At 72.9% G+C, this 54,470-nt stretch carries 60 protein-coding genes and 1 tRNA gene (1 of these 61 running past the window's edge); 33 read left to right on the forward strand and 28 right to left on the reverse strand.

The window, feature by feature from the left end:
• Window positions 1-1,052: DUF222 domain-containing protein (locus tag ACFP2E_RS12275; protein WP_378523445.1), on the reverse strand; the 1,052-nt coding region annotated here is incomplete at its 3' end.
• Between the two features lie 711 nt (window positions 1,053-1,763).
• Between ACFP2E_RS12275 and ACFP2E_RS12280 the strand changes: the two genes are divergently transcribed.
• A tRNA-Arg gene (locus ACFP2E_RS12280) sits at window positions 1,764-1,836 on the forward strand.
• 83 nt (window positions 1,837-1,919) lie between these two features.
• On the opposite strand, the gene ACFP2E_RS12285 is transcribed toward ACFP2E_RS12280, so the two are convergent.
• Complete coding sequence (locus ACFP2E_RS12285; RefSeq protein WP_378523446.1) at window positions 1,920-2,822, reverse strand: LCP family protein; 903 nt, start codon at window positions 2,820-2,822, stop codon at window positions 1,920-1,922.
• The gene (locus ACFP2E_RS12290) at window positions 2,819-3,448 is read right to left on the reverse strand and encodes a hypothetical protein (protein ID WP_378523447.1); all 630 of its coding nucleotides are present in this window, start codon (window positions 3,446-3,448) and stop codon (window positions 2,819-2,821) included. The genes ACFP2E_RS12285 and ACFP2E_RS12290 overlap by 4 nt, the downstream gene beginning before the upstream one ends.
• 136 nt (window positions 3,449-3,584) lie before the next feature.
• Between ACFP2E_RS12290 and ACFP2E_RS12295 the strand changes: the two genes are divergently transcribed.
• Both ACFP2E_RS12295 and ACFP2E_RS12300 read left to right on the forward strand, forming a co-directional pair.
• The gene (locus ACFP2E_RS12295) at window positions 3,585-7,415 is read left to right on the forward strand and encodes a multifunctional oxoglutarate decarboxylase/oxoglutarate dehydrogenase thiamine pyrophosphate-binding subunit/dihydrolipoyllysine-residue succinyltransferase subunit (RefSeq protein WP_378523448.1); all 3,831 of its coding nucleotides are present in this window, start codon (window positions 3,585-3,587) and stop codon (window positions 7,413-7,415) included.
• A gap of 15 nt (window positions 7,416-7,430) precedes the next feature.
• The gene (locus ACFP2E_RS12300) at window positions 7,431-7,607 is read left to right on the forward strand and encodes a DUF6104 family protein (RefSeq protein WP_378523449.1); all 177 of its coding nucleotides are present in this window, start codon (window positions 7,431-7,433) and stop codon (window positions 7,605-7,607) included.
• Window positions 7,608-7,680: 73 nt separating this feature from the next.
• Here the strand turns inward: ACFP2E_RS12300 and ACFP2E_RS12305 are convergent, their stop codons facing one another.
• The 4 genes from ACFP2E_RS12305 to ACFP2E_RS12320 all read right to left on the reverse strand — a co-directional run bounded on the left by ACFP2E_RS12305 (window position 7,681) and on the right by ACFP2E_RS12320 (window position 10,654).
• On the reverse strand, window positions 7,681-7,989 hold the full coding sequence (locus tag ACFP2E_RS12305; protein ID WP_378523450.1) for a hypothetical protein: 309 nt from the start codon (window positions 7,987-7,989) through the stop codon (window positions 7,681-7,683).
• Between the two features lie 102 nt (window positions 7,990-8,091).
• Window positions 8,092-8,394 (reverse strand): hypothetical protein, encoded by a 303-nt coding sequence (locus tag ACFP2E_RS12310; protein WP_378523451.1) that lies wholly within the window; start codon window positions 8,392-8,394, stop codon window positions 8,092-8,094.
• Between the two features lie 11 nt (window positions 8,395-8,405).
• Entirely contained in the window at window positions 8,406-9,518 is a 1,113-nt protein-coding gene (locus ACFP2E_RS12315; protein ID WP_378523452.1) for a fatty acid desaturase family protein, read from the reverse strand.
• 38 nt (window positions 9,519-9,556) lie between these two features.
• The gene (locus tag ACFP2E_RS12320; protein ID WP_378523453.1) at window positions 9,557-10,654 is read right to left on the reverse strand and encodes a ferredoxin reductase; all 1,098 of its coding nucleotides are present in this window, start codon (window positions 10,652-10,654) and stop codon (window positions 9,557-9,559) included.
• Window positions 10,655-10,792: 138 nt separating this feature from the next.
• Here ACFP2E_RS12320 and ACFP2E_RS12325 point away from each other — a divergent pair, with 138 nt between their 5' ends.
• On the forward strand, window positions 10,793-11,425 hold the full coding sequence (locus ACFP2E_RS12325; RefSeq protein ID WP_378523454.1) for a TetR family transcriptional regulator: 633 nt from the start codon (window positions 10,793-10,795) through the stop codon (window positions 11,423-11,425).
• A gap of 22 nt (window positions 11,426-11,447) precedes the next feature.
• Window positions 11,448-11,963, forward strand: coding sequence for a nitroreductase family deazaflavin-dependent oxidoreductase (locus tag ACFP2E_RS12330; RefSeq protein ID WP_378523455.1), 516 nt, complete (start codon window positions 11,448-11,450; stop codon window positions 11,961-11,963).
• 16 nt (window positions 11,964-11,979) lie between these two features.
• On the opposite strand, the gene ACFP2E_RS12335 is transcribed toward ACFP2E_RS12330, so the two are convergent.
• From ACFP2E_RS12335 to ACFP2E_RS12350, 4 genes are all read right to left on the reverse strand, one after another.
• A complete protein-coding gene (locus ACFP2E_RS12335) occupies window positions 11,980-12,690 on the reverse strand; it encodes an SDR family oxidoreductase (RefSeq protein WP_378523456.1) in 711 nt (236 codons plus the stop codon).
• Entirely contained in the window at window positions 12,687-13,655 is a 969-nt protein-coding gene (locus ACFP2E_RS12340; RefSeq protein ID WP_378523457.1) for a zinc-binding dehydrogenase, read from the reverse strand. Before ACFP2E_RS12340 ends, ACFP2E_RS12335 begins: the two co-directional genes overlap by 4 nt.
• A 10-nt stretch (window positions 13,656-13,665) precedes the next feature.
• Entirely contained in the window at window positions 13,666-14,781 is a 1,116-nt protein-coding gene (locus tag ACFP2E_RS12345; RefSeq protein ID WP_378523640.1) for an NADP-dependent malic enzyme, read from the reverse strand.
• Window positions 14,782-15,049: 268 nt separating this feature from the next.
• A complete protein-coding gene (locus ACFP2E_RS12350; protein WP_378523458.1) occupies window positions 15,050-15,415 on the reverse strand; it encodes a S24 family peptidase in 366 nt (121 codons plus the stop codon).
• Between the two features lie 54 nt (window positions 15,416-15,469).
• Between ACFP2E_RS12350 and sodN the strand changes: the two genes are divergently transcribed.
• The 3 genes from sodN (at window position 15,470) to ACFP2E_RS12365 (ending at window position 17,260) form a co-directional block, all read left to right on the forward strand.
• Window positions 15,470-15,871, forward strand: coding sequence for a superoxide dismutase, Ni (gene sodN, locus ACFP2E_RS12355; RefSeq protein WP_378523459.1), 402 nt, complete (start codon window positions 15,470-15,472; stop codon window positions 15,869-15,871).
• 158 nt (window positions 15,872-16,029) lie between these two features.
• A complete protein-coding gene (locus ACFP2E_RS12360) occupies window positions 16,030-16,437 on the forward strand; it encodes an anti-sigma factor (protein ID WP_378523460.1) in 408 nt (135 codons plus the stop codon).
• A gap of 1 nt (window position 16,438) precedes the next feature.
• Window positions 16,439-17,260 (forward strand): RNA polymerase sigma factor SigF, encoded by an 822-nt coding sequence (locus tag ACFP2E_RS12365; RefSeq protein WP_378523461.1) that lies wholly within the window; start codon window positions 16,439-16,441, stop codon window positions 17,258-17,260.
• Here the strand turns inward: ACFP2E_RS12365 and ACFP2E_RS12370 are convergent.
• Window positions 17,257-17,655 (reverse strand): hypothetical protein, encoded by a 399-nt coding sequence (locus ACFP2E_RS12370; protein ID WP_378523462.1) that lies wholly within the window; start codon window positions 17,653-17,655, stop codon window positions 17,257-17,259. The two genes, ACFP2E_RS12365 and ACFP2E_RS12370, sit on opposite strands and share 4 nt — an antisense overlap.
• Before the next feature lie 180 nt (window positions 17,656-17,835).
• Between ACFP2E_RS12370 and ACFP2E_RS12375 the strand changes: the two genes are divergently transcribed.
• Window positions 17,836-18,087 carry a WhiB family transcriptional regulator gene (locus ACFP2E_RS12375; protein WP_325118023.1) on the forward strand — a complete coding sequence of 84 codons (252 nt, stop codon included), beginning with the start codon at window positions 17,836-17,838 and terminating at the stop codon, window positions 18,085-18,087.
• 27 nt (window positions 18,088-18,114) lie between these two features.
• Here the strand turns inward: ACFP2E_RS12375 and ACFP2E_RS12380 are convergent, their stop codons facing one another.
• Window positions 18,115-19,605, reverse strand: a complete 1,491-nt coding sequence (locus ACFP2E_RS12380; protein ID WP_378523463.1) for a sensor histidine kinase — start codon at window positions 19,603-19,605, stop codon at window positions 18,115-18,117.
• Between the two features lie 180 nt (window positions 19,606-19,785).
• Between ACFP2E_RS12380 and ACFP2E_RS12385 the strand changes: the two genes are divergently transcribed.
• The 5 genes from ACFP2E_RS12385 to ACFP2E_RS12405 all read left to right on the forward strand — a co-directional run bounded on the left by ACFP2E_RS12385 (window position 19,786) and on the right by ACFP2E_RS12405 (window position 23,620).
• Window positions 19,786-20,637: a DUF2785 domain-containing protein gene (locus ACFP2E_RS12385; protein ID WP_378523464.1), complete on the forward strand. Its 852-nt coding sequence runs from the start codon at window positions 19,786-19,788 to the stop codon at window positions 20,635-20,637.
• A 70-nt stretch (window positions 20,638-20,707) separates the two neighbouring features.
• Window positions 20,708-22,423 carry an acetolactate synthase gene (locus ACFP2E_RS12390; protein WP_378523465.1) on the forward strand — a complete coding sequence of 572 codons (1,716 nt, stop codon included), beginning with the start codon at window positions 20,708-20,710 and terminating at the stop codon, window positions 22,421-22,423.
• 24 nt (window positions 22,424-22,447) lie between these two features.
• A complete protein-coding gene (locus tag ACFP2E_RS12395) occupies window positions 22,448-22,942 on the forward strand; it encodes a GNAT family N-acetyltransferase (protein WP_378523466.1) in 495 nt (164 codons plus the stop codon).
• Entirely contained in the window at window positions 22,939-23,343 is a 405-nt protein-coding gene (locus tag ACFP2E_RS12400) for a thioesterase family protein (RefSeq protein ID WP_378523467.1), read from the forward strand. The genes ACFP2E_RS12395 and ACFP2E_RS12400 overlap by 4 nt, the downstream gene beginning before the upstream one ends.
• Before the next feature lie 202 nt (window positions 23,344-23,545).
• Window positions 23,546-23,620 (forward strand): 50S ribosomal protein bL37, encoded by a 75-nt coding sequence (locus ACFP2E_RS12405; RefSeq protein ID WP_369759046.1) that lies wholly within the window; start codon window positions 23,546-23,548, stop codon window positions 23,618-23,620.
• 81 nt (window positions 23,621-23,701) lie between these two features.
• Here the strand turns inward: ACFP2E_RS12405 and rsrA are convergent, their stop codons facing one another.
• From rsrA to ACFP2E_RS12430, 5 genes are all read right to left on the reverse strand, one after another.
• A complete protein-coding gene (gene rsrA / locus ACFP2E_RS12410; protein ID WP_378523468.1) occupies window positions 23,702-23,971 on the reverse strand; it encodes a mycothiol system anti-sigma-R factor in 270 nt (89 codons plus the stop codon).
• Window positions 23,968-24,621 (reverse strand): sigma-70 family RNA polymerase sigma factor, encoded by a 654-nt coding sequence (locus ACFP2E_RS12415; protein WP_378523469.1) that lies wholly within the window; start codon window positions 24,619-24,621, stop codon window positions 23,968-23,970. The genes rsrA and ACFP2E_RS12415 overlap by 4 nt, the downstream gene beginning before the upstream one ends.
• A gap of 120 nt (window positions 24,622-24,741) precedes the next feature.
• A complete protein-coding gene (locus ACFP2E_RS12420; RefSeq protein WP_378523470.1) occupies window positions 24,742-25,395 on the reverse strand; it encodes an alpha/beta family hydrolase in 654 nt (217 codons plus the stop codon).
• Window positions 25,392-26,162, reverse strand: coding sequence for an SOS response-associated peptidase (locus tag ACFP2E_RS12425; protein ID WP_378523471.1), 771 nt, complete (start codon window positions 26,160-26,162; stop codon window positions 25,392-25,394). The genes ACFP2E_RS12420 and ACFP2E_RS12425 overlap by 4 nt, the downstream gene beginning before the upstream one ends.
• A gap of 58 nt (window positions 26,163-26,220) precedes the next feature.
• The gene (locus ACFP2E_RS12430; RefSeq protein WP_378523472.1) at window positions 26,221-26,841 is read right to left on the reverse strand and encodes a hypothetical protein; all 621 of its coding nucleotides are present in this window, start codon (window positions 26,839-26,841) and stop codon (window positions 26,221-26,223) included.
• A gap of 234 nt (window positions 26,842-27,075) precedes the next feature.
• Between ACFP2E_RS12430 and ACFP2E_RS12435 the strand changes: the two genes are divergently transcribed.
• From ACFP2E_RS12435 to rsgA, 4 genes are all read left to right on the forward strand, one after another.
• On the forward strand, window positions 27,076-28,899 hold the full coding sequence (locus ACFP2E_RS12435) for a sigma-70 family RNA polymerase sigma factor (protein ID WP_378523473.1): 1,824 nt from the start codon (window positions 27,076-27,078) through the stop codon (window positions 28,897-28,899).
• A 31-nt stretch (window positions 28,900-28,930) separates the two neighbouring features.
• The gene (locus tag ACFP2E_RS12440; RefSeq protein WP_378523474.1) at window positions 28,931-29,461 is read left to right on the forward strand and encodes a DoxX family protein; all 531 of its coding nucleotides are present in this window, start codon (window positions 28,931-28,933) and stop codon (window positions 29,459-29,461) included.
• Window positions 29,462-29,583: 122 nt separating this feature from the next.
• Window positions 29,584-30,861: a 3-phosphoshikimate 1-carboxyvinyltransferase gene (aroA, locus tag ACFP2E_RS12445; protein ID WP_378523475.1), complete on the forward strand. Its 1,278-nt coding sequence runs from the start codon at window positions 29,584-29,586 to the stop codon at window positions 30,859-30,861.
• The gene (gene rsgA / locus ACFP2E_RS12450) at window positions 30,858-31,847 is read left to right on the forward strand and encodes a ribosome small subunit-dependent GTPase A (protein ID WP_378523476.1); all 990 of its coding nucleotides are present in this window, start codon (window positions 30,858-30,860) and stop codon (window positions 31,845-31,847) included. Before aroA ends, rsgA begins: the two co-directional genes overlap by 4 nt.
• A gap of 27 nt (window positions 31,848-31,874) precedes the next feature.
• Here rsgA and ACFP2E_RS12455 read toward each other — a convergent pair whose 3' ends face one another.
• Window positions 31,875-32,366, reverse strand: coding sequence for a DUF2231 domain-containing protein (locus ACFP2E_RS12455; protein WP_378523477.1), 492 nt, complete (start codon window positions 32,364-32,366; stop codon window positions 31,875-31,877).
• A gap of 41 nt (window positions 32,367-32,407) precedes the next feature.
• Here ACFP2E_RS12455 and ACFP2E_RS12460 point away from each other — a divergent pair, with 41 nt between their 5' ends.
• The 3 genes from ACFP2E_RS12460 (at window position 32,408) to ACFP2E_RS12470 (ending at window position 34,274) form a co-directional block, all read left to right on the forward strand.
• Complete coding sequence (locus ACFP2E_RS12460) at window positions 32,408-33,316, forward strand: inositol monophosphatase family protein (RefSeq protein WP_378523478.1); 909 nt, start codon at window positions 32,408-32,410, stop codon at window positions 33,314-33,316.
• 138 nt (window positions 33,317-33,454) lie between these two features.
• A complete protein-coding gene (locus ACFP2E_RS12465) occupies window positions 33,455-33,886 on the forward strand; it encodes a CBS domain-containing protein (protein ID WP_378523479.1) in 432 nt (143 codons plus the stop codon).
• Window positions 33,887-33,902: 16 nt separating this feature from the next.
• Window positions 33,903-34,274, forward strand: a complete 372-nt coding sequence (locus ACFP2E_RS12470) for an FKBP-type peptidyl-prolyl cis-trans isomerase (RefSeq protein WP_378523480.1) — start codon at window positions 33,903-33,905, stop codon at window positions 34,272-34,274.
• Between the two features lie 91 nt (window positions 34,275-34,365).
• On the opposite strand, the gene ACFP2E_RS12475 is transcribed toward ACFP2E_RS12470, so the two are convergent.
• Together ACFP2E_RS12475 and ACFP2E_RS12480 are read right to left on the reverse strand one after the other, a co-directional pair.
• Window positions 34,366-34,614, reverse strand: coding sequence for an RNA-binding S4 domain-containing protein (locus tag ACFP2E_RS12475; protein WP_378523481.1), 249 nt, complete (start codon window positions 34,612-34,614; stop codon window positions 34,366-34,368).
• A 31-nt stretch (window positions 34,615-34,645) separates the two neighbouring features.
• Complete coding sequence (locus ACFP2E_RS12480) at window positions 34,646-35,908, reverse strand: DUF445 domain-containing protein (RefSeq protein ID WP_378523482.1); 1,263 nt, start codon at window positions 35,906-35,908, stop codon at window positions 34,646-34,648.
• A 57-nt stretch (window positions 35,909-35,965) separates the two neighbouring features.
• Between ACFP2E_RS12480 and ACFP2E_RS12485 the strand changes: the two genes are divergently transcribed.
• Together ACFP2E_RS12485 and ACFP2E_RS12490 are read left to right on the forward strand one after the other, a co-directional pair.
• Window positions 35,966-36,364, forward strand: coding sequence for an adenylyltransferase/cytidyltransferase family protein (locus ACFP2E_RS12485; RefSeq protein ID WP_378523483.1), 399 nt, complete (start codon window positions 35,966-35,968; stop codon window positions 36,362-36,364).
• 164 nt (window positions 36,365-36,528) lie between these two features.
• A complete protein-coding gene (locus ACFP2E_RS12490) occupies window positions 36,529-38,079 on the forward strand; it encodes an MXAN_6640 family putative metalloprotease (RefSeq protein WP_378523484.1) in 1,551 nt (516 codons plus the stop codon).
• A 29-nt stretch (window positions 38,080-38,108) separates the two neighbouring features.
• Here ACFP2E_RS12490 and ACFP2E_RS12495 read toward each other — a convergent pair whose 3' ends face one another.
• A complete protein-coding gene (locus ACFP2E_RS12495; RefSeq protein WP_378523485.1) occupies window positions 38,109-39,068 on the reverse strand; it encodes a universal stress protein in 960 nt (319 codons plus the stop codon).
• A gap of 180 nt (window positions 39,069-39,248) precedes the next feature.
• Here ACFP2E_RS12495 and ACFP2E_RS12500 point away from each other — a divergent pair, with 180 nt between their 5' ends.
• Window positions 39,249-40,313, forward strand: coding sequence for an NAD(P)-dependent alcohol dehydrogenase (locus tag ACFP2E_RS12500; protein ID WP_378523486.1), 1,065 nt, complete (start codon window positions 39,249-39,251; stop codon window positions 40,311-40,313).
• Window positions 40,314-40,341: 28 nt separating this feature from the next.
• Entirely contained in the window at window positions 40,342-40,869 is a 528-nt protein-coding gene (locus ACFP2E_RS12505; protein WP_378523487.1) for a flavodoxin family protein, read from the forward strand.
• A gap of 28 nt (window positions 40,870-40,897) precedes the next feature.
• On the opposite strand, the gene ACFP2E_RS12510 is transcribed toward ACFP2E_RS12505, so the two are convergent.
• The 4 genes from ACFP2E_RS12510 to trxA all read right to left on the reverse strand — a co-directional run bounded on the left by ACFP2E_RS12510 (window position 40,898) and on the right by trxA (window position 44,734).
• Window positions 40,898-41,563, reverse strand: a complete 666-nt coding sequence (locus tag ACFP2E_RS12510; protein WP_378523488.1) for a haloacid dehalogenase type II — start codon at window positions 41,561-41,563, stop codon at window positions 40,898-40,900.
• A gap of 26 nt (window positions 41,564-41,589) precedes the next feature.
• Window positions 41,590-43,773, reverse strand: a complete 2,184-nt coding sequence (locus ACFP2E_RS12515; RefSeq protein WP_378523489.1) for a DEAD/DEAH box helicase — start codon at window positions 43,771-43,773, stop codon at window positions 41,590-41,592.
• Window positions 43,774-44,074: 301 nt separating this feature from the next.
• Window positions 44,075-44,338: a metal-sensitive transcriptional regulator gene (locus ACFP2E_RS12520; protein ID WP_378523490.1), complete on the reverse strand. Its 264-nt coding sequence runs from the start codon at window positions 44,336-44,338 to the stop codon at window positions 44,075-44,077.
• A 30-nt stretch (window positions 44,339-44,368) separates the two neighbouring features.
• A complete protein-coding gene (trxA, locus tag ACFP2E_RS12525; protein ID WP_378523491.1) occupies window positions 44,369-44,734 on the reverse strand; it encodes a thioredoxin in 366 nt (121 codons plus the stop codon).
• A gap of 120 nt (window positions 44,735-44,854) precedes the next feature.
• Here trxA and ACFP2E_RS12530 point away from each other — a divergent pair, with 120 nt between their 5' ends.
• From ACFP2E_RS12530 to ACFP2E_RS12540, 3 genes are read left to right on the forward strand one after another with little or no spacing between them, the layout of a single operon-like run.
• Window positions 44,855-45,175, forward strand: coding sequence for a rhodanese-like domain-containing protein (locus tag ACFP2E_RS12530; RefSeq protein WP_378523492.1), 321 nt, complete (start codon window positions 44,855-44,857; stop codon window positions 45,173-45,175).
• A complete protein-coding gene (locus tag ACFP2E_RS12535) occupies window positions 45,172-46,587 on the forward strand; it encodes a rhodanese-like domain-containing protein (RefSeq protein ID WP_378523493.1) in 1,416 nt (471 codons plus the stop codon). The genes ACFP2E_RS12530 and ACFP2E_RS12535 overlap by 4 nt, the downstream gene beginning before the upstream one ends.
• A gap of 18 nt (window positions 46,588-46,605) precedes the next feature.
• A complete protein-coding gene (locus ACFP2E_RS12540; protein WP_378523494.1) occupies window positions 46,606-46,764 on the forward strand; it encodes a hypothetical protein in 159 nt (52 codons plus the stop codon).
• Window positions 46,765-46,775: 11 nt separating this feature from the next.
• Here ACFP2E_RS12540 and ACFP2E_RS12545 read toward each other — a convergent pair whose 3' ends face one another.
• Window positions 46,776-47,075: a hypothetical protein gene (locus ACFP2E_RS12545; protein ID WP_378523495.1), complete on the reverse strand. Its 300-nt coding sequence runs from the start codon at window positions 47,073-47,075 to the stop codon at window positions 46,776-46,778.
• A gap of 165 nt (window positions 47,076-47,240) precedes the next feature.
• Between ACFP2E_RS12545 and ACFP2E_RS12550 the strand changes: the two genes are divergently transcribed.
• Window positions 47,241-47,750 (forward strand): GAF domain-containing protein, encoded by a 510-nt coding sequence (locus ACFP2E_RS12550; protein WP_378523496.1) that lies wholly within the window; start codon window positions 47,241-47,243, stop codon window positions 47,748-47,750.
• A gap of 18 nt (window positions 47,751-47,768) precedes the next feature.
• Here ACFP2E_RS12550 and rlmC read toward each other — a convergent pair whose 3' ends face one another.
• A complete protein-coding gene (gene rlmC, locus ACFP2E_RS12555; RefSeq protein WP_378523641.1) occupies window positions 47,769-48,890 on the reverse strand; it encodes a 23S rRNA (uracil(747)-C(5))-methyltransferase RlmC in 1,122 nt (373 codons plus the stop codon).
• Between the two features lie 104 nt (window positions 48,891-48,994).
• Here rlmC and ACFP2E_RS12560 point away from each other — a divergent pair, with 104 nt between their 5' ends.
• The 4 genes from ACFP2E_RS12560 to ACFP2E_RS12575 form a co-directional block, all read left to right on the forward strand.
• Complete coding sequence (locus ACFP2E_RS12560) at window positions 48,995-49,519, forward strand: 2'-5' RNA ligase family protein (RefSeq protein WP_378523497.1); 525 nt, start codon at window positions 48,995-48,997, stop codon at window positions 49,517-49,519.
• Between the two features lie 196 nt (window positions 49,520-49,715).
• A complete protein-coding gene (locus ACFP2E_RS12565) occupies window positions 49,716-52,328 on the forward strand; it encodes a hypothetical protein (protein ID WP_378523498.1) in 2,613 nt (870 codons plus the stop codon).
• Window positions 52,329-52,413: 85 nt separating this feature from the next.
• Entirely contained in the window at window positions 52,414-53,196 is a 783-nt protein-coding gene (heR, locus tag ACFP2E_RS12570) for a heliorhodopsin HeR (protein ID WP_378523499.1), read from the forward strand.
• 216 nt (window positions 53,197-53,412) lie between these two features.
• On the forward strand, window positions 53,413-54,470 hold the 5' portion of the coding sequence (locus tag ACFP2E_RS12575) for an extracellular solute-binding protein (protein WP_378523500.1). It continues 214 nt past the right edge of the window; the window shows 1,058 of its 1,272 coding nt (coding positions 1-1,058); the start codon lies at window positions 53,413-53,415; the stop codon falls past the right edge of the window.

Raw genomic sequence — 54,470 nt, forward strand, 5'->3', positions numbered from 1 at the left:
TCGACCAGGTCCGCGAGCCGGTCGGGCACCTCGTAGGCCCCCACGGGCGCGCAGCCGGACGGATCGACCACCGGCTTCACGACGATCTGGGCGTCGGATGCCGCGAGCCAGGTCCGGATCTGGTCGCTGGTGATCGGGCAGCGGAGCCCCTCGACCCGGCCCAGCGGGCCGGTACCGACCACGGCGTCCTCGGACACGTGGATGACGAGGCTGATCCTGCGGCGGCGGGTGGGGCGTCGGTGCAGCCGCCGCGGAGAGCCTGACTCCGTCTCTTCCTCTTCGCCGCTGGTGAGGTCGAGGGTCTGCGCTCCGCGAGCGAGCTCTCCGACGGCTTTGGACCGGCGCACGTCCAGGGACTCGTCGGAGCCGAGGTGGCGGAGCTGGGTGGCGAGGTCGGCGACCGCGTGCTCGAGATCCATCGCGTCGGCGGCGTCGAGGACGCCGTGGACGTCGACGGTGCCGTCGAGGGTGGCCTGGTCGAGGTGGATGTCGAAGGACCGGTGGTCGGCCGCTCTGCCGAAGCGTTCCTGGGCCAGGTCGGGGTCGTGGCGGGCGATCGCCTCCTCGATGAGGTCCTTGATCTTGGTGGGCCCGATCTTGTGGGCGACGTGCGCGACGTGACGGTCCACGAACTCAGCTGCGGCGGGGTTGAGCGCGATGGTGTGGCGCGCGATGTGCCGGGCCCGCCAGGCCGGCAGGTCCCCGCGCACCACCCGTCGGTAGAGCCGCGGGAGCCGGTAGCGCACCTCGACCGCCTCACCCAGGTAGGCGCGGCCGGAGTCGGTGGACATGCCGAGCGAGGCGGCCCACTCGGCGACGCAGAACTCGGTGATCAGCGGGGTGCCCTCGCCGGCGATCGGGACCGCGGCCTCGGACCCGTCGAGCTCGAACCCCGCCGCTTCGACCAGCGACTCCGCGGGGTGCTGGACCGCCCACTCCACCGCAAGCTGCAGCAGCCGGGACTCCTGGGCGTTGGCCTCGCGCCGTGAGTCGCGGGCGGCAGCGAGCACCCCGGCCGGGGAGTCGAGGCTGTCGCACACGGTGGCTGCCATGGGACTACTCAAGCAGCGACCACCGACAGTCCCGGCCCGAAAAGCCCGCCGTTGAGGCCATCCGGGGAAAGAAGAAGGTAAAGAAATCGCAGACCGCAACCCGAGCCGGTGGTTGAGGTGCGAGGCGCCCCGGCGCCGAGCCTCGAAGCCCCGGAAGAGACGCAGGGCGCCGACCGTTGAAGTCGCTGGGTCTCGACGGGCTCGACCGGCGTGCGACAGCACCCTGCCGACCTCACCGGGTCTCGACGGGCTCGACCTCCGTACATCGCCGCCCTGCGTCGCTGGGTCTCGACGGGCTCGACCGGCGTGCGACAGCGCCCTGCCCACCGCACCGGGTCTCGACGGGCTCGACCGGCGTGGGTCGCTGCCCTGCCCACCGCGCCGGGTCTCGACGGGCTCGACCGGCTACATCGTTGCCCTGCGCACCTTCCGGGGTCTCGACGGGCTCGACCGGCTACATCGCCGCCCTGCCTCGGCTGCGGGGGTTTCGAGGCTCGCTCCGCTCGCACCTCAACCACCGGTGCCACCGGGTCTCGACGGGCTCGACCTCCGTGGGTCGCCGCCCTGCCGTCGCTGGGTCTCGACGGGCTCGACCTCCGTTGGTCACCGCCCTACCCACCTCACCGGGTCTCGACGGGCTCGACCACCGGGTTCGGCGTGACCGGTTTCGCGGGGGGTCGGCGGCGCCTGTATGGTTTCCCCGCACCACAGGCCTCCGTAGCTCAGGGGATAGAGCACTGGTTTCCGGTACCAGGTGCCGCAGGTTCGAATCCTGCCGGAGGCGCTTCACACAGACGCAGGACGGCGGGGCTCCGAGGAGCCCCGCCGTTCGTCATTTCCGGCCAGCCCCCGCCGCGCCGGGCTGCCTCAGCAGGAGCGCAGCGTGGCGTCGCGCCGGGCGTCGTTGCCGAGGCGGCGGGCCTGGGCGACGTTGGGCCGGACGATGCTGGCGCCACCGACGTTGCCGATCGAGCCACCGATCACGCAGGTGCGGATCTTGCCGGGCTCGACCTGGGAGACGAGCTGGGCGAGCTCGAAGAGCTCCGTCGGCCGGACGTTCGTGTGCAGGTGGGACATCACCGAGAGCACGCCGCGCTCCATGAAGCCCGGCCGGTCGGCGTTGGCGCGGATCTTGGCGTGGATGCCGCGCAGCACCCGCTGCTGGTTGGCCGAGCGGTCGAAGTCGCCGCCGGCGAGGTTCTTGCGGATCCGCGAGAACGCCATGGCGTCGTACCCGTTGAGGTGGATCCGGCCGCCCTTGAAGCCCTTGGGCCGCAGGTAGGGGTCGCTGAAGGGGCGCGGGTTGTTGACCTCGATGCCGCCGATCGCGGAGACCATGTCCTCGAAGAACGGGAAGCGGGTCACGAAGACGTAGTCGGGCTGGATCCCGACGAAGTTCCCGACGGTGCGGCCCTGGAGCTCGGGCCCGCCGAACGTCAGGGCGGCGTTGATCCGGTTGTAGCCGTGGCCCGGGATCGGGACCCACGAGTCGCGCGGGAAGCCGATGGCCGAGGCGGCACCGGTCCGGGTGTTGATGCCGACCAGCTGCAGCGCGTCGGCGCGCACCCGCAGCATGTTCTGCCCGGGCCGGGCGTCGGACCCGACGGCCAGGATCCAGACGACGGGGTCGTCGGCGTCGACGGCGGCTGCGCCGCGCAGCTTGACCAGCGACATCTCGGTCGACTTCACGGCCGAGTCGGGGACGACGAACGCCGCCGTCGCCAGGACGAGCGCCAGCACGGCCGAACGCATCACTCGGGTGGCCCTCATGCCACGGCCTCCTTCGTCACGTCGTAGCCGAACACCTTCCAGCCGCCTTCCTGGCGGGTCAGCATCAGCCGGCCCCGGACCCGAACCGTCCGCTCGATGTCGCCCTCGGTCCGGAAGGCGAGGCGGAAGCGGGCGGTGCCGGCGACGGCACGGCCGCCGGCGGCGAGCAGGTCGAGCTCGATCCGGCTCGCGGTCGGGGTGACACCGCTGATCTGGTCGCTGATCGGCTGGTTGGTCGTCAGCTTCCGGTCCCGGAAGGCGTCGGCACGGGCACCGCGGGTGAAGCCCGGGAAGGACTCGCGGAAACCGGTCCGCGGCCACTCTCCCCCGACGTACGCCTTGTCGAACCAGCGCTGGACCAGCCCGGTGACGGCCCGGGAGGCGCGCTGGCGCTGCTCCTTGTCGAGCCTGCCCGCCACGACGCCGACCGTCGTGCGGGTCTCGATCCGGAACTCCTCGGCGGTCTCCGTGGCCTGCGGCGACGCGGTCGGCGCGGGGTCCGCGGCGGGCTCGCCCCCGGAGCAGGCGCCGAGCGTCATCACCAGCGCCAGGCAGGCCACCACGAGCAGCCTCGGACGGGGTTGCGGGACGCCTCCCGGCACCCCGGATCGGCCGGTCGAACTCATGGTCTGGACTCCCTGTCGTGTCACGCTCGTTACACCCTGCCGGATCCGACCCCCTCCCCTGCGCATTTGCGCGGCGAGGGGACTAGCCTTGCGACTGACTCCAACCGCGCGCGTACCGGAAGAGGCGAACCAAGCCGTGCCGCAGCCCTCAGGCCACCAGTCCCCTTCAGAGCCTGCCCAGTCCTCCCCCGACTTCGGAGCCAACGAGTGGCTCGTCGAGGAGATGTACGAGCAGTACCGGAAGGACCCCGGAAGTGTCTCGCCCGAGTGGGCGCAGTACTTCAAGGCCAACGGTGCCGCGGCGAGCAGCAACGGTACGACGACACCCGACGCCGAGCAGAAGCCGGCCGCCACCGGGGCCGCGTCGGAGCAGCAGGCGGAGCAGAAGTCGGAGCAGAAGCCCGCCCCCTCGAAGGCCGCTGAGAAGGCGCCCGAGAAGTCCGCCGCGAAGGCCGCCGACAAGCCGGACACCGAGAGCCCCCGCCCGGTCGCCCGCCCCCGTCCCGCGGCCGCCGCCGCGGAGCCGGCCACCGGCGGCGGCAAGCCGGTCGCCAAGGACGCCCGACCCTCGGCCCCGGCCAAGGCCGACGACGAGCCGACGTACACGACGCTGCGCGGCATCCCCGCCGCCACTGCCAAGAACATGGACCTGTCGCTCAGCGTGCCCACCGCCACGTCGGTGCGGTCGCTGCCGGTCAAGCTGCTCTGGGACAACCGCACCGTCATCAACAACCACCTAGCCCGCGCCCGAGGCGGCAAGGTCTCCTTCACCCACCTCATCGGCTACGCGCTGGTGAAGGCGCTGCGGTCGATGCCGGAGATGAACAACTCCTACACCGAGAAGGACGGCAAGCCCACCATGGTGACGCCGGCCCACATCAACCTCGGTCTCGCCGTCGACCAGCAGAAGCCCGACGGCACCCGGCAGCTGGTCGTGCCGTCCATCAAGGGCTGCGAGTCCATGGACTTCGCCGGCTTCTGGACCGCCTACGAGGACCTGATCCGCAAGGCGCGCGACAACAAGCTGACGATGGACGACTACTCGGGCACCACGATGAGCCTGACGAACGTGGGCGGCCTGGGCACCAACCACCCGGTGCCGCGGCTGATGCCCGGGCAGGCCGTCATCGTCGGCGTGGGCGCCATGGAGTACCCCGCGGAGTGGCAGGGCGCCTCCCACGAGGCCATCGCCCGCAACGGCATCAGCAAGGTCATGACGCTGACGTCGACCTATGACCACCGCGTCATCCAGGGGGCGCAGTCCGGTGAGTTCCTCCGCAGGATCCACCAGCTGCTGCTCGGTGAGGACGGGTTCTACGACGAGATCTTCCGCTCGCTGCGGATCCCCTACGAGCCGATCCGCTGGGCGCAGGACATCGTCGCCAGCCACGACGACGACATCGTCAAGCAGGCCCGGATCCTCGAGCTGATCCACGCCTACCGGGTCCGCGGCCACATGATGGCCGACACCGACCCGCTGGAGTACCGCCAGCGCAGCCACCCCGACCTCGAGGTGGAGTCGCACGGCCTCACGCTGTGGGACCTCGACCGCGAGTTCGCGACCGGCTCGTTCGGTGGCGAGGGCCGCCGCTTCATGAAGCTGCGCAACATCCTCGGGATCCTGCGCGACTCCTACTGCCGCACCACCGGCATCGAGTACATGCACATCATGGACCCCGAGCAGCGCCGGTGGATCCAGGAGCGTGTCGAGCAGCCGCACACCAAGCCGCCCCGCGAGGAGCAGCTGCGGATCCTGCTGAAGCTCAACCAGGCCGAGGCCTTCGAGACCTTCCTGCAGACCAAGTTCGTCGGCCAGAAGCGCTTCAGCCTCGAGGGCGGCGAGACGACCATCCCGCTGATCGACGAGATCTGCGAGGCCGCCGCCGAGGCCGAGCTCGACGAGGTCACGATCGGCATGGCCCACCGCGGCCGCCTCAACGTGCTCGCCAACATCGTCGGCAAGAAGTACTCCCAGATCTTCCGGGAGTTCGAGGGCAACATCGACCCGCGCACCGTCCAGGGCTCTGGCGACGTGAAGTACCACCTCGGCGCCGAGGGCGAGTTCGTCGCGCAGACCGGCGACAAGATCAAGGTCTCCGTGGCCGCGAACCCGAGCCACCTCGAGGCCGTCGACCCGGTCCTCGAGGGCATCGCCCGGGCGAAGCAGGACATGCTCGACCGCGGCGTCGAGTACCCCGTCCTGCCGCTGCTCGTCCACGGTGACGCGGCCTTCGCGGGCCAGGGCGTGGTGGCCGAGACGCTGAACCTGTCGCAGCTGCGCGGCTACCGCACCGGCGGCACGATCCACGTGGTCGTCAACAACCAGGTCGGCTTCACCACCTCCCCCGGCTCGTCGCGCTCGTCGCTGTACTGCACCGACGTGGCCCGCATGGTCCAGGCGCCGATCTTCCACGTGAACGGCGACGACCCCGAGGCCTGCATCCGGGTGGCGCGGCTCGCGTTCGAGTACCGCCAGGCGTTCAACAAGGACGTCGTCATCGACCTCGTCTGCTACCGCCGCCGCGGCCACAACGAGGGCGACGACCCGTCGTACACCCAGCCGCTGATGTACGACCTCATCGAGCAGAAGCGCTCGGTCCGCAAGCTCTACACCGAGTCCCTCATCGGGCGTGGCGACATCACGCTCGAGGAGGCCGAGCAGGTGCTGAAGGACTACCAGCAGCAGCTCGAGCGGGTGTTCACCGAGGTCCGTGAGGCCAGCAACGAGGCGCCCACCGAGTGGACGACCGTCCCGGACTACCCGGAGAAGTCGGCCGCAGAGACCAGCACCGCTGTCGCGCCGGAGGTCCTCAAGCGGATCTCGGACGCCTACGTCACCCCGCCGGAGGGCTTCACTGTCCACCCGAAGGTGATGCCGCAGCTGCAGCGCCGCGCCGCCGCGATCACCGAGGGCCCGATCGACTGGGGCACCGCGGAGATCCTGGCGTTCGGCTCGCTGCTGATGGCCGGTCGTCCGGTCCGCCTCGCCGGCCAGGACTCGCGCCGCGGCACCTTCGTGCAGCGCTTCGCGACGATCATCGACCGCACGAACGCCGACGAGTGGACGCCGCTGGCCAACCTCTCCGAGGACCAGGCCAAGTTCTACGTCTACGACTCGCTGCTCTCCGAGTACGCCGCCCTCGGCTTCGAGTACGGCTACTCCGTGGCGCGTCCCGACGCGCTGGTGCTGTGGGAGGCCCAGTTCGGCGACTTCGTCAACGGCGCGCAGACCGTCATCGACGAGTTCATCACCTCCGGCGAGACGAAGTGGCGCCAGCAGTCCGGCGTGGTCCTGCTGCTCCCCCACGGCTACGAGGGCCAGGGCCCCGACCACTCGTCGGCCCGCATCGAGCGGTTCCTCACCATGGCCGCGGAGGACGCGTTCGTGGTGGCCCAGCCGTCGACCCCGGCGTCGTACTTCCACCTGCTGCGCCGCCACTCGCTCGGCGAGGAGCACAAGCCGCTGGTGGTGTTCACTCCGAAGTCGATGCTGAAGCGCAAGGAGGCCGCCTCGCAGCCGGCCGACTTCACCTCGGGCGACTTCCGGCCGCTGATCACCGACGCCCAGGCCGACCCGGAGAAGGTCGAGACGCTGCTGCTGTGCTCGGGCCGCGTCACCTGGGACCTCATGGTCGCCCGCAGCAAGCGCGACGACGCCGAGAAGTTCGCGATCGCCCGCGTCGAGCAGCTCTACCCGCGTCCGACCGAGGAGATCCACGACTACGTGGAGTCCTTCCCGAACCTCAAGCAGGTCCGGTGGGTCCAGGACGAGCCGCGCAACATGGGCCCGTGGCCGCACTACGCGCTCAACGTGTGGCCGGCGCTCGACGTGGACGTGGAGCCGGTGACCCGGCCGGCGTCGTCCTCGCCGTCGGTCGGCACGGTCAAGCGTCACCAGGAGGAGCAGAAGGCGCTGCTCGACCGCGCCTTCGCCCGTCCGACCGACCGGACCAGCACCGACTACTGAGCCGAAGGCACGACCGTGTACTTCACCGACCGCGGGATCGAGGAGCTCGAGAAGCGCCGGGGTGACGAGGAGGTCACCCTGGCGTGGGTCGCCGAGCGGCTGCAGGAGTTCACCGACACCCACCCGGAGTTCGAGGCGGCCGTGGAGCGGTTCGCCACGTGGCTGGCCCGTCTCGACGACCCCGAGGACTGAAGCGGGCCCGACCCCGGCCCCGGTCCGGGATCAGGGGTGAGGCACCGATCCCCCGGGGACCGGCGCCTCACGCTCACGCGATGGCGCGGACCTGCTGACTGGGTCGGCGCTGGTCGCGGGTCGTCCTTCGGCGGCGGGGTGCGGGGGGCCGCACGAAGGTGCCGGGATAGCAGGTGTTGCACAGGTGGACCAGCCGACCCAGGGTGTGTGCCTGGATGTCGTCGGCGTGGGTCAGGTCCACCGTGAGCAGGCACGCCGTGCGCCGGAACGCGCGGTCGACCTCCTCGATGATCCTGGGCCAACCGTTCTCGTCGAGCGCCCCCGTCAGCTCGAGAGTGCTCGTCCTCGCGTCGAAGTGCGAGTCGAAGGTCGTGTGCTCCATTGAGTCCTCGCTCGGTCGCTTCCCTCACCCATGACCCCCGAGGACTGTCACCTACCCGGGGCCACGTGACCCGAAACACACGCGGGCCAAAAAGGTCACGGCCTATCTGGACCAGTTGCGCCCCTCAACCTCCTGAAGGTGCTCGACCGGCCCGGCCCCGTGGTGGGCCCCGTGGTCGGCGGCGGCGCGGCGGGACGCGTCCCTGATCTCGTACAGCTCGGTCGCGAGCCCGCCGACCGCGCGCGCGACGTCGCGCACCGCGCCCGTCACGATCGAGGTCACCTGGCCGACCGTGACGGCTGCGGCCTCGACGGCGTCCTGGACGGCGTCCTTGCGGATCTCGCCGCGGGACAGGTGGTCGCGGCCGTGGGGCGGCGTACGTGCGTCGTCGTTCTGGCGCTCCATGTCCCCCATGGTCACGCAGCCCGCGAGGTCGCGGGAGCCGGGGCCGCGTCGCGGGACGGCCCGTCACCGCCGGCACCGCGGGTGGGCAGTGCCAGCCGGCAGATCTTGCGGGCCACGCTGCCGAGCTGGTGCCGCAGCGGCCCGGTGTTGTAGGCGAGCCCGTACCGCTCGCAGATCTCCCGCACCTCCGCGGCCACCTGCGGGTAGCGGCGGGCCGGCAGGTCCGGGAACAGGTGGTGCTCGACCTGGTGCGACAGGTTGCCGGTCAACACGTGGAAGAGCCGACCGCCGGTGATGTCGGCCGAGCCCAGCAGCTGCCGCAGGTACCACTGCCCCCGGGTCTCGTCGGCACACTCCTCCTCGGAGAAGGTCGCAACCCCCGCCGGGAAGTGGCCGCAGAAGATGATGTTGAACGCCCAGACGTTGCGGACGAGGTTGGCCAGGGCGTTGCCCGCGAGGGTCATGGGGAAGAGCGGCCCCGTGAGGGCCGGGAAGAGCAGGTAGTCCTTGAGCGCCTGCCGGCGGATCTTGCGGAGCAGCCCGCTGTGCAGGTGCCGGGTCTCCGCCCAGGTCTTCTCCCCCGCCCGGATCCGGTCGACCTCGAGGTCGTGCAGCGCGACGCCCCACTCGAAGAGCACCATCAGCAGGAATGCGTAGACCGGGTTGCCGAGGTAGTAGGGCCGCCATGGCTGGTCCTCGTCCATGCGGAGGACGCCGTAGCCGATGTCGCGGTCCTTGCCGAGGATGTTGGTGTAGGTGTGGTGGATGTAGTTGTGGGAGTACTTCCACTGCTCGCTGGGGCAGACCGTGTCCCACTCGTACATCCGCGAGCTCAGCGCCGGGTCGCCCATCCAGTCGTACTGGCCGTGCATCACGTTGTGGCCGATCTCCATGTTGTCGAGGATCTTGGAGACGCTGAGCGCTGCCACGGCCAGCGGCCAGGCGGGCGGCAGGTAGAACAGCGCCCGGCCGGCGACCTCGAGGCCGCGCTGGTACTTCACGACACGACGGATGTACGCCGCGTCCTCCTCGCCGAGGTCGTCGATGATCCGGCGCCGAAGGGCGTCCAGCTCCTCGCCGAAGGCCTCGAGCTGGTCGGGGGTGAGCACGGGTGTGGCAGTCATGGGGGTCCTCTCGGGTGTCGTGGGGCGCCGGCGCGGAGTCAGAGCTCGACGACGCAGTCGCCGACGGGGGCGGAGACGCAGATGCGGACGTCCTCGTCCGGCAGCGAGGACTCCTCGCCGGTGAGGACGTTGCGGACGGTTCCCTCGCGCTTGCGCGAGGTGCAGGAGAAGCAGATGCCCATGCGGCAGCCGGACTCGGGCGTGAGGCCGGCGGACTCGGCCTGCTCGAGCAGCGTGGCGCCGCTGTTGCCGGCCGAGTGACCGCTGCGGGCGAAGGAGACCCGCCCGCCGGCCTCGGTGGCTCCGGACCGGGGCGGCCGGAAGAGCTCCAGCCGCAGCGCGTCGGAGCCGTCGTACGCCGCGCGGAGGGCGTCGACCAGGGGCTCGGGCCCGCAGCCCCAGGCCGGCACGTCGCGGTAGCCGGGGACGTGGCGCTCCAGCCAGGCAGGCGACAACGCGGGGTCCCCGAGCTCGGGGCGGAGCAGGTGGACGTCGATGCCGTGCCCGGACCGCGCGATCGCCGCGAGCTCGTCGGCATAGATCTGGTGCCGGGGGCTGCGGGCGTAGTGGACGAACGTGACGCGCCCGCGGTGGGTTCGCCGCTGCAACGAGCGCAGCATCGACATCACGGGCGTGATGCCGGAGCCGCCGGACACGAGCAGGATGCGCTCGGGCACGTGGTCGGGCAGCACGAAGTCGCCCTGCGCCTGGGACAGGTGCAGCACGGTGCCGGGCCGGGCGCGCTCGGCGAGGAACCGCGAGACGCCCCGGCCCGGTGGCGCGTCCGGGTTGGCGCGGACCGTGAGCGTGAAGCGGTCCCCGGGGCCGGACTCGGGGCTGGAGATGCTGAAGACGCGGACGAGGCGGCGACCTCCGGTCCCGTCGTCGGGCTCGACGCCGACCTGGACGTGCTGCCCGGCGCGGTGCCCGCGCCAGGTCGACGACGGCTGCAGCGTCAGCGTGGTGACCACCGGCTCGCCGGGCACGGCCACCTCCCGGTGCGCGTCGACCACGCGGGCGCGCACCTCGTGGGCGGCCCACAGCGGGTTGAGCTGCTCCAGGTACCGGTCGACCCCGTGGGGCGACGTCAGCGCCGCCACCACCGGGGACCGCAGGATCGCACCGGCCAGACCCATCGCGCCTCCTCAGTTCGAGTGAACATTCGTTCACTCGCGAGTCTTCACGCGCCGCGTCCGTCCGTCAACAGCGACTCCACGTGATGCCAGCCACGCCTGACGCTGCGGTGCACGACCGTGCACCACTACGATCGACACGTGAGCCAGCCCGCGGAGCCAGCCGCCAGCCGCGTCGACCGCAAGGAGCGGACCCGTCGGGCGATCCTCGACGCCGCGCTGGCGCTGTCGCGCGAGGGCACCTTCGCGGCGCTCTCGCTGCGGCAGGTGGCCAAGCAGGTCGGCATCGTGCCCGCCGGCTTCTACCGGCACTTCGCCTCCCTCGACGACCTCGGCCTGGCGCTGGTCGACGAGTCGTTCGCCTCGCTGCGCGCGGTGCTCCGCGACGTACGCCGCCGCGGCCCCGCGTTCGAGGAGATGATCGACGCCTCGCTCGACGTCCTCGTCGAGCACGTCCGCGCCCGTCGCGACCACTTCGCGTTCATCGCGCGCGAGCGGCTCGCCGGACCACCCGTCGTGCGCGACGCGATCGCGCACCAGATCGAGCTCTTCGAGCGGGAGCTCGCCGTCGACCTGGCCCGGGTGCCGGGCACGGAGGAGTGGTCCGCGGAGGACCTCCACGTCCTGGCCGACCTGCTGGTCACCCAGGTGGTGGCGACGGCCGAGCAGATCGTGGCCGTCCGGCCGGGGGCCGAGCAGGAGCTGGTGGCGCGGGCCCGCACCCAGCTGCGGATGGTGCTGGTCGGCGCGCTCCACTGGAGGTCCCGGCCCTGACCTGCTGCTAGGTTCCCCGGCCATGGGTCTCGCCGAGCAGCTCGACTACCACCATGCCCCGCCGAACCCGTTCCAACGGGGCGTGCAGCGGTTTGCCTCGACCCGGGCGGGCGCATGGACCTTCTCGAAGTCGCTGCGCCACCTCGACCGGGCGGTGTCGCGCCTGACCGGCGGCCGGACCAGCGCGCCGCGGCTGCTCGCCGGGCTCCCCGTGCTGCGACTCACGACCACCGGCCGCAAGTCGGGGCAGCCGCGCGACACCTTCCTGATCTCGGTGCCGGTGGGCGACACGCTGGCGCTGCTCGGCACCAACTTCGGGCAGCCGTCGACGCCCGCCTGGGTCCTCAACCTCGAGGCCGAGCCGCGGGCCCGGGTGGTCCACCGCGGCCGGGTGCTCGACGTCGTCGCCCGACCCGCCGACGAGGCCGAGCGGGCCACCGTCGTGGCCAACGCGGCCGGCATCTACGGCGGCTACCTGAAGTACCAGGAGCGGATCACGACCCGCCGGCTGCGGATCTTCGTGCTCGACCCCGCCTGATCTGGCTCAGGGCACGTCAGCGCGGGCGCGGCCTCACCACGACCTCGGGGATGACCGAGTCGCCGGGCAGGTCGAGCACGTGCAGGATGCTGGCGGCCACCGTCGCGGGGTCGCTCCACTGCCCGGCGTCGTACTCCTTGCCCTCCTGGGCATGCACCTTCTCCTGCATCGAGGTGGCGGTGCGGCCCGGGTAGACCGTCGTCACCCGGAGGCCGTTCGCCTGCTCCTCGCCGCGCAGCGCGTCGGCCAGGGCGCGCAGCCCGAACTTGGAGGCGGCGTACGCCGACCAGCCGGGATGGGCGTTCAGGCCCGCCCCGGAGTTGACGAAGACGACCGTCCCACGGGCGGCGCGCAGCGCGGGCAGCGCGGCCTGCGTGAGCAGGGCCGGTGCCGTCAGGTTGACGTCGAGCTGACGCTGCCAGCGCTCGCGGTCGAGCTCGGCCACAGGCTCGAGATCGACCACCCCGGCGGCGTGGACCACCGAGTCGAGCCGGTCGGGCAGCTCGGTCGTGGCCAGCGCACGCTCGACGCCGGCGGGGGCCGCGAGGTCGGCGACGAGGCAGGACGCGCCCGGGAACGCGCGCTCGAGGTCGGCGGCGCGCTCGTGGCTGCGGGCGACGAGCAGCAGCCGGTCACCGCGCTCGTGCAGCACCCGCGCGAGCGCCTCGCCGATGCCGGAGCCGGCGCCGGTGATCAGGTGGGTGCGGGGCTGGTCGGCGCCACTCATCGGGTGAACACCACCTTCCCGAAGACGTCGCCCTCCGCCATGGCCGCGAAGCCCTCGCGGGCCCGGTCCATCGGCAGGGTGCGGTCGACCAGGGGCCGGGTGCCGGTGGCGTCGAGCATGGTCACCAGCGACGCGAGCTCGTCGCGGGTGCCCATGGTCGAGCCGATGACCTGGAGCTGGAGGAAGAAGATCCGGGTCAGCTCGGCGTCGTCGAGCTTCGGGCCCGACGTGGTGCCGCTGATGACGATCTTGCCGCCGGGACGCACCGACCGGATCGAGTGGGACCAGGTGGCCCGGCCGACGGTCTCCATGACGGCGTCGACCTTGACCGGCAGCCGCTCGCCCGACTCGAAGACGTCGTGCGCCCCGATCTCCAGCGCACGCTTGCGCTTGGTGTCGTCGCGACTGGTGGCGAGCACGCGCAGCCCGCCGGCCCGCGCCAGCGTGATCAGCGCCGTGGCGACGCCGCCGCCGGCCCCCTGGACGAGGACCGTGTCGCCGGCCTTGAGCCCGCCCTGGGTGAAGAGCATCCGGTAGGCGGTCAGCCACGCCGTCGGCAGGCAGGCCGCCTCCTCGAACGACATCGACGCCGGCTTCGGCACCACGTTGCGACGGGGTACCACGACCTTGTCGGCGAAGGTGCCCTGGTGGCGCTCCGAGAGCAGCGAGCGCCGCGGGTCGAGGGTCTCGTCGCCCACCCATGAGGGGTCGCTGATCACCGCGTGGACGACGACCTCGTTGCCGTCCTCGTCGAGCCCGGCCGCGTCGCAGCCGAGGATCATCGGCAGCGCCTCCTCGCGCAGCCCGACGCCCCGCAGCGACCACAGGTCGTGGTGGTTGAGGGAGGCCGCCTTCACGGTCACCGTGGTCCACCCGTCGGGGGCCTCCGGGTCCGGGCGCTCCCCCACCACCAGGCCGGCCAGCGGGTCGTCGGTCGAGAAGGACTCTGCGTAGACGGCGAACATGGAGCCGACCCTAGCGGCGCGCGACGCCGTCGCGACGGGCTGCCTCGGCGACCGCCCTCGACACCGCCGGGCCCACCCGCGGGTCGAACGGCGACGGGATGATCAGGTCCTCGGCGAGGTCGTCGCCGACCAGGTCCGCCAGCGCCTCCGCGGCCGCGATCTTCATGCCCTCGGTGATCGCCGTGGCATGGGTGTCGAACGCGCCCCGGAAGATGCCGGGGAACGCGAGCACGTTGTTGATCTGGTTGGGGAAGTCCGACCGGCCGGTGGCGACCACCCGTGCGTGGCGGTGAGCCACGTCGGGGTGCACCTCGGGGTTCGGGTTGGCGAGACCGAAGATGATCGCGTCGTCGGCCATCGAGGCGACGACCTCCTCCGGGACGGTGCCGCCGGAGACGCCGATGTAGACGTCGGCGCCGGCCATCACGTCGGCCAGCGAGCCGGTGCGGCCGAACTTGTCGGCGGTGTCGCGGGCGAGCGACTCCTTCACGGCCGTGAGGTCGGCGCGCTCGGTGTTGAGCACGCCCTTGCGGTCGAGCACGGCGATGTCGCGGACGCCGGCCTCGAGCAGGATCCGGGCGACGGCCACGCCGGCGGCGCCGGCGCCGGAGATCACGACCCGGGTCGTGGCTGCGTCGCGCCCGGTGAGCACCAGCGCGTTCTTGAGGGCCGCGAGCGCCACCACGGCGGTGCCGTGCTGGTCGTCGTGGAAGACGGGGATCGACAACCGCTCCTTGAGGCGGTCCTCGATCTCGAAGCAGCGCGGGGCCGAGATGTCCTCGAGGTTGATCCCGCCGAAGCTCGGCGCGAGCCGGGCCACGGTCTCGATGATCTCGTCGACATCGGTGGTGTCGAGGCAGATCGGGACGCCGTCGACGCCGCCGAACGCCTTGAACAGCACGGCCTTGCCCTCCATCACGGGCATGGCCGCGGCCGGGCCGATGTCACCCAGGCCGAGCACGGCGGTGCCGTCGGTGACGATCGCGACCGTGTTGGGCACCCAGGTGTAGTGCTGGGTCAGCGACGGGTCCTCGGCGATCGCCTCGCAGACCCGGGCGACGCCCGGGGTGTAGGCGAGCGAGAGCTCGTCGCGGCCGGTGAGAGCCACGGTCGCCCGCGTCTCCATCTTGCCGGCTACGTGGAGGTCGAACACGGGGTCCCCTGCGAAGGGGTGCACGCGGGCGTTCTCGGTCGCGGACGCAGCCGCGTCGCGGGGGGTCGTGCCGGAGAGGTCCGTGTCGTGCTCGGGGTCCACCATCACCTCCGTGTCAGTGCGACCCGATGGCCGCCGGATCACGAGCATGGCACAGCAGACCCGCTCAACTGCGGCCGTCCGAGCATGCGGACGAGTGACCCTTGTCGCTCCCCCGCGCGCCGCGGCGACCGCCGGATCCTCAGAGCAGCCGCGGACGCGGCCACACGCGTGCCAGCACCACGGCGAGCACGTCGGCGTCGGGCACCGGGCCGCGGTGGCGCGAGTCCACGCCGCGGTCGGGGTCGTCGCTCACCAGCCACCAGGCCGGGGCCCCGGTCCGCGTCGGACGGCGCTCGACGGCCCGCTTCACGGCGAGCGTGCCGTCGACGAAGCGGGCCAGAACCAGCGCGTCCTCGCGCACCGGCGCGGCGTACCGCACGAGAAGCCGGTCCCCCGGCGCCAGCGTGGGTCGCATCGAGTCCCCGGTGACCCGCGCGAGACCGACCGGACCGTGTGGCCGGGCTCCCGACGGGTACGACGAGCCCGCAGGTGGGGGGTGTGGCACGCGGAGTAGTGTCGCAGCCCTGACCCCCTGTTCCCCACACGAGAGGACTCACGGATGCTCGCGAACCTGTTCGCCCCGACCGTCGAGGTGTCCGCGCACTGCGACCTGCCGTGCGGCGTCTACGACCCCGCCCAGGCCCGCATCGAGGCCGAGTCGGTCAAGGCGATCATCGGCAAGCTCGCCGACAACGACGACCCCGACTTCCGCACCCGCGCGGTCCTGATCAAGGAGCAGCGCTCGGAGCTGGTCAAGCACCACCTGTGGGTGCTGTGGACCGACTACTTCAAGCCGCCGCACTTCGAGAAGTACCCGCAGCTCCACACGCTGTTCAACGAGGCCACGAAGCTCGCCGGCGCCGCCGGCACCAAGGGCTCGATGGACGCCTCGCAGGCCGACGAGCTCCTCGCGAAGATCGACGAGATCGCGGAGATCTTCTGGGAGACCAAGAAGGGCTGAACGAAGTGAAGCGCTTCGGGCCTCAGGAGGACTGAGCGAAGCGAAGTCTTCACCAGTCCACGGTGAGACATGACGGGTCGGCCGTCGGGTACACCACCTGACGGCCGACCCCGACTAGTCTCGGACCGCACCGCACGACCGACGAAGGGCAGCACCCCATGGCAGAGACCGCATCCCACGGCCAGCGCGCGGACGTCGAGCTGCGTCTGCCCGCGGACAGCGCCTTCGTGTCCGTGCTGCGCACCACCACAGCCGGCCTCGCGGCACGTCTCGACTTCCCGATCGACGACATCGAGGACCTGCGGATCGCCGTCGGTGAGGCGTGCGCGATGGTCCTGCCGGAGGCCGACCCGGGCTCCGACCTGGTGTGCAGCTTCTTCATGGCCCCGGGCTCGCTGACCGTCCGGGTCCAGGTCACCGCCGCGTCGCCGGCCACACCCGACTACGACAGCTTCGCGTGGCAGGTGCTCAGCACCCTCGCGACCCGCGCCGACGCCGACGCCGCCGGCGGTTCGTTCGCCGTCAGCATCACCATGCAGCCGCAGACCTCGGGCGCCGGCCTCTGAGATGGCCACCGACCTGACGCGGGACGACGGGTCTCTCGTCGAGGAGGCGCCGCCGCAGGGCATCGAGGCGACCCGGCGCCGCAGCGCCGAGCTCTTCGAGGCGCTGCACGACGACGCCCGCAGCCAGGCCGAGCGCGACCAGGCGCGCACCGACCTCATCCACCTCCACCTGCCGCTGGTCGAGCACTGCGCCCGACGCTTCCGCAACCGCGGGGAGCCGTTCGAGGACCTCGTCCAGGTCGGCACGATCGGGCTCATCAAGTCGATCGACCGGTTCGACGGCTCCCGCGGCGTCGAGTTCTCGACGTACGCGACGCCGACGATCATCGGCGAGATCAAGCGCTACTTCCGCGACAAGGGCTGGGCGATCCGCGTCCCGCGGCGGCTCCAGGAGCTGCGGATGCAGATCGGGACCGCCACCGCGGAGCTGACCCAGGCGCTGGGCCGCTCCCCCACGCCGCGCGAGCTGGCCGACAAGATCGGCGTCTCCGTGGAGGAGATCGTCGAGGGCATCGAGTCGAGCAACGCCTACTCCACGCTCTCGCTCGACGCGAGCGACGACCACGACGACAGCCCGACGACGATGCTCGACGCGCTCGGCGTCGAGGACGTCAACCTCGCCCACGTCGAGATCCGCGAGTCACTGAAGCCGCTGCTCGACAAGCTGCCGGCGCGGGAGAAGAAGATCCTGCTGCTGCGGTTCTTCCGCAACATGACGCAGTCCCAGATCGCCGAGGAGATCGGGGTCTCGCAGATGCACGTCTCCCGGCTGCTCAACCGCACCCTCGAGCAGCTGCGCGCCTCGCTCGAGGAAGCGCGCTAGCGCGCCGCCGGGTCCTCGTCGGCCGCCAGCGCCTCGACGCTCGCCGGGTGGAGCAGACCGGCCAGCACGACCAGCGCGACGACCGCCAGTGCCACCGCGATCAGGGTGGTCTCGCCGCCGCGGAAGTTCCACGCCACGCCGAGCTGGATCAGCTGTGCCAGGGCCAGCGGGCTGCGCGCCCACGACCGGCCCCGGGTGAGCTGCTGCGCGCAGACGAGCAGGCCGACGCCGTACACGGCGAAGAAGACCGTCGTGGTGAGCCCGACCATCAGCCGGTCAGTGTTCGTGCTCGCCCCCTCCAGCACCGCGAGCATCAGCAGCATCGCGCCCTCGACGGCGACCAGCGAGGCGGCCACGAGCAGGGGTGCGGGATTGTCGGCGGTACGCTGCGTCACGTCGTCCAGCCTACGGACCGGTCGCTGTGATGCATGTGACCACCCCAAGGGGTTGTTTCACGTTCCAAAAGTTGGGACGCTGAACCCTCGTTCGTGCCTGGTGTGCCCTCGGCCTGCCCCTGTGGTCTCGAACCTCAGTCCCCCGTGTGCCCAGCGAAGGAAAGTAGGGATCCCCCAGCCATGGATTGGCGCCACCGTTCCGCATGCCTCGAAGAGGACCCGGAGCTGTTCTTCCCGATCGGCAACACCGGTCCTGCCATCCTCCAGATCGAGGAGGCCAAGCAGGTGTGCCGTCGCTGTGAGGTGCGCGAGCAGTGCCTCGCGTGGGCGCTCGAGGCTGGTCAGGACCACGGCGTGTGGGGTGGCCTCAGCGAGGACGAGCGTCGTGCGCTGAAGCGCCGCAACGCCCGGGCCCGCGTCCGCACCGCCTGAGCCGCCCCCGCTCCCCGGGTACCCGGCTCACTCCGCCGGCACGTCCACGACGACCCGCGTCCCGCGTCCGCCGGGCGCGGCACCGATCTCCAGCAGGCCACCGAGCTCCGACTCCACCAGGGTCCGGACGATCGACAGTCCCAGCGTGCTCGAGGCCTCGAGGTCGAAACCGTCCGGCAACCCGCGGCCGTCGTCCTCGATGGTGACCCGGAGCCGGCCCACGAGCCGGATCGGGGACAGGCGGATGCTGCCGGTGCCGCCCCGGGTCCCTGCGTCGACGTCGCCCTCAGGGTAGCCGTGCTCGACGGCGTTCTGCAGCACCTCGGTCAGCACCATCGCGAGAGCGGTGGCGGAGTCGGAGGCGAGCACCCCGAAGGAGCCCTCCCTGCGGACCCGGACGCCACCGGCCACGGCGCTGACCTCGGTCACCATCTCGGCCAGCCGGTCGGCGACCTCGTCGAACTCGACGTGCTCGGCGACGGCCTGGCTGAGCATCTCGTGGACGATGGCGATCGAGCCGACGCGGCGTACGGCCTCCTCCAGCGCGGCGCGGGCCGTCCCCGAGTCGATCCGGCGCGCCTGGAGACGCAGCAACGCCGCCACCGTCTGCAGGTTGTTCTTGACCCGGTGGTGGATCTCCCGGATCGTCGCGTCCTTGGTCACCAGCTCGCGGTCCCGGCGCCGCAGGTCGGTGACGTCGCGGACCAGGACCAGCGCGCCGATCCGGTCGCCCTGGGGCCGCAGCGGGATCGAGCGGACGATGAGCGAGACCTCGTCGGTGCCGAGCTCGGTGTCGCGGTGCGCGCGACCGCCGAGGACCGCACTCAGCGTCTCCTCGTCAGGGCGGCGGCGCGGAGGCACCAGCGCCCGCGTGGTCTCCGCCAGGCCGAGCCCGGCGAGGTCGCCGGACAGGCCCAGCCGTCGGAACACCGAGAGCGCGTTGGGGCTGGCGTAGACCACCTTCCCCGCCGCGTCGACCCGCACGAAGCCGTCGCCCACGCGCGGTGAGTCGGCGTGGTCGCTGCGCTGGCCCGCGGCCGGAAAGAGGCCGTGCGCGATCATCTGGGTCAGGTCCGCGGCGGTCTGGAGGTAGGACAGCTCGAGACGGCTGGGCGTCCGCACCCCCAGCAGGTTGGTGTTGCGCGCCACCACCGCGATGACGCGGTCGCCGCGGCGGACCGGGATCATCTCCACCCGCACCGGGACGTGGTCACGCCACTCGGGGTCGCCCTCGCGGACCAGCCGACCCTGCGCCCAGGCCGCGTCGAGGAGCGGGCGCCGGCCGGCGGGCACGAAGGTGCCGACGATGTCGTCGACGAACGCCGTGGGGCCGGTGGTGGGACGCATCTGGCCGCCCGCCCAGAACCCGCGACCCTCGCTGTCGGGCAGCCACAGCACCAGGTCGGCGAACGACAGGTCGGCGATGATCTGCCAGTCCGCCTGGAGCAGCTGCAGCCACGCGACGTCCTCGTCGTCGAGGTCCGTGTGGCTGCGGACCAGCTCGGTCAGGGTGGGCACGGTGGCCAGCGTAGGCGGTGCGTCACAGCCGTCGCGGCGGCCCTCGGAACGCGCCCGGGGGCGGGTGCTGCGGGAGGCCTCGCGACGTCTCCGCAGGTCAGGCGGCATGGGGCCTCCGCGGTGGTCCCGCGGGCCCGACCAGCCTGCGCGACGCCCCGCGGCGGCTGGCAGGATGGAGCCATGTCCGGGTCGTACTGGAAGCAGGTGGTCGAGCGCGGCTTCGGCGTGCCTGCCGACCGCCCGCTGGACGACCTGACCGCCGAGCTGACCCGGATGCTCGGCTCGACCGACCCCCGGCTGCGCGACGAGACGGCCTACCCCGCCCTCGCCACCTGGACCGACCGGGGCGTCTACGACGACCTGCTGTCCGGCCTCGGTGACGGCATGGCCGCAGGACTCGACGTCGGCCTCGGTGAGCAGGGCACCGACACCGTGTTCCGGCGCAGCTTCTCGGTGCTGATCCTCGGAGAGTGCGTCGCCCGCGACAACAGCGCAGGCGGACTGGTGCCGCCCGACAAGCTGCTGGAGTGGGGCGACCACATCGCCACCTGGTACCTCCGTGAGAAGGACCTGCGCGGCTACGTCCCCGGCAAGGGGTGGGCGCACGCGGTCGCGCACGGCGCCGACGCGCTCGGGACGCTGGCCGAGTCCCCCCACCTGCGCACCCCCGAGCTGACCGTCATCCTCGACGTGATCGCCGACCGGCTGACGCTGCCGGTCGACGCGCTGTTCAGCCACGGCGAGCCCGACCGGATGGCGGCCGCCACCATGAGCGTGCTGCGGCGCAACCTCGTGCCGCTGCGGGTCCTCGAGCCCTGGGTGGCCCGGGTCGCCGGCGCGGCGCTGCGGCGGCGCCAGGAGGCCGACCAGGATCCCTTCCTGCTGACCGGCAACGCCCAAGCCTTCCTGCGGGCGCTCTACCTCCAGCTCGCGCTCGCCCCGCGCCCCCCGGAGGCGCGCTCCGACCTGCTGCTCGTTCTGGTCGACTCCCTCAAGCGGACCAACCGCCACTACCTCGCGCCCACCCCCTGACCCCGGCCTGACCCCGGCCGGAACGGGGTGCCGCGGCCGCGACGGCGTACCTGTGAGTAGCCTTCCGCGCATGAGCGAGGTCACACCAGCAGCCGCCCCGACCGACGCCCCTCAGGGGTCCACCCCGGCCGCGGAGGACGCGCTCAACGGCCACGCCGGCGAGCTCGCGGTCGCGGTCGCCCGGGCCCACGGCGTGGCGACGCTGTTCACCCTCTCGGGTGCCCACGTCTTCCCGATGTACGACGGTGCCGTGAAGGCGGACCCGCCGATGCGCATCCTCGACGTGCGCCACGAGCAGACCGCCGCGTTCGCCGCCGAGGCGACCGGCAAGCTCACCCGCGTGCCGGGCCTCGCGGTGCTCACCGCCGGGCCCGGCGTCACCAACGGGGTCAGCGCCATCGCCCAGGCCCAGTTCGCCGGCTCCCCCATGGTCGTCGTCGGCGGCCGCGCGCCGGCCAACCGCTGGGGAAGCGGCAGCCTCCAGGAGCTCGACCAGCCGCCGATCCTCGCGCCCGTCGCCAAGTCGGCGCGCACGCTGCACACCGCCGACGACGTCCTCGAGGGGATGGACGAGGCGTTCACCGTGGCCCGGTCGTCGCACCGCGGCCCGGTCTTCGTCGACGTGCCGATGGACGAGTTCTTCAACAGCGCCTCCGGGCAGCTGCCCGCCGCCGCCCGGCCGCGCGGCACCGAGCCGGACCCGGACGCGATCACCGAGATCGCCGAGCTGCTCGCCGCGGCGAAGCGGCCCGTCCTCGTGCTCGGCACCGACGTCTGGGCCGACGGCGCCGAGGACGCCGCGCTCCGTCTCGTCGAGGGCGCGGGCCTGCCGACCATCACCAACGGCATGGGCCGGGGCGTGGTCCCCGGCGGCCACCCGCTGCTCGTGACCAAGGCGCGCGGCCAGGCGCTCGGCGGCAGCGACCTCGTCGTGGTCGTCGGGACACCGCTCGACTTCCGGCTCGGCTACGGCGTCTTCGGCGGCAAGGACGGCGGCTCCCCCGCCCAGGTCGTCCACGTCGCCGACTCGGCCGCTCAGGTGTCCGGCCACGCCGACCTCGCCTCCTCGGTCCACGGCGATCTCACCACGGTCCTCGAGGGCCTGCAGGCCGCACTGGAGCAGGTAGTCCGGCGGCCCGACTGGTCGTCGTGGGTGGCCGACCTCCAGGCGACGGTCAAGCAGGCCGTCGACCGGGACGCCACGCTGCTCGGCGCCGAGGCCGACCCGATCCACCCCGCCCGGATCTACGGCGAGCTGGTCCCCCGGCTGGCCGACGACGCCGTGGTCATCGGCGACGGCGGCGACTTCGTCAGCTTCGCCGGCAAGTTCGTCGAGCCCAAGCGCCCAGGCGGCTGGCTCGACCCGGGCCCCTACGGCTGCCTCGGCGCCGGCCTGGGCTCCGCGATCGCGGCCCGGCTGGCACGACCCTCGTCGCAGGTGGTGCTGCTGCTCGGCGACGGCGCCGCCGGCTTCTCGCTCATGGACGTCGACACCCTCGTCCGCCACAACCTCCCGGTCGTGATGGTGATGGGCAACAACTCCGCCTGGGGCCTCGAGAAGGGCCCCATGCAGATGCTCTACGGGTACGACGTCGCCGCCGACCTCGCGCCACGCACGGCGTACGACGAGGTCGTGAAGGCGCTCGGTGGCGCCGGCGAGACGGTCACCGACCCGCGCCGCATCGGGGAGGCGCTCGACCGCGCGTTCGCGGCGAACGTGCCCTACCTCGTCAACGTGATCACCGACGTCGAGGCGGTCTACCCGCGCAACACCTTCGGGATCTGAGCCGGGACACGGAAGGGCACCACTGTGCTGCTGCGTCGCGCCACCCCGGACGACCACGCCCGCGCCGGCGAGGTCACCGTGGCGGCGTACGCCGACTTCACGCTCGGCCCGGACGACCCCTACGTCGAGCGGCTGCGCGACGCGGCCGCCCGCGACCGGGACGCCGAGCTGTGGGTCGCGGCGTCGGAGGCCGGCGAGCTCCTCGGCTGCGTGACGCTGTGCCCGGCCGGGTCGCCGTGGCGAGAGCTCGCAGCCGAGGACGAGGGCGAGTTCCGCATGCTCGCGGTCGCGCCGGAGGCGCGCGGCCGCGGCGTCGGCGAGGCGCTCGCGCGGCTGTGCCTCGACCGGTTCCGGTCCGAGGGCGCCCGCGCGGTCGTGCTGTCGAGCCTGCCCGAGATGGAGGCCGCCCACCGGCTCTACGCGAGGCTGGGCTTCCGGCGGCTGCCCGAGCGCGACTGGTCGCCCGTCCCCGGCGTCAGCCTCATCGCCTTCCGCCTCGACCTGCAGGAGAACCCGTGAGCACACCGAACGACTCCCCCGCCGGCGCACCTGCCGGCACCGCCACCCTGCGCTTCACCGTCGGCGACTCCGACACGGCCGAGGCGCTCGGGTCGGGGTCGCTGCCCGTCCTCGCCACGCCGCGGCTGCTCGCCTGGTGCGAGGCCGCGACGTGCGCGGCGATCGAGGCGGGGCTGGGGGACGGCGAGACCAGCGTCGGCACCCGCGTCTCGCTCGAGCACCTGGCCGCGAGCCCGGTGGGCCAGGAGGTGGCGGTCACCGCCGCGTCGTCGTACGTCGACGGACGGCTGCACCGCTTCACCGTCTCTGCGCGGCACGTCGGCGGGAACGGCAAGGTGGTCGGGGCCGGCGAGGTGACCCGCGTGGTCGTCGACGCCGAGCGGTTCCTCGGCCGCCTCTGAGGCCCAGCCGCCCCATCCGCACCACCGCTCGGGCACTCGCCCCACTTCTCGGGCACTCCAGTGGCCGAGAAGCGCCGCGATCCCCGGATATCCGGGGATCGCTACCGCCCCGGCCGGGGTGCGATTTCGTGGGCGAGGCGGCATTTGAGAGGATGGCGGCTGGCCCGCTGACGGGCTGACGACGTTCGATCAGGAGGACACCATGGGCAAGACCGGCCGCAAGCGCCGCGCTCGCAAGAAGAAGGGCGCGAACCACGGCAAGCGCCCCAACGCCTGAGCGCTGCTAGACGCACCGAACCCCCGGCCACCGGCCGGGGGTTCGTCGTCTGTCGGGCGCCTTCGAGCGAGGCCGGCGGGCTCAGCCCTCGGTGATGCGGACCTGGACCTCGCGGATGCGGAAGAGCACGCGGTCGCGCAGCTCGCGCGGGGCCGCCTCGGGGCAGGACCGGGCGACGAGCGCCTTGACGGTCCGCTGCAGGTCGTACTTCTCCAGGCACGGGGCGCACGCGTCGAGGTGGTGCTGCACCTCGGCACAGTCGGCGTCGTCGAGCTCGTTGTCGATGAGGTAGACGATGCGCTCGAGGAAGTCGGCGCACTCCCCCGGGCCGTGGTCGTCGTGGGTGCTCACGAGTCGGCTCCTTCCCGGGTGATGGGCAGCAGGTCGTTGGCGCGGACGTAGTCCGAGAGCATGTCGCGCAGCTGGCGCCGGCCGCGGTGCAGCCGGGACATGACGGTGCCGATCGGCGTGTCCATGATCTCTGCGATCTCCTTGTACGCGAACCCCTCGACGTCGGCGAGGTAGACCGCGAGCCGGAACTCCTCGGGGAGCCGCTGCAGCGCGTCCTTGACCTGTGAGTCGGGCAGGCGCTCGAGCGCCTCGGTCTCCGCCGACTTCAGGCCGCCCGAGGTGTGGGACTCGGCGCGCGCGAGCTGCCAGTCCTCGACGTCCTCGGACATCGACTGCTGCGGCTCGCGCTGCTTCTTGCGGTAGGAGTTGATGAAGGTGTTGGTCAGGATCCGGTAGAGCCAGGCCTTGAGGTTGGTCCCGGGCCGGAACTGGTGGAACGACGAGTACGCCTTCGCGAAGGTCTCCTGGACGAGGTCCTCGGCGTCCGCGGGGTTGCGGGTCATCCGCATGGCGGCCGAGTAGAGCTGGTCCAGGAACGGGAGGGCGTCACGCTCGAAGCGTGCGGAGCGCTCCTCGTCGGTCTCGGTGGCGACGTCGATCTCGCCGGGGTCGACCGGGGAGTCGAGGTCGTTGAGCTGGGAGTCGGTCATCGCCCCCCAGAGTACCGGTGATGCCGCCTTCTCCCCCTCGGTCGAGGGTCCGTCCAGCGGGGCCCGGTCTCCGTGGGCGTCGGGACGTTCGATCACTGCGAGCACGTCCGGCACAACAGATCAGGCGGCCGGCTGATTCCCGACCACTTCGCGCACCAGCCACTCGAGCGTCGCCTCGACCACGATGTCCATCGCCTCGTCCTGGGTGACCGGGCCGCGGGCGGGTACCTTGAGCCCGTGGTCGGCGCCGGGGACGACGCACAGGTCGGTGCCGGGCGGGAACGCCTCCGGGCGGCCCATCGCGTCGCGCTCGCCCTGCACCACCAGCAGCGGTACGCCGACCGCCTCGAGCTCGTGGGCCCGTGACTTCTCGGGCTTGCCCGGCGGGTGGAGCGGGAAGGCCAGCGCCAGCACGCCCTGGGCGTCGAGCGCGTCGGCGCAGCGCGCGGCGGAGCGGGCTCCGGCGGACCGGCCGCCCAGCACGAGCGGGGCGGTGCTCCGCAGCCGCCGCACCGCCGCCTGCAGCGCACCGTCGAGCGTGGGCGGTGGGGTGGCGATCCGGCGGCCGGCGACGCGCCACGGCTGCTCGAAGAGCATCACCGTGACCCCCTGCCTCGGCAGCGCCGCCGCGAGCACCTGCAGGTCGCGGGCCTCGATGCCGTCGCCTGCGCCGTGGCTCAGCAGCAGGTTGGCGATCGGCTTGCGCGCGCGGTAGGTGGACATCCGGCCCGGGCCGAACGCGGTCGGCACCTCCGCCACATGCGGGCTGGTCACGTCAGGGCCTCCTCGAGGGGCAAAGGCTCGATGAGCTCGGCACCGTTGTTGCGGACGTTGCTGACCAGCCGCGACACCGGGTAGGCCTCCAGCCGTCCCGGCGCCGCCGGCACCAGCAGCGACAGGAGGTCGTCACGACCCGACACGGTCGGGTCCAACCACTGGTCCCACCGGTCACGCTCCACGGTGAGGGGCATCCGGTCGTGGATGTGCCCCACGGCGTCCTCCGCCTCCGTGGTCAGCACGGTGCAGGTCCAGCGGAACCGGTCGGGGTCGTCGTCGGCCCGGGTGGGGTCCCGCCAGATCTCGTAGAGACCGGCCATCGCCAGCGGGTGGCCGTCGGTGGGCCGGATGAAGAAGGGCTGCTTCATCGGCTTGCCGGCCTTCGACAGCTGCGAGGTGGGATACCACTCGTAGTAGCCGTCGGCGGGCAGCAGGCACCGGCGCGAGGCGAAGGCCCGGCGGTACGCCGGCTTGTCGGCGACCGTCTCCATCCGCGCGTTGATCATCCGGTTCCCGATCGCCGGGTCCTTCGCCCACGACGGCACCAGACCCCAGCGCAGCACCCGCAGCTGCCGCTCGGCCGGCTCCACGGGCTCACCCTCGGCCTCCGGTCGGCGCGGCGGCCGCTCCAGGACGGCGTACACCTCCTTGGTGGGCGCCACGTTGTAGTCGGGCTCCAGCGGGCCCGGCGTGCGGTCGGCGACGACCTCGAACTCCTCGACGAGGTCCTCGGGGCGTCGACTCGACGCGTAGCGGCCGCACATGGCCTCAGGCTACGGCCCTGCGGCGGCGACGAGTGCCAGGAACCGCGGCACCCGGGCGTCAGACCCGGGCGAGCTCCGCCAGCAGCTCGGAGGCCTGCTCGTAGCGGCTCGGGAGCTCCTCGACGAGCACCCGGGCCCTCGGCGCGGTGTAGCCGAGGCCGTCGAGCATCCGACGGACCAGGCCGACCCGCCGGTCCAGGAGGTCGTCGCGCCGGCACAGCACCACCACCCGGCGGCGGGCCAGCCGACCGAAGGTCTCACCCCCGGCGAAGACCGTCCGCGCGACCTCGCCGAACCGGAGCACCAGCAGGTCCTCGACGATGCGCTCCTCCGGCCGGTCCTCGGGGTTCTCGACGCCCCCCGGCGCGTCGATCACCACCAGCGCCCAGTCCTCCCGGGCCCGGCGACGGAGCTGGCCCCTGTACAGCTCCGCGAACCGCGCCTGCAGGTGGGCCAGGCTGGCGAGGCCCGTGACGGGGTCCTCGCAGCTGATCCGGGAGACGTAGCCCAGCGTGGCGTCTCCCCACGCCACGCAGAGCGCCCGCAGCTCCGCGTAGGTCGGAGCCCGACCGCGGTCCCGCCTCGTGGTGCCCTCGAACGCGTCGAGCACCTCCGAGAGCGGGACCCCGTCGAGCGCGGCGTCGTGTCCCAGCGCCGCGCTCACGTCGACGGCGCCCATCCCGGAGCCAGGGACCTCCCCTGCTGCTCCACGCCCGGGCGGGGCCGCTGCTCCCCGACCGGACGTGGACAGGTCCTCCCGTGCTCCGGGATGGGCCGGAGGTACCGACTGCATTCCTGAGTCGAACGGCCCCATTCCGCACCTCCATTTCCGTCGTACAGTGGTGAGACGTGGCCCGGGTCCGTCCATGACGCGGTTCACGGGATTTTTTTCGACTTCCTGGTTGGACCCCATGTGAGCACCACGCTGCTGCGCAGGACCGAGGCCACGGACGCGGAGCTCATCTCGGCGGTCCGGGGCGGGGACGTCGACGCCTACGGCGAGCTCTTCGGCCGTCACGCGGACGCGGCGCGACGGCTGGCGCGGCAGATGGTGCCGGCGACGGACGTGGACGACCTCGTCTCCGAGGCGTTCACGAAGGTGCTCGACCTGCTGCGCCGCGGGGCAGGGCCGGACGAGGCGTTCCGCGCCTACCTGCTCACGGCCGTACGCCGCCTCCAGGTCGACCGCGTCCGGGCGGCCGCGCGCACCCAGCCCACCGACGACCTCGAGCCGTTCGACCCCGGCATCCCGTTCCGGGACACCGCGGTCGAGGGCTTCGACCAGTCCGCCGCGGCCCGTGCCTTCGCGGCGCTGCCGGAGCGGTGGCAGCTCGTCCTGTGGCACACCGAGGTCGAGGGCCAGCGGCCCGCCGAGGTCGCGCCGCTCCTCGGCATGACCCCGAACGCCGTCGCCGCGCTCGCCTACCGCGCCCGCGAGGGCCTGCGCCAGGCGTTCCTCGACATGCACGCCGCGGGCGCCGAGGAGGCGGAGTGCCGCTGGACCCAGCAGCGGCTCGGCGGGTACGTCCGCAACGGCCTGCCGCGGCGGGAGCACGGCAAGGTCGAGGAGCACGTCCGGTCCTGCCGCCCCTGCGCGGCGGTCTACCTCGAGCTCAGCGAGGTCAACTCCCGGCTGGCCGGCCTGCTGGCGCCGGCCCTGCTCGGCGCCGGGCTCGGCGCCGCCTACGCGTCGGCGAGCGCGGCCGCGTCGCCCGGCCTGGTGGCGGTCGCCTACGGCCGGACCCGCGACCTCGTGACCAGCCACGTGCCGGCAGCGGCGGCAGCGGCCGTCGCGACGGTGGCCGTGGTCGGCCTCGTGACCCTGCAGCTCGTCAACGACCCCCCGCGCACGCCCGACGTCGAGGTCCTCGGGGGCGTCCCGGACGCCCCCGGTGCGGGCGGTGACGACGAGGAAGGCGCTACGGAATCCGACGACGGCCCCTCCGCCGACGAAGAGGCCACCGACCCGGACGACCTCGTCACGGAGGAGGGCACGCTCGGCGAGTCGGGCGGCGACCAGGCCCCCGGGGACGCGGAGGAGGCACCCGCCGGTGACGAGCCCGCTGGTGGGCCGGGCGACCAGCCCGGCGATCCCGGCAGCGATGGCGAGCCGGGTGGTGGCTCCGGCGGCAACAGTGGCGGCTCCGGTGGAAACGGCGGCGGCTCGGACGGCAACGGTGACGGCTCCGGTGGAAACGGCGGCGGCTCGGGCGGAAACGGTGACGGCTCGGGCGGAAACGGTGACGGCTCCGGCGGAAACGGCGGCGGTGACGGCTCCGGCGGCAACGGTGGATCCGGCGGCAACGGCGGCGACGGCGGCTCCGGCGGCGGTGACGGCGGCTCCGGCGGCTCCGGCGGCTCCGGCGGCTCCGGCGGCAACGGGGGCGGCGGTGACGACGACCCGCCGCCCGGCAGCGACCTGGCCGTCTCCGCCTCGGTGACCGCCGGCCCGGGCGCGACGTACGAGGTCGTGGTGACCGTGACCGGCCTGGCCGACGACGAGGACGCCACGCTCTCGGTCTCCGCCTCCGGCCTGGCCTCGCTGCTCACCGCCAACGCCTCCTGCGACGTGGCCCGCACAGGCGGCAGCTGCTCGGTGGATGCGACCCCGGCCCGCTACGCGTTCAAGGCACTCGTGCCGAAGCCCGGCGTCGGCACGATCACGTTCCGGGTCACCGGCGACGGCGACGACCCGAACCCCGGCAACAACTCCACGACCGTGACGCTCGAGTCCTGACCCGGTCCCCCCGATCGTGTAGGAAAGGGGCATGACCGTCATCAGACTGATCGCTCGGCCCATGCTCGCCTCGATGTTCGTGGTCGGCGGCGCGACCGCCCTGAAGAACGCGCCCAAGCTGAAGGAGAAGGCCACCGAGGTCACCGAGCGTCTGGTGCCGAGGGTGCAGAAGGTCGCCCCGTCGCTGCCGATCCCCGAGGACCCGGTCACCCTGGTGCGGATCAACGGCGCCGTGCAGGTCGCCGCCGGGCTCGCGCTGGCCACCGGGCGCGCGCCGCGCCTGTCGTCGGCGACGCTCGCCGTGTCGCTGCTGCCCACGACGGTCGCCGGCCACCAGTTCTGGCGCGAGAGCGACCCTGCGAAGAAGCAGCACGAGCGGCTCCACTTCTTCAAGAACGTCTCCATGCTCGGCGGGCTGCTCATCGCGAGCGTCGACACCGAGGGCCGTCCCGGGATGGCGTGGCGGGCCCGCCGCGCCGCCAAGGACGTGCGCCGCGAGGCGCGCCACCTCGGCCGGGCCGCCCGTCGCGAGGCCAAGCTCGCCGCCGCCCAGGTGTCGTGACGGTGTCGTGACGGTGTCGTGACGGTGTCGTGACGGTGTCGTGACGGTGCCGTGACGGTGCCATGACGGTCCGTCGGGGATCGCCCCGGCCGCGGCGCGCGCCGGCCGCTAGCCTTGCCCGCGTGACGACGACGCGCATCGAGGACCCGTGGCCGGCGCCGCGCGCCCACGACCCGGTCGACGTGACCGTCTCGCTGCCCGGCAGCAAGTCGCTGGCCAACCGCGCGCTCGTGCTGGCCGCGATCGCCGACGGCCCCTCCGTCGTACGCCGTGCCCTGCGGTCGCGGGACACCCTGCTGATGGCGCTTGGGCTGACCCGCATCGGCGCCGCCGTCGACACCTCGGGCGAGGACTGGACGGTCACCCCCGGCGCCTTCGATCGCGACGCCGAGGTCGACTGCGGGCTGGCCGGCACCGTGATGCGGTTCGTGCCGCCAGTGGCAGGTCTCTCGTCCGGCCGGGTCGCTTTCGACGGTGACCCGCACATGCGCAGGCGCCCGATCGGCGAAGTTCTCGTCGCGCTGCGGGGGCTCGGGGTCGACATCGACGACGGCGGCCGTGGCGCGCTCCCGTTCACCGTGCACGGGACCGGGCGGGTGCCCGGGGGCGAGGTCGTCATCGACGCCTCCGCCTCGTCGCAGTTCGTCTCCGCGCTCCTCCTGGCCGGCGCCCGCTACGACGGTGGGGTCGACGTACGCCACGACGGCAAGCCGATCCCGTCGCTGCCCCACGTCGAGATGACGGTGGCGATGCTGCGGGAGCAGGGCGTCGAGGTCGACGACTCCGACGCCGACCGGTGGATCGTCGCGCCGGGGCCCGTCCGCCCCGTCGACCGCACGATCGAGCCCGACCTCTCCAACGCCGCGCCGTTCCTGGCGCTCGCCGCAGTCTCCGGCGGCACCGTCGTGGTCCGCGACTGGCCGGCGACGACCACGCAGGCCGGCGACCGGCTGCGCGAGATCCTCGGCTCGATGGGCTGCGAGGTCGACCGCGTGCCCGAGGGCCTGCGGGTGCGCGGCACGGGCACCCTGCAAGGCATCGACGTGGACCTGCACGACGTCGGTGAGCTGACCCCGGCGGTGGCGGCACTGTGCGCGCTGGCCGGTGGCCCGTCACACCTGCGGGGTGTCGCCCACATCCGTCACCACGAGACCGACCGGATCGCCGCGCTGGCCGCCGAGCTCGGCGCGCTCGGCGCCGACGTCACCGAGCACGACGACGGACTGTCGTTCCGTCCGGCACCGCTGCACGGCGGCGTGTTCCACACCTATGCCGACCACCGGATGGCCCACGCGGGGGTGATCGTGGGGGCGGCGGTGGACGACGTGCTCGTGGAGAACGTCGGCACCACGTCGAAGACCTTCCCCGACTTCGCGGACTTCTGGGCCGGCCTGCTGTGAGCGGCCGCTACACCGAGCACGACCACGAGCACTACGAGCGTCCCCGGCGACGCACCCGCCCCCGCACCAAGGAGCGGCCCACCTACGACGACGCCGTCGAGGGCGTCGTGGTCACCGTCGACCGCGGCCGGTTCACGCTGCTCGTCGACGGCGTCACGCTGTGGGCGGTCAAGGCACGTCCGCTCGGCCGCAAGGGCGTCGTCGTGGGCGACCGGGTGCGGGTCGTCGGCGACGTGACCGGCGACGAGGGGTCGCTGGCGCGCATCGTCGAGGTGCTCCCCCGCACCACCGTGCTGCGCCGCACCGCCGACGACGACGACCCGGTCGAGCGAGTGATCGTCGCCAACGCCGCCCAGCTCGTCGTGGTCACCGCCCTCGCCGACCCGGAGCCGCGGCCGCGCCTGATCGACCGCGCCCTCGTCGCGGCGTACGACGCCGGGATGGCGCCGCTGCTCTGCCTCACCAAGGCCGACCTGGCCGACCCCGAGACACTGCTGTCGACCTACCGCTCCCTCGGCGTCCCGTGGGTGGTCACGAGGAAGGGGGGCGAGCTCGCCGAGCTGCGCGAGCGGCTGCAGGGCCGCACCAGTGTGCTCGTCGGCCACAGCGGCGTCGGCAAGTCGACGCTCGTCAACGCGCTCGTGCCCGACGCGGACCGCGAGATCGGTGACGTCAACGCGGTGACCGGCCGGGGCCGCCACACCTCCACGTCGGCCTACATGCTGGAGCTCCCGGACGACGGCGGGTGGATCATCGACACGCCCGGCATCCGCTCCTTCGGGCTCGCTCACGTCGACCCCGAGCAGCTGATCGAGGCGTTCCCCGACCTCGACGAGATGACCGAGGAGTGCCCGCGCGGGTGCACCCACGGCGCCGAGGAGCCGGAGTGCGGCCTCGACGTCGCGGTCGCCGCGGGTGATGCCGATCCCGACCGGGTGGAGTCCTTCCGGCGGTTGCTCGCGGCGCGCAGCGAGCCGGCGTACTGAGTCTGAGCGGCGCCGGGGGCGGCGCGGTCAGCTGCCCCAGACCGCCTGCGACCCGGCGTCGCCGGCGAGCACGGTGATGACCAGCAGGGCGATCGCCGTCACCCCGAGCAGCGCCATGCTGGACGTGCCGACGAGACCGGTCCGGGTCTCGCGGGCACCGCGGCCCGAGGCGAGGGCGGTGCGACCGCCCAGCGACCACGCGGACAGGAGGCTGGCCACCAGGAACGCCAGCGCGAACCAGACCACCACCTCGCCGCGGTCCTGGTGCAGCAGCACCCGCTCGCGGAGCGGGTCGGACTGGAGCAGGAACGGCCGGTCGTCGAGCATGGCCTGCCCCGACAGCCGGGCGAGCAGGCTGAAGAAGACGGCGGCCGCGGCGAGCACGAGCAGCGGCCACCGCAGCAGCCACCGCCACCCCGGACGGGCGGCGTACGCGAGGCCGGCCAGCGCGGCGAGCGGGCAGAACACGACGGCCGCGTGGACGACGAGGACGTGGAGCGGGAGCCCGTTGACCTCCATGCCTGCACGGTAGTGCAGGAGGCTGGGAATACCCTGAGGCCGTGCCGACCTCCTCCACGCCCGACTACACCGACGACCTGCGGCTGGCGCACCTCCTCGCCGACGACGCCGACTCGCTGACGACGGCGCGGTTCCGGGCCCTCGATCTGCACGTCATGAGCAAGCCGGACCTCACCCCGGTGACCGACGCCGACGAGGCCGTGGAGGAGAGCATCCGCCGCACGCTCTCGCGCGCCCGGTCGCGCGACGCCGTCACCGGCGAGGAGCAGGGTTCGAGCGGCCACAGCCAGCGACGCTGGATCGTCGACCCGATCGACGGGACCAAGAACTTCGTCCGCGGCGTGCCCGTCTGGGCCACGCTGATCGCGCTCGCCGTCGACGGCGAGGTCGTCCTCGGCGTGGTGTCGGCCCCGCAGCTGCAGCGGCGCTGGTGGGCCTCGGCGGGCAACGGCGCCTGGACCGGCAAGTCGCTGCTCAAGGCGAACCGCTGCCAGGTCTCCGACGTACGACGGCTCGAGGACGCCTCGCTGTCCTACTCCTCGCTCGACGGGTGGGACGAGCGGGGCCGGCTCGAGGACTTCCTGTCGCTGTCGCGGCGCTGCTGGCGGACCCGCGCCTACGGCGACTTCTGGTCCTACATGCTGCTCGCCGAGGGCGCGGTCGACCTCGCGGCCGAGCCGGAGCTCGAGGAGTACGACATGGCCGCCCTCGACGTCATCGTCCGCGAGGCCGGCGGACGCTTCGGCGCACTCGACGGGACCGACGGCCCCTGGGGAGGCAACGCGCTCGCCAGCAACGGCCACCTGCACGACGCCGCACTGGCGTTCCTCGGCTCGCTGCACGACGACGACGGCGACGCGGACTGGCAGCCGGCGCGGCGCGGCTCCGTCCACGACCTGCGCGCCCGGCGGGCGGTGCTCGCGGAGGACGCCGAGCCGCCCCGGGACTGACACGCCCCACAGACAGGGGAAATCACCGGCCACGAGTCTCATCCGTGGCGCGCCTTGCTGGGCCGGAAGTTGCGGGCGGGGCTAGCGTGGACGTACGGCCCGTCAGCCGCGGGCCCGGTGAGGCACCGGAGGTGGAGCATGCGCATCGGCGACGTACTCAACGCGAAGTCGGTCAAGGAGATCGTCACCATCAGCCCGGACGCTGGCGTGCGAGAACTCATCGCGATGCTGGCCGAGCACAACGTGGGCGCCCTCATCGTGAGCCGCGACGGCGAGACCCTCGACGGGATCGTGAGCGAGCGGGACGTCGTGCGTCACCTCCACCACGACGGCACCGTCATCAACAACGTCGTCTCCGCGATCATGACCTCGGACGTGGAGACCTGCGACCCCGACACCCAGCTCGACGACCTGATGAAGGTCATGACCGAGCGCCGGGTCCGGCACGTCCCGGTGGTCGACGGTGGCCGACTGTCCGGCATCATCTCCATCGGCGACGTGGTCAAGCACCGCATCGACCAGCTCCAGTTCGAGCGCGACCAGCTCGACCACTACGTGCACCAGACCTGACCCGAGAGGACCGCCCATGACGGAGAAGCCCGAGATCGAGTTCTTCGACCCCGAGCCGCCCACCGACCTGGTCGTCACCGACCTGACCGAGGGCGACGGCGCCGAGGCCACCGCGGGCTCCACCGTAAGGGTCCACTACGTCGGCGTCGCCCACTCCACCGGCGAGGAGTTCGACGCGTCGTACAACCGCGGCGAGCCGCTGCAGTTCCGCCTCGGCATCGGCCAGGTCATCTCCGGCTGGGACCAGGGCGTGCAGGGGATGAAGGTCGGCGGCCGTCGCCAGCTCGTCATCCCGCCCCACCTCGGCTACGGCGACCGCGGCGCCGGCGGCGTCATCAAGCCGGGCGAGACCCTGATCTTCGTCGTGGACCTGCTCGCCGTCTCCTGACCCGCCGGTCCCGACGCGCGCTGCTCGACCGACGGCGCCGACCCGCCCGAAAGTTTCGGGCGGGTCGGCGCCTTTCTGGGCTGTTGCGGCGCTACCAGGGCAGGCCGTCGTCGTACGACGCCTCGTCGACGACGCGGGCGGAGCGGCCGGCGAGGGTGACGACGTCGCCCTGGCGCAGCTGGCGGCCGCGCCGGGTCTCGACCTCGCCGTTCACCGAGACGGCACCGTCGGCGATCAGGGGCTTCGCCTCCGCGCCCGTCTCGACGAGGTTGGCCAGCTTGAGGAACTGGCCGAGCCGGATCGACTCGTCACGGATCGGGACGTCCATCGGCTCGCTCATGCGGGGATTCTCCCGCACCGCCCCGAAGGGCTCAGAGGAACACCACCAGGGCGTGGATCACCACGCCGACGAGGCCGCCGACGATCGTGCCGTTGATGCGGATGAACTGCAGGTCGCGGCCGACGTGGAGCTCGATCCGGCGGGCGGCCTCGCGCCCGTCCCAGCGCTCGATGGTGTGGGTGATGACGGCGGTCAGCTCGGCGCCGTAGCGCTCCACGGCGAAGACCACCGCGTCCGCGAGCACGCCGTCGAGCCGGGCGCGGAGCCGCTCGTCGGCGACGACCTGGTCGGCGAACCCGACGAGCTCGCGCTGCAGCCGCTCCCGGAGCGGACCGTGCGGGTCCCGCAGCGCACCGAGGAGCGCCCGCCGCAGGGCGTTCCACAGCGAGATGCCGGTGGCGACGAACTGCGGGTGGTCGAGCAGCCGCTCCTTGAGGGCCTCCGCCCGCTGCTGGGTGCCCGGGTCGAAGAGCAGGTCCTGGCCGAGCTGCGCGAGCATGGAGTCGAGGGCCTCGCGGGCGTGGTGCCGCGGGTCGTCGCGGATCTCGGCCAGCCAGCGCACCGCCTCGGTGTGCAGCTTGCCGGTCACCGCCTCGTTGAGGCGCGGCGGCGCCCACCACGGGGCGCGCTCGCTGAGCACCTCGGCGAACGTGTCGGGGTTCTCGACGAGCCAGCGGTGGAGCTCGTCGAGGGCGAGGTCGACCAGGCCGTGGTGGAGGTCGTCACGCACGACCTCCACCAGGAAGCTGCCGAGCAGCGGCGAGATCGGCTCGTCGCGGAAACGCGGCACCAGCACGGACTCGACGAGGTCGGCGATGTGGTCGTCGCGCACCCGCCCCAGGCCGAGCGAGGCCACGTCGGAGATCTCGTCGACGACCCGGCGGGCGTGCTCCGGCTGCTGGAGCCACTCCCCCAGCCGCTGCGACACGCGCGCGGCGGAGACCCGGTCGCGGACCACGGCCTCCTGCAGGAAGTTCTCGCCGAAGAACTCCTCCAGGCTGCGACCGAGGTCGTCCTTGCGCTTCGGGACGAGGGCGGTGTGCGGGATCGGGATGCCGAGCGGGTGCTTGAAGAGCGCGGTCACGGCGAACCAGTCGGCGATGGCGCCGATCATCGACGCCTCCGCGCCCGCGTTGACGAAGCCGAGCACGCCGTCGCGGTCGAGGGTGAGGACGTAGACGACGGCGGCGAGCAGCAGCAGCCCGACGGCGACGCTGCGCATCCGCCGCAGCCCGCGTCGGCGTTCCTCGTCGGCGGCCGGGTTGGCGGTGATCATCGTCAGCGTGTCGCTCATCGCGGACGATTGTCCCCTACGCCGCACAAAGCGGCCGGGAGTGCCACAATGCCCGGCATGCCGCGCACCGTGATCACGTTCGGGACGTTCGACGTCTTCCACGTCGGGCACCTCCGGGTGATCGAGCGGGCAGCCGCACTCGGCGACCGGCTGGTCGTCGGTGTCTCCGCGGACGCCCTCAACCTGCGAAAGAAGGGCCGCGAGCCCGTCTTCAGCGAGGCCGAGCGGCTCGAGATCGTGGCGGCGCTGCGCGTCGTCGACGCGGTCTTCGTCGAGGAGAGCCTCGAGCTCAAGCGCGAGTACATCCAGACCTACTCGGCCGACGTCCTCGTCATGGGTGACGACTGGAAGGGCCGCTTCGACGAGTTCGCGGACATCTGCGAGGTCGTCTACCTGCCCCGCACCCCGGCCATCTCGACGACGGCCCTGATCGAGAAGATCTCCGCCACCTCCTGAGGTCCCAGGGGCTCGACGGCCCGGCCCGCCACGGCCGCCCCACGATTCCCGTCAGCCACCCGGGCCCCGGTTAGGGTGTCGGCGCGGGGGTGCAGCGGCCCCCGTGGCACACGGCCCCGGCGCCGCCGGGGCACGACGCCCGGCCCCCCTTCCCCTGGAGCAGCATGCGACGCAGCGTCGTCACCGCCGCGGTGGCCCTCGCCCTGTCCGTCACCTCCCTCCCTGGCGCCACCTCGGCCAGCCCGACCGGCGGCTCCACCAGCGACCCGGCCGACGTCCCGACAGCCGGGACGGAGCCGGGCCTGCCCGCCCTGCCGCCGCAGGCGGCCGGCGAGGCGCTGGCCGAGGCGACGGCCGTCCTCGAGGGCGAGCCGGCCCCCGAGGGGGTTTCGGCGACCCTGGCACTGCGGGACCTGGCCGTGGCCCTCCCGTCGCTGTCGCCCACGGAGAAGGAGGAGGCCCGGGGCCTGCTGGCCCGTCCGACCCAGGGTGCCAACGACCCCGAGGGCTTCGGCTACTCCGTGCCGTCGGTGAAGGACTGCTCGAGGCACCTGTGCATCCACTGGGTCGAGTCGACGGCCGACGCGCCGCCCGGCCGCGCCTGGGTCAACCGCACCATGCGGGTGCTCAAGAAGGTGTGGAAGCGCGAGGTCGGCGAGCTCGGCTACCGGCGGCCCCTGCGCGACGGCGACCGCGGCGGCAACGCCAAGTTCGACGTCTACCTCAAGGACGTCGGCTCGCAGGGCCTCTACGGCTACTGCGCGCCCGAGCCCAATCAGGGAGAGTGGTCGTCGCAGGGCTACTGCGTGCTCGACGACGACTTCGCGCGCCAGCAGTTCCAGGCCCCGCCGCGGCAGAGCCTCAAGGTGACCGCGGCCCACGAGTTCTTCCACGCCATCCAGTTCGCCTACGACTACGGCGAGGACCGCTGGCTCATGGAGGGCACCGCCACCTGGGTCGAGGAGCGCGTCTACGACGACATCGACGACAACCGGCAGTACCTCCCCTACGGCCAGGTCGCCCGGCCCGAGCGGCCGCTCGACAAGTTCGTGTCCAGCGGCTTCGGCCAGTACGGCAACTGGGCGTTCTTCGAGTACCTCACCGAGCGCTTCGGCCCCGGCATCGTCCGCGAGATCTGGGAGGGTGCCGACGGGCACTGGCGCAACCACTCGGTCAAGGCCGTCAAGCGGGCCCTCCCGGGCAAGCAGCGCCTCACCCGCGTCTTCCGCGACTACGCCGCGGCCAACACGGTGCCGGCCCGGACCTACCCCGAGGGCGACGCCTGGCCGAAGCCGGCGTACGCCGCGGCTCACCGTCTCGGTGCCGACGACCGGCAGACCGCCGGGGCTGTCAACGTCGACCACCTCGCGGCCCGTCACGTGGTGGTCCGACCGCGCGACGACCTGCAGGCGCGGTCCTGGTTCCTCGAGGTCGCGGTCGACGGGCCCGGCGCCCGCACGGCTCCCGGCGCCGTCCTGGTCGTCCACCGCCGCGACGGTCGCGTCGTGACCCGGCCGGTGCCGCTCGACGACGCCGGCGACGGCTCGCTGACGGTGCGCTTCGGCGCGCGCACGGCGAAGAAGGCCACGGTGACGCTCGCCAACGCCTCCACGCGCTACGACTGCTGGGAGAAGACCTGGCGGTGGGCCTGCCAGGGGAAGCCGCGCGACCAGCGCAAGGCGTTCGACTACCGGCTGCGGCTCGTGCGCCGCTGACGCCCCGCTGACCTCCCTGGGCCGCGGGCTCAGTCCTGCTGCGCGGTCCCGGCGTCACGGTGCCGGGGGCCGAAGTGGTGGGTCGTGGCGTGGGCCAGCAGCACCGGGCACTCCGCGTCACGGAGCAGCGCCTTGGAGACCGGTCCCAGGTGCGAGCCGAAGGGGATCAGCGGGTCGTGACGGCCCACGACCAGCAGGTCGGCGTCCTTGGAGGCCTCGACGAGCGCGTCCGCGGGCAGGTGATGCCGTGCGCCGATCCGGACCTCGAGCCCGGTGAAGAGGTCACCGAGGCCGTCCAGCTCCGCCTGGATCTCCTTCCGGGCGCGCTCGGCCCAGTCGTCCTTCTCGACCCGGGACATGATGATGTCGTCGTACGCGCCCGGGAAATACCAGGTGTGCAGCACGTCGAGCCGCGCTCCGCGGCTGCGTGCAGCCTCCGCGGCCGCGGCCAGCACCGGGGCGGAGCGGTCGGGGACGTCGACGCCCACGACGACCCGAGGTGGCTTGCCCTCGCGACCGGCGCCGGTCCATCCCTCGGGCACCGAGACGACCGGGACGTCGGTCCGGGCCGCCACCCCGTTGGTGACCGAGCGCGTCGCCACGCGCTCGAGCCGGCTCAAGTGGCGCCGCTGCAGGACCACGACGCGGGCGTCGCGGGACGCCTGGACGAGCGACGACACCACGGCGCCGAGCACCGCCTCGCCGGAGACGGGCATCCCCGCCGGGGCCAGGTGGCGGGCCCGGGTCATCGCGGCGTTCAACGTGTCCCGGGCGACGCGTTCGTAGTCGCTGGTGTCGACGAGCACCATCTCGGCGCTCATCGGGACCAGATGGAGCACGTGCACGAGGTGGACGCCGCAGCCGTGGCGGGCCGCCTCCGCCACCGCGAAGCCGAGCGCGCTGTCGGCCCCCGACGTCCCCACGGCGACCATGACGGGTGCCGTCTCGTGCCTCGTCGAGTGCGTCGGCGCTGTGGTCGGTTCGGTCATCGCACGTTCCCTCCGCTCGGCCGTCCCCCGGGCGGCTGCCTGATGCCACCAGCGTGGCCACGGCCGGCGCCCACCTCCTAGGGACCAACGACCCCGCCGCGGCCGTCCGACGCCCCTGATGACCGACCCGCGGGTGAACCAGCCTGAAGTCGTCCGGAGGGAGTCGGGGCAGGAGGAGACATGCAGGCACTGCGACTGATGGAGTGGAAGAGCGACCCGGTGCTCGACGAGGTTCCCGACCCCGAGCCGGGTCCGGGCGAGGTGGTCGTCCAGGTCGGCGCGGCCGGGGCCTGCCACTCCGACCTGCACCTGATGCACGAGTTCGAGCCAGGACTGCTGCCCTGGGGGCCGCCCTTCACCCTCGGTCACGAGAACGCCGGCTGGGTGCACGCGGTGGGCGCCGGCGTCAGGGGCCTGGAGCCCGGCCAGCCCGTGGCGGTGGTCGGTGCCTGGGGCTGCGGCACCTGCCGGCACTGCCTCGACGGCCTCGAGACCTACTGCGAGCGACCCGACCTAGCGCCGGTCCCCGGCGGGGGCGGCGGGCTGGGCCTCGACGGCGGCATGGCCGAGTACCTGTGGGTGCCGGCCGCCCGTCACGTCGTCCCGCTGCCCGACGGCCTCGAGCCCGTGGACGCCGCGCCGCTGACGGACGCCGGGCTCACGCCGTACCACGCCGTACGCCGCTCCGCGGCCAAGCTGGGCCCCGGCGCCACGGCCGTGATGATGGGCGTCGGCGGGCTCGGCCACCTCGGCGTCCAGGTCCTCAAGGCGACCACCGCCGCCCGTGTCGTCGCCGTCGACAGCCGGGAGTCGGCGCGCGACCTCGCCGTCCGGTGCGGCGCGGACCTCGCGCTGCCGCCGAGCGAGGAGCTCGCGCCGAGGATCCGGGAGTACACCGGCGGTCGCGGCGCGGACGTCGTCATCGACTGCGTCGGCTCCGACGAGACCCTCGCTGCAGCGGCCGCCTGCGCGCGTCAGCTCGGCGACGTGACCATCGTGGGACTGGGCGGTGGAACGCTGCCGGTGTCGTTCTTCGGCGTGCCGTACGAGGTGAGCGTCCAGACGACGTACTGGGGCAACCGGAGCGAGCTCGTCGAGGTGCTCGACCTCGGCGTCCGCGGCCTGCTGCACGCCGAGACCGAGATCTACACCCTCGCCGACGCGGCCCGCGCCTACGAGGACCTCGCACACGGCACCGTGAGCGGCCGGGCGGTCGTGGTGCCCAGCGACAGCTACCACGCCTGACCCAGACCTGGAGGACACCGTGCGAGCAGTGATCGTGTTCGAGTCCATGTTCGGCAACACCGAAGCGCTCGCCCGGGAGATCGCTGACGGCCTGGCTGCGGAGGACACCGAGGTCGGCTTCTGCGACGTGCGGCACGTGCAGCCCCCCGACCTGCGCGGCTGCGACCTGCTGGTGCTCGGCGCGCCCACGCACGCGTTCTCGCTGAGTCGGACCGCGACCCGCGAGGACGCGGTCCGTCAGGGCGCGCCGCCCGCGGTGGCGTCGCTCGGGCTCAGGGAGTGGCTGCCGCAGCTCGAGGAGGCCTTCGCCGACAGTGACCACCGGCCCGCGGTCGCGGTGTTCGACACCCGGGTCGACAAGGCCCGCCACCTGCCGGGTTCGGCTGCCCGCCGCGCGGCGCGCACCGTGCGCGGCATGGGCTTCCGGGTCGTCGACCGCCCGACGAGCTTCTACGTCGGCGGGGTCGCGGGCCCGCCCTCGGCCGACGAGCCGGCGCGGGCGCGTGCCTGGGCCGGGCGGCTGCGGGCCTCGGTGACCGAACCACTCGCCTCCTGACCCGCCACGCACGTCCAGCGGGAACGGCTCAGCCGAGCTGTCCCGCGAGCTCGGCCAGCTCGGCGACCTCGTGGTCCGGTTGCCGGAAGTGGGCCGGCCAGGACGCGCCGTCGCGATTCAGCCAGGCCGTCCGGAGCCCGGCCCGGGAGGCGCCGTCGACGTCCCAGGGGTGGACGGCGACGAGCACCGCCTCGTGGCCCTCGACCCCACAGACGTCGAGGGCGTGCTCGTAGGCCGCGCGGGCCGGCTTCCAGACTCCCGCGTCGTCGACGGAGAGCACGTGGGCGAACATCTCCCGCAGGCCCGCCCCGGCGAGCAGGTCCTCGGCGATGCCCGCGCTGCCGTTGCTGAGGGTGGCCAGGGTCCGGCCGGACCCGGCGAGCGCCCGCACCCCGGGGGCGACGTCGCGGTGGGGCGCGAGCCCCTTGATGGTCTCCATGACGTGCGCGACCGCTACGTCGCGCGGCCGGTCGAGGCCGTCGCCGGGCAGCATCGCCGTGAGAAGGTCGCGGGCAATGTCGGCGAACGGCGCGCTCGTGCCGCCGACCGCCAGGGCGAACCCGTCGCGCAGCACGGAGGCGAACCACGCGCGGCCGAGGCCGAAGGACCCGCCGACCTCCTCCACGGCCCGCCAGACGGGGGCCATGTCGGAGAGCGTCTCGTTCACGTCGAGGAGCACCAGCCGGACAGCCATGCTGCGACCGTACCCAGTTCGCCCGGTCAGGCGGCCCGGCGCTCCTCCAGGGCCTCGGTGAGCAGCGAGACCAGGGCCTCGAGCTGCACGTCGGCGGAGGACCCGACCTCATCGTCGGAGCCGTCCAGCGCGCGGGCCGCGAGCCCGGCCTTGCTGTCGATCAGCTCGGCGATCCGGGTGTCGATCGTCTGCGCCGCGATCACGCGCCAGGCGGTGACCGGCTCGGACTGCCCGATCCGGTGCACCCGGTCGATCGCCTGGGTCTGCTCGGCGTCGGTCCACGACAGCTCGGCCAGCACCATGTTGGAGGCGACCTGCAGGTTGAGCCCGACCCCGGCGGCGGTGAGCGAGCACACGACGACGGCGACGTCGGGGTCGTTGACGAAGGCGTCGATGTTCTTCTGCCGCGACGCGGTGGTCTGGTCGCCTCGGATCGAGGAGTAGCGCAGCCCGCGGCGCGCGAAGGTCTCCTCGGCCGCGTCCATCACGTCGACGTGCTTGGCGAAGAAGACCACCTTGCCGACGCTGCGGGCCAGCTGGGCGGCGTAGTCCGCTGCCAGGCCCGCCTTGGCCTGGCCGATGCGCCGCATCATCGTGAAGACGTTCTCGCCGGTCGGGGTCGAGGTGTCCTCGCGCTCCCACGTCGCGACCCGGCGCACCAGCTCGTGGTCGATGCCGTCCACGACGGCACCCGACTTGCGCGTGGCGAGCGCGCTCTCGTAGCGCGCGACCAGGCGACGGGCCAGCTCCTGCTCGGCCTCCCGGATGGAGCGGCCGGCCTCGTCGTCGAGCTCGACCGGCAGGTCCGCGACCCGGCGGGCCGGGATGTCGGCGGCCACGTCGACCTTGCGCCGGCGCACGATACCGAGGTCCACGACGCAGCGGCGGGCCGCGGGGTAGAACCCCGGGTCCTGCGGCGTCAGTCCGGTCTCCTCGAGCGTCTCCATGAGCTCAGCTAGCGGCTTCTTCGCGTCGATCCAGCCCAGGAACTCCCAGATCGCCTGGAAGTCCTCGATGTCGTTGATGAGCGGGGTGCCCGTCAGCGCCATCAGCAGCGGTCGGCCGATCCGCGAGCGGATCCGCTCCGAGAGCTGGAGCACGTGCTGCGAGCGCTGCGAGGTCTTGTTCTTGATGAAGTGGGCCTCGTCCACGACCATGCCGCGGAAGCCGTGGTTCCCGATCCAGCCGACGTGGCGGTCGAGGACCTCGTAGTTGACGACGACGACGTCGGCGAACCCGTCGATGTCGTGGCCGTCGCCGTGGATCACGGTCGCCGTGCGGCCCGGGATCCACAGCCCGGCCTCACGCGCCCAGTTCATCTTGACGACGTTGGGCACGACCACCAGCAGCGGGAACGCGTCCGCTGCCTGGGCGGCGAGCAGCGCCTGCGCGGTCTTCCCGAGGCCCGGCTCGTCGGCCAGCAGGAAGGTCCGGTGACCGGCTGCCGCGGCCGCGACCAGCCGCGCCTGGTGCGGCATCAGCTCGAGGCCGTCGATGCCGTGCACCTCGCGCGACAGCAGGTCCGGGGCCGGCAGGTCCATGCAGGACACCGCCCCGCTCCCACCGAGCTCGAACGAACGGAAGAGCGGGCCGAGCAGCTCCCAGCCGGCGAGCCGGCGCGGCTGTGCGGTCGTCCGGCGCGCCGCGGAGAAGTCGGGGGTCAGGAAGGGGTTGGCCAGCTGCCGGGCGAGGACCGACTGCGGCACGACCCGGCGCTGGGTGGAGGCGAGGTCGGGCTCGGGCTGCTCGGGCTCGGGCTCCTCCTCCTCGACCTCGACGCCGGCCTTCTCGAGCATCTGCCTCCGCAGGTCGCGGGCGGCGTCGGTGACCTCCGCGTCCTCGCCGAGCAGCTCGAAGAGGGACGGCGCGCGCGCCGCGGTCTGGGCGAGGATCGTCGCGATCCCGTCGAGCCGCTTGAGGTGGCCCTCGCGCGCCTGCGACGTCATCGAGTCGTCCGTCTTGACGCGGGTCCGCTCCTCACGCGCGAGCAGGGCGATGACCTGGAACTTGGTGCGCACCGAGATGGCCTGGCCGCGCGAGACGGCGCCCTCGACCTCCCGGACGGCCTTCGCGAGAACCGGGATGATCCCCTCGTTGTCGAGCGGGCGGGTGCGGCCGCGGCGCTGCTGGCGCGCGGCGGGACGGCGGGCGCCGGACTGGCGCTGGCCTCCTCGTGCCAAGAAGTCCTCCTCCAGGGTCCCGGCGTCCACGCGACGCCCCTGGCGGGACGACCGCGCCCACCGGGACGGGCAACGTCAGTGCCGGGACCGTCGGTCCCGGCCTTGTGAGCCGGCTCCACGCTGCTGCAGACGACGGACCGTCATGGCGGGCATGGCGGGCATGGCCGGTCTCGGCGTGGAGCGCTCGCACCGCCTCTCGGCGGCCTGTGATCCTCCGGTCGTGGACGCCCGTCGTAGCGGCGTCCGGAGGCTTCACCACGATGGTACCGCGCCGCTGCGCGCGTCGTGGCCCGACCTCCCAGACCGGGTCGAGTCACGCGGTCGCCACAGGTCAGGCGAGGGACAGGAAGAGCTTCTCCATCTTCTTGACGTCGACGCTCTCGACGCCGTCGCCCGAGGCCAGGCACTGCTGCAGGCCGCTGGCGACGATCGCGAAACCGGCGCGGTCGAGCGCGCGGGAGACCGCGGCGAGCTGCGTGACCACGTCCTCGCACTCGCGCCCCTCCTCCAGCATGCGCAGCACGCCCGCCAGCTGCCCCTGGGCGCGCTTGATCCGGTTGATCACCGGCGCCATGGTGTCGGGGTCCAGCTCCATCGGTCTCCTCCTCGTTCCGGCTCGGGTCGCTCAGGCGTCGCCGCGCTCGGCGGCCTCGGCGCGGGCCTTCTCGATGTCCAGCTCGCGCACGGCGGTGATGACCTGCTCGAGGGCCGGGGCCGGCAGGGCGCCCGGCTGGGCGAACACCAGCGAGCCGTCCTTGAACGCCATCAGGGTGGGGATCGACGTGATCTGCGCAGCGGCGGCGAGCTGCTGCTCGGCCTCGGTGTCGACCTTGCCGAAGACGATGTCGGGGTGCTCGGCGGACGCGGCCTCGTAGATCGGCGCGAACATCCGGCAAGGCCCGCACCACGAGGCCCAGAAGTCGACCAGGACGATCTCGTTCCCGGTGACGGCGCTCTCGAAGTCCGCGGCGGTGAGGTTGACGGTGGCCATGGGATCTCCTTGCGGGTCGGGTCTCGACCGGACGTGTTGGACGGTACCCCTGGGGGTGTTATCGTCCCAACGCCTGATACCCCAGAGGGTATTCCCCCACGCGAGAGGATGTCTCCAGCGATGACTCAGCCCACTCCGGAGATCGACATCGAGGCCTTCGCCGCGTCCCGCGACGGCGCGACGGTCGTGGACGTCCGCGAGCCCGGCGAGTACGTCGCCGGCCATGTCCCCGGCGCGCGGCTGATGCCGATGGGCCAGCTCGCCGCACGCATGGACGAGCTCGACCGGGGAACACCCGTCTACGTGATCTGCGCATCGGGCAACCGCTCCCTCGCCATGACCGACCTGCTGCGCGCGTCGGGCTTCGACGCGACGTCGGTGGCCGGTGGGACGAAGGCCTGGGCGAGTTCGGGACGACCCGTGGAGGAGGGCATGCGGTGAGCAGCACCCACAGCACCGACGAGGCCGGGGACGAGGTCCGCCGGGTACGCGGCATCACCGTCGTCCCGATCGAGACGCCGACCCTCGGCGACCGGACGTACGTCGTCCACGACGGCGAGGTGGCCCTCGTCGTCGACCCGCAGCGGGACATCGACCGGGTGCTCTCGGTGCTCGAGGACGCCGGCATCCGCCTCACCCACGTGCTCGAGACGCACGTGCACAACGACTACCTGACCGGCGGACTGGCCCTCTCCCGCCGTACCGGCGCGGCGTACCTCGTCAACGCCGACGACGACGTGTCCTTCGAGCGCACGCCCGTCAAGGACGGCGAGGCGATCGACGTCGGCAGCATGCGGGTCACGGCCGTCGCGACCCCTGGCCACACCTTCACCCACCTGTCCTACCTGCTGGCCGACGGCTCCGGCGTGCAGGTCGGCGCCTTCACCGGCGGGTCGCTGCTCTTCGGCTCCACCGGTCGGCCCGACCTCCTCGGTCCCGAGCACACCGACACGCTCGCGCGCCACCAGCACGCCTCGGCGCACCGCCTGGCCGAGCTGGTGCCCGACGACACCGAGGTCTTCCCGACGCACGGCTTCGGCTCGTTCTGCTCCTCGTCGCAGTCCGACGCGACCGCGTCGACGATGGGCGAGGAGAAGCGTTCGAATCCCGCGCTGACGCAGGACGAGGAGACCTACGTCCGCGAGCTGCTGGACGGCCTCGGCGCCTACCCCGCCTACTACGCGCACATGGCCCCCCGGAACGCCGAGGGCCCCTCCGAGCCCGACCTGTCGCCGCCGAGCGAGGCCGACCCGGCCGAGCTGCGCCGCCGCATCGAGGCCGGCGAGTGGGTCGTCGACCTGCGCAACCGCACCGCCTTCGCCGCCGGGCACGCACCCGGCTCGCTGAACTTCGGCCTCGACGGCGGCTTCGCCACCTACCTCGGCTGGCTCATCACCTGGGGCACCCCGGTCACGCTATTGGGCGAGACCACCGAGGACGTCGCGGAGGCGCAGCGCGAGCTGGTCCGCATCGGCATCGACCGGCCGGCGGCCCACGCGACCGGGTCGCCGGAGGACTGGACGGACGGCGAGCTCGGGTCGTTCCCGACCGGCACCTTCGCCGACCTCGAGCAGGTGCGCCGGCACCGGCCGGTGGTGATCCTCGACGTGCGCCGCGAGGAGGAGCACGGGGCCGCGCGCATCGAGGGCGCGGTCAACATCCCCATCCACGAGCTGCCCCGCCGGCTCGACGAGCTGCCGGACGGCGAGGTGTGGGTCCACTGCGCCAGCGGCTACCGCGCCTCGGTGGCGGCGTCGTTCGTCGCCACGACCGGGCGCCCCCTCGTCGCGGTCGACGACAGCTTCGAGAACGCCGAGAAGGTGGGGCTCCACCTGGTCGGCCCCGACGCCTGACCTCCCGGGAGGACCACCATGTGCCGAGCAGTGACCTGCAAGAAGTGCGGCAAGACCACGTGGGCCGGCTGCGGCCAGCACGTCGACCAGGTGCTGGCCGGCGTGCCCCGGGCCGACCGCTGCCCCGGGCATGCCGCCGAGGGCGGCTGGCTGCAGCGGCTGCTCGGCCGCGGCTGAGCGCCGCCGGTTCAGCCTGCAGCGCTGAGCAGGGCCGCCGGCAGCCACTCCTCGACGACGACCCAGCCGGCGCCGTCACGCACCGGGCGCACGACGCGTCCCCGCCACTCCCCCTCGACCCGGCGCCACTCGAGCAGCAGCGCCGGCAGGCGGTCGGCGCCGTCGACCACCCAGCAGTGCTTCAGAGGGGCCTCCCCGGCCGGCGCGGTGGCGGCAGCCGGCTCGGGAACCTGCTCCGGTCCGGGGCGCGAGCGCGCCACCCGCTCGGCCATGGAGCCGTAGACGCCTCGCTTGTTCATGCCTCCCGCCACGTCTCCCATGATGCCGCATCATCGAACACCTGTTCGACTCCGGTCCGGTCGGGTCGGCAAGGTGAAATCTCCACGGCATGCAGTGACGCCCCCCTCCCCCGGCCCTACGCTGGCGACGGCCGCACGAGGGGGAGCCGGACCATGGACCACCACATGGATCACCACATGGAGCACCGCCCGACGCCGACGGACGCGCGCGCGATCGGCGCCGCCGGCGACATCACGACCATCGGGGAGGTGGTCCGCTCCATGGCACGCAGGGTCGCCGGTGCCGACGGGGCGACGTTCGTCCTCCGCGAGGGCGAACGCTGCTACTACGCCGACGAGGACGCCATCGCACCGCTGTGGAAGGGGCAGCGCTTCCCGATGAGCGACTGCATCAGCGGCTGGGCGATGAGCCGTGGAGTCCCCGCGGTCGTCGCCGACATCGAGATCGACGAGCGGATCCCCATCGAGGCCTACCGCCCGACCTTCGTGCGCAGCCTGGTGATGGTGCCCGTCGGAGACCCGGCCACGGCCGCGATCGGCGCCTACTGGAAGACCCACGGGACGCCCCCCGACTACGCACTCGAAGGGCTGCTGGAGCTCGCCCACCTCGTCGAGGTGGCGATCGCCATGATCGGCACCGAGGGCGCGCCCTGGGCGCCCAGCTTCGGTCCCGACGCCCGGACCTGACGCGGCCGCGTCCGCCGGTCAGCGGCGCTCGCAGAGCACCAGGACCTCCTGGTGCGCGGTGTGCGGGAACATGTCGAACACGCGCGCACGCACCGGCCACAGCGACGGCATCGCGGCGAGGTCGCGCGCCAGGGTGACCGGGTTGCAGCTCGAGTAGAGGAGGCCGGCCGCGCTCCCCCGCTCGAGGACCGCGGCGAGGTCGGCGCCTATCCCCCGCCGCGGCGGGTTCACGACGACCAGGTCGGGGTGCTCCTGCTGTGCACCCGCCCAGGCGGTGGCGTCCCCGGCCTCGAACGAGACGTCGGCGAGCCCCGCCTCCGCGGCGCTGCGGCGGGCGGCCGCCACCGCGTCCGCGCTGACCTCGACGCCGTGCACCCGCCGCCCGTCCCCGGCCAGGTGCAGCGCGAAGCCGCCGACGCCGCAGTAGAGGTCCCACACGCTGCCCGGCCGCGCCTCGGCCGCCCACGCCGCGGCCTGCCGGTAGAGGGCAGCGGCCACGTCGGTGTTGGTCTGGAAGAAGCCCTGCGGCCCGAGGTGCAGGGTGACGCCGTCGAGGCGCACGGGCAGCGTCTCCCCCAGCAGCGCCACCTCCTCGGGGCCCTCCAGCAGCGCGGCGTGCTGCGGCTGGAGGTTGACCGACGCGACCCGCAGCCCCGGCAGCCGCTCCGCGAGCGCCGGCAGGTGCTTGCGCACCCGGGGCAGGGCCTCCGTGGAGCGCAGCACGAAGCGGACCATCAGCTCGCCGTCGGGCGACACGGTCGCGATCACGTGCTTCAGCTCGCCCGCGCGCGCCGGCACGTCGTACGGCGTGAGCCCCGCCAGCGTCACGAAGTCGGCGAGCACCGGCAGCGCGGCCGCCAGCACCGGCTCGTGGAGGCCGCACTCGCGCAGGTCGGTGCCGCGCCCGTCGCCGTCGAGGATCCCGAGCGTCGGTCGCTCCACCGTCCCGCCGACCACCATCTTCGCCTTGTTGCGGAAGCCGGCCTCCGCGCTCCTCACCGGCGGCAGCCACGCGAGATCGGGCCAGGGCGCGAGCAGGTCGGCGGCGTACGCCTGCTTGGCCTCCAGCTGGGCGTCGTACGCCGTCGGGAGCCACGCGCACGACCGGCAGGCGCCGGCGTCGTAGTAGTCGCACTCCACAGCGGACAAGCCTCCCCCACCAGGCGCCCCGACGCACGTCCGCGGGACGCCGTCCGAGCCGCGGGGGGCTCGACGAGGGTGCCGTCGGCGGCGAGGCTGGGGCCGTGGCGCTCGCGGTCTGCCTGCTCTTCGACACCCGGTCCGAGCTGCTCGTCCGGGAGCTGTGGGCACGGCTGGAGCGGCTCGGCGTCCCGACGCTGGCCTCCCACACCCACCGGCAGCACCACCCGCACCTCTCCTACGCCGTGCTGCGCGAGTGGGACCTGCCCGGCGTCGAGGGCGCGCTCGGGGCGCTGCCGGACCACGGCCCGGTCACGCTCGGCTGCCACGGCACCGTGCTGTTCCCGCGCGGCCGGGTGTCTCTCGCCGTCGCGGTGGACGCCGACGTGGCCGCCCGGCAGGACGCGGTGGTGCGCGCCCTGGCCGCGACGGGGGCCGACCTGCACCGCAACTACCTCCCGGGGCGGTGGGTGCCCCACGTGTCAGTCGCGACCCGGGCCAAGGGGCCGGTCCTCCGTGCCGCGGTGCGGGCCGTGACCGACTCGCTGCCCCTTCCGCTCGTGGCCGACCGGGCCGCACTGGTCGACACCGCCACGGGGTGGACCAGGCGGCTTCCGACCATCCCCTGACGGGCCCGTGACCGGCCGGACAACACCGGAGGCCCGATAACCACAGTTGGGGAAATACCCCTCCCAGAGGGGGCGATCCTTGCCCGGCCCCTCGGCAGGACCCGCCCACGGCAGGTAGAGGTGGAGGGTGACCCGGTCCGGGACGGGCCCACCGACGCCCCCCAGGGGGACCCCGGGAGAGCACTGGAGAGATCCCGTGAGACGAGCAGCGGTCCTGTCCACCGTCGTGGCCCTCGTGCTCGCTGTCCTCGGCATGCCGGGGGCGGGCGTGGCAGACGGGCCCGGCCACACCTCGCTGCCGACCGAGGTGCCGGGGCAGACGCCCGGTCTCGGCAACGGCAAGGTCACCTCCATCACCCAGGTGGGCGACACCGTGGTGGTCGGCGGCACCTTCAGCTCGATCACGCCACCGGCCGGCAGCCCGGTCGCCGCCGACCGGGTCGCGGCGTTCGACGCCAGCACCGGCCAGCTCGTCCCCGGTTTCCACCCCGACCTCAACGGCGCGGTGGAGGACGTCATGCCCGGCCCGCTGCCCGACACCGTCTACCTCGCCGGTCGCTTCACCCGGGTCGACGGCCAGAAGCAGAGCCGCGTCACGCTCATGGACCTCGGCACCGGGCAGGTCGTGCCGGGCTTCTCCCCTCCCGCCATGAACAGTCGCGTCAACGCGATCGACATGGCCGGCGGCCGGCTGGTCGTCGGTGGCTACTTCACGACGGCCGGCGGCCAGCCGCACGGCGGGCTCGCCATGCTCGACCCGCTCACCGGCGCCCTCGACCCGGTCATGGACATCGACGTCAGCGGCCACCACAACTACGACGGCTCCGGTGCTCAGGGGAGCGTCGGCGTCCGCGGCCTCGCGGCCACCTCCAGCGGCGACCGGATCGCGGTGATCGGCAACTTCACCGACGCCGAGGGGCTGCCGCGCGACCAGGCGATGGTGCTCGACGTCACCGCCGGCGACCCCGGCGACGTGGTCGTCGACCCGGACTGGCGCACCCGCAGGTTCGAGCCGGCATGCTTCTCGTGGGCCTTCGACAGCTACGTCCGCGGGATCTCGATGTCCCCCGACGACTCCTACTTCGTGGTCGCGACGACGGGCGGGGGCAACCAGGGGACCCTGTGCGACGCCGTGTCGCGGTTCGCGGTCGACGACACCGGCCAGGACATCCAGCCGACGTGGGTCTCCTACTCGGGCGGCGACACGCTGTGGGGCATCGAGGCGACCGAGAACGCCGTCTACGTCGGCGGCCACCAGCGCTGGATGAACAACCCCTTCGGGCGCGACTGGAACGCCGCGGGCTCGGTGCCCCGGGCGGGCCTCGCGGCGCTCGACCCGGACTCCGGCGTGCCGCTCAGCTGGAACCCCGGCCGCCACCCGCGCGGCAAGGCGGCGTTCGCGATCCACGCGACCCCGGACGGCGTCTGGGTCGGCAGCGACACCGAGTGGGTCGGCAACCAGGAGTTCTTCCGGCCGCGGCTGGCGTTCTTCCCCCTCAGCGGGTTCGGGCCCGCCAGCGAGGCCGCGCCCACGCTGCCGGGCGAGGTGCAGCTGGCGCAGTCGACCACCTCGCTGACGCGGGTGCCCTTCGACGGCGCGACCGTCGGCACACCGGTGGCCGGCGACCCGCGCGGCATCGCCTGGGACGACGTCAACGACGCCTTCCTGCTCGGCGACACGCTGTTCTACGCGTCCGACGACAACTACCTGTACCGGCGCACCTACACCGAGACCCAGACGGGCCCCGCGGAGCGGCTCGACCCCTACACCGACCCGGAGTGGAACGACGTCCCGACCGGTTCCGGCAGCAGCACCTACGGCGGGCGGCACCCCGACCTGTACCGGCACCTCGACGAGCTGACCGGGCTCTTCTACGCCGACGACCGGATCTACTACACCCGCCAGGGCCGCAGCTCCCTCTACTGGCGCTGGTTCAACGCCGACAGCGGCATCGTCCACCCCGAGGTGCAGACCGCCGACGGCGGCCTCGACTGGAGCGACACCGAGGGCATGTTCCTCGACGGCACGACGCTGTACGTCGTCGACGGCTCGTCCGGCGACCTCCAGGCAGTGCCGTTCGACGGCGGCCCCACCGGGCCGGCCAGCACGGTCGACGACACCCTCGACTGGCGCGGGGAGGCGATCTTCATCGGTCCCGGCGCGGACGCCCCACCGCCCCCGACCAACGACCTGGCCTTCTCGGCGTCGGCGTCGAAGGCAGGCAACAACGTCAACCCGCGGGTGACGATCCCGGCCGCGGTCCAGGCGGGCGACCTGCTGGTGCTGGTCGGCAGCTACCAGGCGAACGGCAACGCCACGGACCCGCCGGGGTGGACCCGTCTCGACCAGGCCTCGATGCAGGGCATGGACAGTGTCGTGTGGACCCGCCGCGCCACCGCCTCGGACGCCGGCACCGACGTCGTGACACCGCTGGCGACGCGCCGGAAGTTCACACTGGTCCTCGGCGCCTACGCCGGCGTCGCAGACCCCGGCCCGGTGGCTGCGATCGCCAGCGCCACCGCCAGCCAGACGGACCAGCACCGCAGCCCGGTGGTCACCGCACCCGACGGCGCCTGGGTGGTGCAGGTGTGGACGGACAAGTCCTCCACGACGACCGCGTGGACGGCCCCGGGAGGCGTCATGGAACGCGAGCAGGCAGTCGGCAACGGCGGCGGACGCATCGGCGCCCTGGCGGCCGACTCCGACGCTCCGGTCGCGGCCGGCAGCCACGGCGGGCAGACTGCCACCACCGACGACATCTCGGGGCGGAGCATCGCCTGGACGCTGGCGCTCGCCCCGGCGCCGTGACGCCCGGGGAGGCGCACGCTCGCGCGACACGCCGCTCCCCGCGCGGACGGGTGCGCCACCCCCTGCGGAGGGACACCATGGAGTCATGAGCGAGCCCGCAGCCGCCCCGACCGCGACCGGAGTCGACGACCGAAGCCTCTCGTCGCTCCGCACCTGGAACCTGGGGCTGACGGTGCTCCACGCCGTTCAGGCCGTCGTGGTCCTGGTGCTGGCCAGCGACTTCGCCATCACGGTGACCCGGACGCTTCCGACCGGTCCGCCGGGCACCGACCCGGCCGCCCCCGAGTCCGTGGTCGACGTGCCGATCGGCCTGGCGATCGCCGTCTTCCTGGGGCTGGCGGCGCTCGACCACCTGGTGACCGCGACGGCCGGGCGCGGGCGCTACGAGGCAGACCTCCGGGCCGGGATCAACCGGTTCCGGTGGGTCGAGTACTCCGCGAGCGCCACGATCATGGTCCTGCTCATCGGGTTCTACGCAGGGGTCACCGGCATCACGGCCGTGATCGCCATCGCCGGGGCGAACGTCGCGATGATCCTCCTCGGCTGGCTGCAGGAGTCGGCGAACCCGCCCGGTCGCGCGACCACGACCATGAAGCCGTTCTGGTTCGGCTGTGTCGCCGGCGCCGCGCCCTGGCTGGCCGTCGGCCACAACATCCTGCTGGCCGAGACGGTGCCGGGGTTCGTCTACGGCATCTTCTTCTCGCTGTTCGTGCTGTTCTTCAGCTTTGCCCTCAACCAGTGGCTGCAGTACCGCCAGGTCGGCCCGTGGCGCAGCTACGCCTTCGGCGAGAGGGCGTACCTGGTGCTGAGCCTCGTCGCGAAGTCCGCGCTGGCCTGGCAGATCTTCGGCGGCTCGCTGGCCGGGTAGCGGGCCCGCCCACTCCCGTAGCGGGCACGAAGGCGCGCCCCGGGGTGCCCGACCACGCCCGACCATCTCCGCCTCTGCCTGCTTTGTGGACGCGCTCTCACAAATTGGTGACACACCATTGACGGTGGTGACCGTCACATGCCACTCTCTCAAGGACATCAGAGTGAGAGCGCTCTCACATGACTCTCACCGTTTCACTCACCCCTTGGAGCGACCGTGCGTCACCTGCCCAGCAAGTCCGCCGCGACCCTCGCGGCCCTCGCCGTCCTCGGGGCCGGCGCCCTCACCTCCTGCGGTTCCGACTCGACCGCCGACTCCGACGGCAAGATCACGCTGTCGGTGGCCACCTTCAACGAGTTCGGCTACGAGGAGCTCTTCGAGGAGTACGAGGAGCTCAACCCGAACATCGAGATCGAGCACCGCAAGGCCGGCACCGCCCCCGAGCACCAGGACAACCTGTACACCAAGCTCGCCGCGGGCTCGGGCCTCTCCGACATCGAGGCCGTCGAGGTCGACTGGCTCGCCGCCCTGGTCGAGCAGTCCGACGCCTTCGTGGACCTCTCCGACCCGGAGCTCGAGGGCCGCTGGCTGGACTGGAAGACCGAGGCCGCGACCACCGCCGACGGCAAGCTGATCGGCTACGGCACCGACATCGGCCCCGAGGGCATCTGCTACCGCGCCGACCTGTTCGAGAAGGCCGGCCTCCCGAGCGACCGCGAGAAGGTCGCCGAGCTCTTCACCACCTGGGACGACTACTTCGAGACCGGCCGGGAGTTCGTCAAGGAGGTGCCGGACACCGCCTGGTACGACGCGTCGGGCGGCATCGCCCAGGCGATGGTCCAGCAGATCGAGTACTCCTTCGAGGACGCCGAGAACAACGTGATCGCGGCGGAGAACCCCGAGGTCAAGGAGGTCTTCGACACGGTCACCGCGCTGTCCGAGGAGGGCCTGTCCACCGGCCTGACCCAGTGGAGCGAGGACTGGACCGCGGCCTTCCAGAACGACGGCTTCGCCACGATGGCCTGCCCGGGCTGGATGCTCGGCGTCATCGAGGGCAACGCGGCCGGCGTCAAGGGCTGGGACATCGCCAACGTCTTCCCCGGCGGCGGCGGCAACTGGGGCGGCTCGTACCTGACCGTCCCGACCCAGTCGGACCACCCGGAGGAGGCCAAGGAGCTCGCCGCGTGGCTGACCGCCCCGGAGCAGCAGATCAAGGCGTTCCAGTCGAAGGGCACCTTCCCGAGCCAGGTCGACGCCCTGTCCGACCCGGTGCT

The organism is Nocardioides sp. GCM10027114 (assembly GCF_042659625.1).
Classification (GTDB): domain Bacteria; phylum Actinomycetota; class Actinomycetes; order Propionibacteriales; family Nocardioidaceae; genus Nocardioides.

Excerpts from the sequence above, each read along its gene's own strand:
- ACFP2E_RS12425 (WP_378523471.1), bottom strand. The coding sequence starts at position 26,162 with ATGTGCGGCCGCTACGCGTCGAGTCGACGCCCCGAGGACCTCGTCGAG.
- ACFP2E_RS12330 (WP_378523455.1), top strand. The coding sequence starts at position 11,448 with ATGGGTCTCGCCGAGCAGCTCGACTACCACCATGCCCCGCCGAACCCG.
- ACFP2E_RS12360 (WP_378523460.1), top strand. The coding sequence starts at position 16,030 with ATGGCAGAGACCGCATCCCACGGCCAGCGCGCGGACGTCGAGCTGCGT.
- ACFP2E_RS12310 (WP_378523451.1), bottom strand. The coding sequence starts at position 8,394 with ATGGAGCGCCAGAACGACGACGCACGTACGCCGCCCCACGGCCGCGAC.
- ACFP2E_RS12430 (WP_378523472.1), bottom strand. The coding sequence starts at position 26,841 with ATGGGCGCCGTCGACGTGAGCGCGGCGCTGGGACACGACGCCGCGCTC.
- sodN (WP_378523459.1), top strand. The coding sequence starts at position 15,470 with ATGCTCGCGAACCTGTTCGCCCCGACCGTCGAGGTGTCCGCGCACTGC.
- ACFP2E_RS12440 (WP_378523474.1), top strand. The coding sequence starts at position 28,931 with ATGACCGTCATCAGACTGATCGCTCGGCCCATGCTCGCCTCGATGTTC.
- ACFP2E_RS12530 (WP_378523492.1), top strand. The coding sequence starts at position 44,855 with ATGACTCAGCCCACTCCGGAGATCGACATCGAGGCCTTCGCCGCGTCC.
- ACFP2E_RS12315 (WP_378523452.1), bottom strand. The coding sequence starts at position 9,518 with ATGACTGCCACACCCGTGCTCACCCCCGACCAGCTCGAGGCCTTCGGC.
- ACFP2E_RS12485 (WP_378523483.1), top strand. The coding sequence starts at position 35,966 with ATGCCGCGCACCGTGATCACGTTCGGGACGTTCGACGTCTTCCACGTC.
- ACFP2E_RS12320 (WP_378523453.1), bottom strand. The coding sequence starts at position 10,654 with ATGGGTCTGGCCGGTGCGATCCTGCGGTCCCCGGTGGTGGCGGCGCTG.
- ACFP2E_RS12335 (WP_378523456.1), bottom strand. The coding sequence starts at position 12,690 with ATGAGTGGCGCCGACCAGCCCCGCACCCACCTGATCACCGGCGCCGGC.
- ACFP2E_RS12415 (WP_378523469.1), bottom strand. The coding sequence starts at position 24,621 with ATGACCGACTCCCAGCTCAACGACCTCGACTCCCCGGTCGACCCCGGC.
- ACFP2E_RS12520 (WP_378523490.1), bottom strand. The coding sequence starts at position 44,338 with ATGGAGCTGGACCCCGACACCATGGCGCCGGTGATCAACCGGATCAAG.
- ACFP2E_RS12470 (WP_378523480.1), top strand. The coding sequence starts at position 33,903 with ATGACGGAGAAGCCCGAGATCGAGTTCTTCGACCCCGAGCCGCCCACC.
- ACFP2E_RS12390 (WP_378523465.1), top strand. The coding sequence starts at position 20,708 with ATGAGCGAGGTCACACCAGCAGCCGCCCCGACCGACGCCCCTCAGGGG.
- trxA (WP_378523491.1), bottom strand. The coding sequence starts at position 44,734 with ATGGCCACCGTCAACCTCACCGCCGCGGACTTCGAGAGCGCCGTCACC.
- ACFP2E_RS12465 (WP_378523479.1), top strand. The coding sequence starts at position 33,455 with ATGCGCATCGGCGACGTACTCAACGCGAAGTCGGTCAAGGAGATCGTC.
- ACFP2E_RS12290 (WP_378523447.1), bottom strand. The coding sequence starts at position 3,448 with ATGAGTTCGACCGGCCGATCCGGGGTGCCGGGAGGCGTCCCGCAACCC.
- ACFP2E_RS12550 (WP_378523496.1), top strand. The coding sequence starts at position 47,241 with ATGGAGCACCGCCCGACGCCGACGGACGCGCGCGCGATCGGCGCCGCC.
- ACFP2E_RS12480 (WP_378523482.1), bottom strand. The coding sequence starts at position 35,908 with ATGAGCGACACGCTGACGATGATCACCGCCAACCCGGCCGCCGACGAG.
- ACFP2E_RS12455 (WP_378523477.1), bottom strand. The coding sequence starts at position 32,366 with ATGGAGGTCAACGGGCTCCCGCTCCACGTCCTCGTCGTCCACGCGGCC.
- ACFP2E_RS12540 (WP_378523494.1), top strand. The coding sequence starts at position 46,606 with ATGTGCCGAGCAGTGACCTGCAAGAAGTGCGGCAAGACCACGTGGGCC.
- ACFP2E_RS12375 (WP_325118023.1), top strand. The coding sequence starts at position 17,836 with ATGGATTGGCGCCACCGTTCCGCATGCCTCGAAGAGGACCCGGAGCTG.
- ACFP2E_RS12495 (WP_378523485.1), bottom strand. The coding sequence starts at position 39,068 with ATGACCGAACCGACCACAGCGCCGACGCACTCGACGAGGCACGAGACG.
- ACFP2E_RS12500 (WP_378523486.1), top strand. The coding sequence starts at position 39,249 with ATGCAGGCACTGCGACTGATGGAGTGGAAGAGCGACCCGGTGCTCGAC.
- ACFP2E_RS12340 (WP_378523457.1), bottom strand. The coding sequence starts at position 13,655 with ATGTTCGCCGTCTACGCAGAGTCCTTCTCGACCGACGACCCGCTGGCC.
- ACFP2E_RS12305 (WP_378523450.1), bottom strand. The coding sequence starts at position 7,989 with ATGGAGCACACGACCTTCGACTCGCACTTCGACGCGAGGACGAGCACT.
- heR (WP_378523499.1), top strand. The coding sequence starts at position 52,414 with ATGAGCGAGCCCGCAGCCGCCCCGACCGCGACCGGAGTCGACGACCGA.
- ACFP2E_RS12510 (WP_378523488.1), bottom strand. The coding sequence starts at position 41,563 with ATGGCTGTCCGGCTGGTGCTCCTCGACGTGAACGAGACGCTCTCCGAC.
- ACFP2E_RS12285 (WP_378523446.1), bottom strand. The coding sequence starts at position 2,822 with ATGAGGGCCACCCGAGTGATGCGTTCGGCCGTGCTGGCGCTCGTCCTG.
- ACFP2E_RS12490 (WP_378523484.1), top strand. The coding sequence starts at position 36,529 with ATGCGACGCAGCGTCGTCACCGCCGCGGTGGCCCTCGCCCTGTCCGTC.
- ACFP2E_RS12345 (WP_378523640.1), bottom strand. The coding sequence starts at position 14,781 with ATGGAGACGCGGGCGACCGTGGCTCTCACCGGCCGCGACGAGCTCTCG.
- ACFP2E_RS12365 (WP_378523461.1), top strand. The coding sequence starts at position 16,439 with ATGGCCACCGACCTGACGCGGGACGACGGGTCTCTCGTCGAGGAGGCG.
- ACFP2E_RS12385 (WP_378523464.1), top strand. The coding sequence starts at position 19,786 with ATGTCCGGGTCGTACTGGAAGCAGGTGGTCGAGCGCGGCTTCGGCGTG.
- ACFP2E_RS12475 (WP_378523481.1), bottom strand. The coding sequence starts at position 34,614 with ATGAGCGAGCCGATGGACGTCCCGATCCGTGACGAGTCGATCCGGCTC.